Annotated in this window: 37 protein-coding genes and 1 pseudogene; 31 read left to right on the plus strand and 7 right to left on the minus strand. The window is 72.3% G+C overall.

Annotated elements, in window-relative coordinates:
• Together ACWEVN_RS11010 and ACWEVN_RS11015 are read left to right on the plus strand one after the other, a co-directional pair.
• On the plus strand, nt 1-695 hold a 695-nt coding region (locus ACWEVN_RS11010; RefSeq protein WP_452051098.1), incomplete at its 5' end, for an alpha-L-fucosidase.
• A complete protein-coding gene (locus ACWEVN_RS11015) occupies nt 692-2194 on the plus strand; it encodes an alpha-L-fucosidase (RefSeq protein ID WP_452051099.1) in 1503 nt (500 codons plus the stop codon). The genes ACWEVN_RS11010 and ACWEVN_RS11015, both read left to right, overlap by 4 nt.
• Before the next feature lie 31 nt (nt 2195-2225).
• On the opposite strand, the gene ACWEVN_RS11020 is transcribed toward ACWEVN_RS11015, so the two are convergent.
• A complete protein-coding gene (locus tag ACWEVN_RS11020) occupies nt 2226-2939 on the minus strand; it encodes a FadR/GntR family transcriptional regulator (protein ID WP_310976880.1) in 714 nt (237 codons plus the stop codon).
• 155 nt (nt 2940-3094) lie between these two features.
• Between ACWEVN_RS11020 and ACWEVN_RS11025 the strand changes: the two genes are divergently transcribed.
• The 5 genes from ACWEVN_RS11025 to ACWEVN_RS11045 all read left to right on the plus strand — a co-directional run bounded on the left by ACWEVN_RS11025 (nt 3095) and on the right by ACWEVN_RS11045 (nt 7085).
• Complete coding sequence (locus ACWEVN_RS11025) at nt 3095-3499, plus strand: nuclear transport factor 2 family protein (protein WP_449682420.1); 405 nt, start codon at nt 3095-3097, stop codon at nt 3497-3499.
• Nucleotides 3492-4046, plus strand: coding sequence for a TetR/AcrR family transcriptional regulator (locus ACWEVN_RS11030; protein WP_452051100.1), 555 nt, complete (start codon nt 3492-3494; stop codon nt 4044-4046). Before ACWEVN_RS11025 ends, ACWEVN_RS11030 begins: the two co-directional genes overlap by 8 nt.
• Nucleotides 4047-4079: 33 nt before the next feature.
• Nucleotides 4080-4895 (plus strand): DUF72 domain-containing protein, encoded by an 816-nt coding sequence (locus tag ACWEVN_RS11035; RefSeq protein WP_452051118.1) that lies wholly within the window; start codon nt 4080-4082, stop codon nt 4893-4895.
• A gap of 114 nt (nt 4896-5009) precedes the next feature.
• Nucleotides 5010-5564: a hypothetical protein gene (locus ACWEVN_RS11040; protein ID WP_452051101.1), complete on the plus strand. Its 555-nt coding sequence runs from the start codon at nt 5010-5012 to the stop codon at nt 5562-5564.
• 222 nt (nt 5565-5786) lie between these two features.
• The gene (locus tag ACWEVN_RS11045; protein ID WP_452051102.1) at nt 5787-7085 is read left to right on the plus strand and encodes an FAD-dependent oxidoreductase; all 1299 of its coding nucleotides are present in this window, start codon (nt 5787-5789) and stop codon (nt 7083-7085) included.
• Nucleotides 7086-7399: 314 nt separating this feature from the next.
• Here ACWEVN_RS11045 and ACWEVN_RS11050 read toward each other — a convergent pair whose 3' ends face one another.
• Both ACWEVN_RS11050 and ACWEVN_RS11055 read right to left on the minus strand, forming a co-directional pair.
• Nucleotides 7400-7753, minus strand: a complete 354-nt coding sequence (locus tag ACWEVN_RS11050; protein WP_452051103.1) for a hypothetical protein — start codon at nt 7751-7753, stop codon at nt 7400-7402.
• Between the two features lie 141 nt (nt 7754-7894).
• Nucleotides 7895-8392 carry a hypothetical protein gene (locus tag ACWEVN_RS11055; protein ID WP_452051104.1) on the minus strand — a complete coding sequence of 166 codons (498 nt, stop codon included), beginning with the start codon at nt 8390-8392 and terminating at the stop codon, nt 7895-7897.
• Nucleotides 8393-9307: 915 nt separating this feature from the next.
• On the opposite strand from ACWEVN_RS11055, the gene ACWEVN_RS11060 reads away from it, so the two are divergent.
• The 3 genes from ACWEVN_RS11060 (at nt 9308) to ACWEVN_RS11070 (ending at nt 13753) form a co-directional block, all read left to right on the plus strand.
• Nucleotides 9308-10315 (plus strand): pentapeptide repeat-containing protein, encoded by a 1008-nt coding sequence (locus tag ACWEVN_RS11060; RefSeq protein ID WP_452051105.1) that lies wholly within the window; start codon nt 9308-9310, stop codon nt 10313-10315.
• A 222-nt stretch (nt 10316-10537) separates the two neighbouring features.
• On the plus strand, nt 10538-12412 hold the full coding sequence (locus ACWEVN_RS11065; RefSeq protein WP_452051106.1) for an FAD/NAD(P)-binding protein: 1875 nt from the start codon (nt 10538-10540) through the stop codon (nt 12410-12412).
• A gap of 72 nt (nt 12413-12484) precedes the next feature.
• Complete coding sequence (locus ACWEVN_RS11070) at nt 12485-13753, plus strand: putative PEP-binding protein (RefSeq protein ID WP_452051107.1); 1269 nt, start codon at nt 12485-12487, stop codon at nt 13751-13753.
• A gap of 188 nt (nt 13754-13941) precedes the next feature.
• Here ACWEVN_RS11070 and ACWEVN_RS11075 read toward each other — a convergent pair whose 3' ends face one another.
• The gene (locus ACWEVN_RS11075) at nt 13942-14253 is read right to left on the minus strand and encodes a hypothetical protein (protein ID WP_452051108.1); all 312 of its coding nucleotides are present in this window, start codon (nt 14251-14253) and stop codon (nt 13942-13944) included.
• Between the two features lie 702 nt (nt 14254-14955).
• Here ACWEVN_RS11075 and ACWEVN_RS11080 point away from each other — a divergent pair.
• From ACWEVN_RS11080 to ACWEVN_RS11165, 18 genes are all read left to right on the plus strand, one after another.
• Nucleotides 14956-15855 (plus strand): hypothetical protein, encoded by a 900-nt coding sequence (locus tag ACWEVN_RS11080; protein WP_452051109.1) that lies wholly within the window; start codon nt 14956-14958, stop codon nt 15853-15855.
• The gene (locus ACWEVN_RS11085; RefSeq protein ID WP_449682437.1) at nt 15855-17306 is read left to right on the plus strand and encodes an amino acid adenylation domain-containing protein; all 1452 of its coding nucleotides are present in this window, start codon (nt 15855-15857) and stop codon (nt 17304-17306) included. The genes ACWEVN_RS11080 and ACWEVN_RS11085 overlap by 1 nt, the downstream gene beginning before the upstream one ends.
• A complete protein-coding gene (locus ACWEVN_RS11090; RefSeq protein ID WP_449682438.1) occupies nt 17303-17551 on the plus strand; it encodes an acyl carrier protein in 249 nt (82 codons plus the stop codon). Before ACWEVN_RS11085 ends, ACWEVN_RS11090 begins: the two co-directional genes overlap by 4 nt.
• Nucleotides 17548-19011, plus strand: coding sequence for a class I adenylate-forming enzyme family protein (locus tag ACWEVN_RS11095; RefSeq protein WP_452051110.1), 1464 nt, complete (start codon nt 17548-17550; stop codon nt 19009-19011). Before ACWEVN_RS11090 ends, ACWEVN_RS11095 begins: the two co-directional genes overlap by 4 nt.
• Nucleotides 19008-20225, plus strand: coding sequence for a type III PLP-dependent enzyme (locus tag ACWEVN_RS11100; protein WP_449677089.1), 1218 nt, complete (start codon nt 19008-19010; stop codon nt 20223-20225). The genes ACWEVN_RS11095 and ACWEVN_RS11100 overlap by 4 nt, the downstream gene beginning before the upstream one ends.
• A gap of 15 nt (nt 20226-20240) precedes the next feature.
• A complete protein-coding gene (locus ACWEVN_RS11105) occupies nt 20241-20498 on the plus strand; it encodes a phosphopantetheine-binding protein (RefSeq protein ID WP_310976904.1) in 258 nt (85 codons plus the stop codon).
• Nucleotides 20495-21685 (plus strand): acyl-CoA dehydrogenase family protein, encoded by a 1191-nt coding sequence (locus tag ACWEVN_RS11110; protein ID WP_452051111.1) that lies wholly within the window; start codon nt 20495-20497, stop codon nt 21683-21685. The genes ACWEVN_RS11105 and ACWEVN_RS11110 overlap by 4 nt, the downstream gene beginning before the upstream one ends.
• The gene (locus tag ACWEVN_RS11115) at nt 21682-22164 is read left to right on the plus strand and encodes a flavin reductase family protein (protein ID WP_452051112.1); all 483 of its coding nucleotides are present in this window, start codon (nt 21682-21684) and stop codon (nt 22162-22164) included. The genes ACWEVN_RS11110 and ACWEVN_RS11115 overlap by 4 nt, the downstream gene beginning before the upstream one ends.
• Complete coding sequence (locus tag ACWEVN_RS11120) at nt 22161-22775, plus strand: 4'-phosphopantetheinyl transferase family protein (protein WP_449682442.1); 615 nt, start codon at nt 22161-22163, stop codon at nt 22773-22775. Before ACWEVN_RS11115 ends, ACWEVN_RS11120 begins: the two co-directional genes overlap by 4 nt.
• Nucleotides 22772-23752: a hypothetical protein gene (locus ACWEVN_RS11125; RefSeq protein ID WP_452051113.1), complete on the plus strand. Its 981-nt coding sequence runs from the start codon at nt 22772-22774 to the stop codon at nt 23750-23752. The genes ACWEVN_RS11120 and ACWEVN_RS11125 overlap by 4 nt, the downstream gene beginning before the upstream one ends.
• Before the next feature lie 17 nt (nt 23753-23769).
• On the plus strand, nt 23770-24012 hold the full coding sequence (locus tag ACWEVN_RS11130; RefSeq protein ID WP_449682444.1) for an acyl carrier protein: 243 nt from the start codon (nt 23770-23772) through the stop codon (nt 24010-24012).
• On the plus strand, nt 24009-24800 hold the full coding sequence (locus ACWEVN_RS11135) for an enoyl-CoA hydratase-related protein (RefSeq protein ID WP_452051114.1): 792 nt from the start codon (nt 24009-24011) through the stop codon (nt 24798-24800). Before ACWEVN_RS11130 ends, ACWEVN_RS11135 begins: the two co-directional genes overlap by 4 nt.
• 476 nt (nt 24801-25276) lie before the next feature.
• Nucleotides 25277-25801 carry a diaminobutyrate acetyltransferase gene (ectA, locus tag ACWEVN_RS11140; RefSeq protein WP_449682446.1) on the plus strand — a complete coding sequence of 175 codons (525 nt, stop codon included), beginning with the start codon at nt 25277-25279 and terminating at the stop codon, nt 25799-25801.
• Nucleotides 25802-25865: 64 nt separating this feature from the next.
• The gene (locus tag ACWEVN_RS11145; protein WP_449682447.1) at nt 25866-26504 is read left to right on the plus strand and encodes a LysE family translocator; all 639 of its coding nucleotides are present in this window, start codon (nt 25866-25868) and stop codon (nt 26502-26504) included.
• 66 nt (nt 26505-26570) lie between these two features.
• Entirely contained in the window at nt 26571-27935 is a 1365-nt protein-coding gene (locus tag ACWEVN_RS11150; RefSeq protein WP_449682448.1) for a serine hydrolase domain-containing protein, read from the plus strand.
• A gap of 210 nt (nt 27936-28145) precedes the next feature.
• Nucleotides 28146-28736: an RNA polymerase sigma factor gene (locus ACWEVN_RS11155; protein WP_449682449.1), complete on the plus strand. Its 591-nt coding sequence runs from the start codon at nt 28146-28148 to the stop codon at nt 28734-28736.
• Nucleotides 28737-28790: 54 nt separating this feature from the next.
• Nucleotides 28791-30065 carry an ABC transporter substrate-binding protein gene (locus ACWEVN_RS11160; protein WP_449682450.1) on the plus strand — a complete coding sequence of 425 codons (1275 nt, stop codon included), beginning with the start codon at nt 28791-28793 and terminating at the stop codon, nt 30063-30065.
• A 32-nt stretch (nt 30066-30097) separates the two neighbouring features.
• Nucleotides 30098-30742: a hypothetical protein gene (locus ACWEVN_RS11165; protein WP_449682451.1), complete on the plus strand. Its 645-nt coding sequence runs from the start codon at nt 30098-30100 to the stop codon at nt 30740-30742.
• A 5-nt stretch (nt 30743-30747) separates the two neighbouring features.
• On the opposite strand, the gene ACWEVN_RS11170 is transcribed toward ACWEVN_RS11165, so the two are convergent.
• On the minus strand, nt 30748-33012 hold the full coding sequence (locus tag ACWEVN_RS11170; protein ID WP_452051115.1) for a glycoside hydrolase family 3 N-terminal domain-containing protein: 2265 nt from the start codon (nt 33010-33012) through the stop codon (nt 30748-30750).
• 479 nt (nt 33013-33491) lie between these two features.
• On the opposite strand from ACWEVN_RS11170, the pseudogene ACWEVN_RS11175 reads away from it, so the two are divergent.
• Both ACWEVN_RS11175 and ACWEVN_RS11180 read left to right on the plus strand, forming a co-directional pair.
• Nucleotides 33492-34316, plus strand: a pseudogene (locus tag ACWEVN_RS11175) (substrate-binding domain-containing protein).
• A gap of 217 nt (nt 34317-34533) precedes the next feature.
• Nucleotides 34534-36549 carry an AMP-binding protein gene (locus ACWEVN_RS11180; protein WP_452051116.1) on the plus strand — a complete coding sequence of 672 codons (2016 nt, stop codon included), beginning with the start codon at nt 34534-34536 and terminating at the stop codon, nt 36547-36549.
• 32 nt (nt 36550-36581) lie between these two features.
• Here ACWEVN_RS11180 and ACWEVN_RS11185 read toward each other — a convergent pair whose 3' ends face one another.
• Together ACWEVN_RS11185 and ACWEVN_RS11190 are read right to left on the minus strand one after the other, a co-directional pair.
• Nucleotides 36582-37979, minus strand: coding sequence for an alpha/beta hydrolase (locus ACWEVN_RS11185; protein ID WP_449682454.1), 1398 nt, complete (start codon nt 37977-37979; stop codon nt 36582-36584).
• 156 nt (nt 37980-38135) lie between these two features.
• Nucleotides 38136-38534 carry a histone-like nucleoid-structuring protein Lsr2 gene (locus ACWEVN_RS11190; RefSeq protein ID WP_449682455.1) on the minus strand — a complete coding sequence of 133 codons (399 nt, stop codon included), beginning with the start codon at nt 38532-38534 and terminating at the stop codon, nt 38136-38138.
• 1969 nt (nt 38535-40503) lie between these two features.
• On the opposite strand from ACWEVN_RS11190, the gene ACWEVN_RS11195 reads away from it, so the two are divergent.
• On the plus strand, nt 40504-53320 hold a 12817-nt coding region (locus ACWEVN_RS11195), incomplete at its 3' end, for an amino acid adenylation domain-containing protein (RefSeq protein WP_452051117.1).

Here is a 53320-nt window from a genome sequence, read left to right on the forward strand (position 1 = left end):
CGGCCGCCGGGCTCGCCGCGGCCGCCGTCCCGCCCGCGCTGGCCGGTCCGGCAGCGGCCGCCGCGCGGTGCTACGAGCCGGCCTGGCCGTCGGTCGACCGGCACCCGCCCGCGCCGGAGTGGTTCCAGGACGCCAAGTTCGGCATCTACTGGCACTGGGGCGCCTTCACCACACCGGAGTACGGCAGTGAGTGGTACGGCCGGAACATGTACATCCCGGACAGCGGCGAGAACAAACACCACAAGGCGACCTACGGCGACCCGGCGGTGTGGGGCTACGACCGGTTCATCGACGGCGGCACCGACACCGCCGGCAACCACGTGCAGTTCGCCCCGAAACCGGTCTCCCGGGGCGGGCAGTTCGACCCGGAGGAGTGGGCGCGGGTGGTCAAGGCGTCCGGGGCGAAGTTCGCCGGGCCGGTCGCCGAGCACCACGACGGGTTTTCGATGTGGGACAGCAAGGTCAACGAGTGGAACTCGGTGGCCCGCGGGCCGCGGCTGAACCTGCTGAAGCTGTTCTCCGACGCGATCCGCGGGCAGGGCCTGAAGCTGCTGGTCGCGATGCACCACGCGTTCAACTACAACGGCTTCTACGACTTCGCCCGCCGCAGAACACCCCGACCCTGCGCAAGCTGTACGGCCAGCTGCCGCGCGCCGAGGAGGACGCGCTCTGGCTGGCCAAGCTCAAAGAGGTGATCGACCGCGCGAAGCCCGACGTCCTCTGGCAGGACTTCTCGCTGAACTCGCCGGGCTACTGCATCAACAGCGGCCCGTGCGCGGTGGGGGAGCGGCAGCGCCTCGAATTCCTGGCCTACTACTACAACCAGGCGCAGAAGTGGGGCAAGGACGTCGTCTCGACGTTCAAGCACTTCGACCACGGGTTCAACACCAGCGGCGAGGTCGCGGACTACGAGCGCGGCGGGCCGGCCGACATCGTCACGCCGTACTGGCTCACCGACGACGCGATTTCCAGCAGCAGCTGGAGTTACACCCAGGGCATCGGCTACTACTCGAGCACGCAGATGATCCACGCGCTGATCGACCGGGTCAGCAAGGGCGGCAACATGCTGCTCAACATCTCCCCGACGCTCGAAGGCACCATCCCCGCCGAGCAGCGGGCGGTGCTCGCCGACTTCGGGACCTACCTCGGCCGCGTCGGCGAGTCGATCTACTCGACGCGCGTCTGGGACGTCTACGGCGAGGGCCCGACCAAGATGGGCGGCGGCTCGTTCGTCTCGCCGAAGGTGGGCACGGCCAAGGACTTCCGGTTCACCCGCGACAAGGCGAGCCGGGTGCTGTACGCGACCGTGCTGGCCTGGCCCGGCGCCACCGCGGACCTCACCACGCTGTCCGGCAAGCGGATCGACCTGAGCAGCCTGCGGCGCGTCGAGCTGCTCGGCGCTCCCGGTGCGCTGAAGTACTCGCAGGACGCCGGTGCCCTGCACGTCACGCTGCCGGCGAAGCCGTACGACTCGCCCGCGTACGTGCTGAAGCTGACGTTCGCGGGCAAGATCCCGGTGGTGGGTCCCGCGTCCGGCGCCAAGGTGTTCGCCGACCGGAACTACGGCGGGGCGAGCGCGACACTGGGGGTCGGCAGTTACCCCGCGGCCCGATTGAAGAGCGCGCTGGCCGCGCCGATTTCCGCGATCTGGCCCGGGGACGGCTACCAGGCCCTCGGCTACCCGGCCGACGACTTCACCGGGACGCCGAGCCGGTTCGCCGTGGCCACCCCGGACGTGCCGCCGTCCGCCATCGTCTCGCTGCGCGTCGCGTTCGACCCCGCCCGGTGGTTCCGGATCGTCAACGTCACCAACGGCCTGGCCGTGGACGGCGGGGGAGCGGTCGCGGCGGGCAGCAAGCTGAAGATCTGGACCCCGGACGACAGCCCGAACCTGCAGTTCGGGATCGAGGACGTCGGCGACGGGTTCGTCAAGCTCACCAACCGCACCAACGGCCTGGTGATCGACGGGGCCGGGGCGACCACCGCGGGCGGCAACCCGGTGCAGTCGGCCTACACCGGCGCGGCGAGCCAGCAGTGGTCGGTCACCGACACCGGCGGCGGCGTGTTCGTGCTCGCCAACCGGGTCACCGGGCTCGTGCTCGACGGCGGCGGGAACGTGCCGTCGGGTTCGCCGCTGAAGGTGTGGAACGACGACGGCAGTCCCAACCTCCGCTGGTCGGTCTCCGTTGCCTGACGGGTTCCCGGGCGCCGTGACCGGGCTCCGGTCACGGCGCTCCGCCGTCGAGCTCCCGGACCTCGGCCAGGTGCGCGCGCAGCCAGCGTTCGGACGTGTCGACGTGCATCAGCGCGGCGGCGGTGGCCACCGCCGGGTCGCGGTCGGCGAGCGCGTCGTAGATGGCCTTGTGCTGCGACAGCGTCACGTGCGTCGCGCCGCGTTCGACGGTGCCGCGCCAGACTCGCGCGCGCAGGGTGCGGGAGGAGATCCCGTCCAGCAGCGCGGTGAGGGTCTCGTTGCCGGTGGCGGTGACGACGGCCCGGTGGAAGGCGGCGTCGAGGACGGTGAGGCGCTCGACGTCCTCGACCGCTTCGTGCATGGCGTCGAGCAGCTCGCCGACGGTGCGCAGCTGCGCGTCGGTGATCCGGGTGGCGGCCAGGCCGGTGGCCGCGGGCTCGAGGAGCCGGCGTACCTCGGTGAGCTCGAGGACGCTGCCGCCCTGCATGAGCGCGACCGCGTTGCCGAGGCCTTCGAGGAGCAGGCTCGGCGCGAGGCTGGTGACGTACGTGCCGTCGCCGCGGCGAACTTCGAGCACCCGGGCCAGCGCGAGCGCCTTCACGGCCTCCCGCGTGGGGCTGCGGGAGATCCCCAGCTCGGTGGCCAGTTCGTGTTCGGGGGGCAGCTTGGCGCCCGCCGGGAACCGGCCGGACCGGACGAACTCCCGGATCCGGTCGATCGCTTCGTCGGTCAGCGACTTCGCCATGGCCCTCCTCGTCTACGGAATCAGTCTAACAGTCATATGATGTATGTGTGCCAAGGAGGCATCGTTGTTGCGTAAGGGTGGCTGATTCACCAGTTTCGAATATAAGACATGTGATGTCTTGTCCAGCGTTCTTACTTACTTGTAAGTTAGAACGCATGACGACGTTCACCGCCGACGAGGCCGAGGCGCTGAGCGCCCAGTGGGAGAAGGCGTGGAACGGCCACGACGCCGACGCGGTCGCCGCGCTGTGCGCGGACGACCTCGTCTACGACGAACCCGCGCTGGGGCACACCACCCACGGGCCGGAGTCCATCCGCCGGTTCGTGACGCGCATGGCGCGCGCCTACCCGGACTACTCGTTCGCGCGCGTGGGGCTCTACACCGAGGTGACCCGCCGCGCGGTGCTCGTCGCGTGGCGCTTCACCGGCACGTTCGCCAAGACCGGCAAGGTCGTCGAGTTCCACGGCGACGACCGGCTGGAACTGGGCGACGATGGGCTGATCCACGCGTACCGCTGCCTGTACGACAACAAGTTCGTGCTGAGCCAGCTCGGTGAGTGACGCGAGCCCGGCCCGGCTGCCCGCCGCGGCCCGCCGAGCAGGCATCATCGAGGCGGCCGACGCCGAGTTCGCCGCGAACGGCCTGGCGGGCACCCGCTTGGAGGCCATCGCCGGCCGGGCCGGGATTTCGCACCCGCGGATCGTGCAGATGTTCGGCTCCAAGAGAAAGCTGTTCCTCGAGGTGCTGCACGCGGCGTACGACCGCATCGAAGCGGCCTTCGCCGGCGCCGAGCCGACGTTGTCCGCACTGGGCGTGGCGTATGTGCGGCTCCTGCAGAGCGATCCGACGGTCGGCCTGGTGGTGCTGCAGGGCTACGCGGCGTCGGCGGACGAGCCGGTCCGGGAGGCGGTCCGCCGCCGGCACCTGGCGTTGATGGCGACGATCGCGCGGCTGACGGGCGCGGATGCGTTGCGGGTGCGGACGTTCTTCGCGACGGGCCTCGTCCAGACGGTGTCGACGGCGCTGGAGTTGCCGGAGCAGCGCGCCGACACGGCGTGGAGCGCGTGGCTCCTCGGCCTGGTCGATCCCGATGTGCCGGCCCGGTAGGTTTTCCGCATGACCCTGCACGTCGGGTGCGCGATGTGGACCCACAAGGCGTGGCCGTTGCCGCCCTCGGTGCCGGCCCGCGAGCGGCTGCGCGCCTACGCCGGCTGGTGCAACGCGGTCGAAGGCAACACGACGTTCTACGCGACCCCGGCTCGGGCGACCGTCGAGACGTGGGCGCAGCAGACCGGCCCGGACTTCCGGTTCGTGGTCAAGCTGCCCAAGCTGGTCACCCACGAGCGCCGGTTCACCGGAGTCGAGACGGAGATGCGGGCGTTCCTGGACGCGATCGAGCCGCTCGCCGACCGGGCGGTGTTGTGGACCCAGCTCCCGGGCTCGTTCGCCCCCGCGGACGTCGAGGCGCTGGTCCGCTTCCTGCGCCGCTTGCCGCCCGGTTCGAGGCGTGCGGTGGAGGTGCGGCACCCGGAGTTCTTCACCGAGGCGGCGTCGACAGCGCTGCTGGAGCGGGCCCTCGGGGTAGCGGACGCGGAGTGGGTCCCGTTCGACACGACGGCGTTCTTCCGGAGCCCGCCGGTCAGCGAGGCGGAGCAGGAGGCGTGGGCGAAGAAGCCGCGCCTGCCCCGCCGGACGCGTGCGCTGACCGACCGTCCGATCGTCCGTTACCTGGGCCGCGACGCGGTGGCGGAGACGGTCGAGGGGTGGCAGCCGTGGACGGAGGTGGTGGCGGAGTGGCTGCGCGAGGGCCGCTCGCCGACGGTTTTCGTCCACACGCCGGACAACAACGAGGCGCGGGAGTTGGCGCGTCGGTTCCATGATGAGGTGCGGGCGTTGGTGCCTGGTGTCGCGGCGCTGCCGGAGCCGGAGCCGGTGGAGCCCGCGACGTTGTTCTAGGGACGCAGTACCCGCTGCGGCACCTGGAGAGGACCGGGTACGGGCGGCCGCCCGGCTGTTGGGTCGGGAGATTCGTGGCGGCTTTCACCTCGGCGAGGTCGGTACGCTGGCGTGATGGAGGCGGAACTGGCTCGCGAGCTGGAGCGGGTGGGGGCGGTCGCACTGAGGGCGACGGCGTGCGGCCTGGCCTGGGTGGTCGCGCTGGTGATCCTCCTGATTTCGGACAGCAGCGGCATCTTGCCGGTCGTTGCGTTTGCGGTGATCGCGGCGTCGGTGTGCTTTGTGCCGGGGGCGGTGCTGTGGTGGATGCGCTACGAGTCGGTCCGGCGCACCGGCTGGCGAGCCGTGACGGTCCAGGCAGTGATCGCGAGCGAACCGGCAGGGGTCCTCGCCGCCGCCCTCGCGGCGGTCCCCGGGCCATCGGTGGATCCCGAGCGGAAGCTCGACTACGTCGTTCGGTACGGCAACGGCGAAGGTGCTCGCTTGCGGGGTGGGGCCAGCTTCTGGCACCGCCCTCCGCAGTCGGCGTTCGATCGCGCGCAGTCCGGGTGGGTCGGTGGCACGGGCCGCTCGTGCGTCGTCCTGTTCGCCGGCGGTGGCTGGGGTCCCCGCCGGCCGCGTGCTGTGCCCGCGACGTTCCTCGCCGACTTCCCGGCACGCCCGCAGTAGCCGACCGGGGCCTCCGAGATCGGACTTGGGCGGAGTTCCGGTCCGCGGGCGGCGGTGAGGGGTCGCGTCGCCGTTGTCGGGGCGAGGAGACGTAGGCCGGTGACGTGGATTCCTGGTGTTCGGCCACCAGGTGGGCCGGTTGGCTGATCTGCTCGGTGTTTGACCGAGCAGGTCAGCACAGGTGAATAAGCGCACCGCTGCGGAGACTGTCACAGTCGCCCCATGACGCATGCGGTGGTGCTGGGCGCGAGCATGGGTGGACTGCTGGCGGCGCGGGCGTTGGTCGGTTCCTACGATCGGATCACGGTGGTCGACCGGGATGCCCTGGCGGCCGACGTCGTGCACCGGCGGGGGGTGCCGCAGGCCAGGCATTTCCACACCATTCTGCTGCGCGGCAAGGATGCGCTCGACGAGATGTTCCCCGGTTTCTCGGCCGAGCTGGTCGCGGCGGGCGCGGTGCCGGTGGGGTTCAATGTGGACGCGCGGTTCGTGCTGGCGGGTCACCCGATGGTGCGCTCGGACACCGGCGCGGCGGACATCCAGGCGACCCGGCCGATGCTGGAGGGCGCGGTCCGGGCGCGGGTGGCGACCTGTCCCGGCGTGCGGATCGTGCCCGGCTGCGACGTGGTCGGGCCGGTGTTCGAGGGCGACCGGGTGACCGGTGTCCGGGTCGACCGCGGCGGTGCGGAGGAGGTGTTGGCCGCCGACCTCGTCATCGACGCGATGGGCCGGTCCGGTCGGGCCCGGTCGTGGCTCGCGTCGGTCGGCCTGCCGACGCCCGCCGAGGACCGGATCGACGTCAACATGATGTACGCCAGCAGGCTCGTGCGGCCGGAGACACCGTTCCAGGACAAGCTGGTGCTGGTCGGTCCGGTGCCCGGTCGGCCGACCGGGTTCGCGTTCGCCGCGCAGGAGGGCGGCGACTGGATGGTCACCCAGGTGGGCATGGCAGGTGACCACCCGCCGACCGACGAAGCGGGCTTCCTGGCGTTCCTCAAGCGGTCCGCGCCACCGGACGTGCAGGACGCCGTGGCCGCCTCCGAACCGGTGAGCGAGATCCGCACGCACCGGTTCCCGGCGAGCCTGCGCCGCCGCTACGAGCACCTGCGGCAGTTCCCGCCGGGTTTGCTCGTATTCGGTGACGCGATGTGCAGCTTCAATCCGATCTACGGCCAAGGCATGACCGTCGCGGCGTTGGAGTCCGAGGCCCTGCGGCGGTGCCTGGTGACCGGCGACGCGGACCTGTCCACGCGGTTCTTCCGCGCCGCGGCCAAGATCATCGACCCGGTGTGGCAACTCAACGCGCTCGGAGACCTGGCGCTGCCGGAGATCCCCGGCCACCGCTCGCTGTCGACCAAGACGCTGAACCGATACGTGGCCCGGCTGCAACGCGTCGCCGCGCACGACCCCGTGGCCGCCGCCGCGTTCATCCGCACCATCGGGCTCCTGCAACCGCCGACGTCGATCCTGCGCCCGGACGTGCTGGCGCGCGTCGTGGCCGGGGGCCTGCGTCGCACCTGAGCCGCCGAGGCCCGCGCACGTCCCAGAGTTCGGCGAAGCGCGGGCTGCCGGAGGTCAGGTCGGCGATCAAGCGCCGCAGCGCCACGGTCGGTCGGGTAGCGCGAGGCGTCAGGCGCAGGTCGGCCACGAGCCGGGCTCCACCGAGCTGTTGGCACGTGCAGGCGCCTCGCGTTAGTACGTACCGCCCAGGCCAGGCCGCAGCCGACCGAGGAGGTCGACAGCCTGTGGGTACTCAACTGACATCGACTGCTGGCCGTTCACGATTGGCCAGAACGCGCTGTCGTCGGCATGTGCGCACGTTCGGGAGCAGGGGGTCACGTCTGCAGGAACGTGTCCTTCAAGGTGAGATTCGGTCGAGTTCGTACGACTGTCCGGCCGCTGCATCCTCCTGCGTGGTACTCCACCAGGACGATCGGCTCGTTGTTGTGGTCGTCGACCGTGAGACGGGTCGTTTGTTCGCGGTAGACGTCGACGATGATCCTTGACGCCTGTTTCCACCGGATGCGGACACTGCGCTCGACCAAGTCCCAGGAGACGTGGAGTTCCTCGGTTGCGGAGACGGGTATGCGCACCTCTCGCACCCACTTCTCGCCGGACGCCTCCTCGGTTTGTGGGGCGATACCGAACACGGAAAGCCAGGCCTCGTCATCGGCAACTACGAACTCCACGTGAGCAGGCTATCGACGGCTCGGCTACAGCTCTCCGCGGTATGAGAGTCCGTTGATCGGTGCATGCGTTCCGGTGGCTGTCGCAGCAGCTGCTCGCCTGGGCGACCGTGGTGATCAATGGTCCGGGGCCGGAGGACGGGTTCATCGGCGGGGCCATGAGCGGCCGGTGATGGTCACTGTCTCGATGTGGTGGTGTGGTGTGGCGTCTGGAGGTACCGCGTCGGTGGTGATCAGCCATTCGTCGGCCGAGGACACAGCAGCCAAGTCACCGGCGTCGAATCTGAGGAGGACCCCGCCGACGGAGGGCTCCGTGGAGGACACCCGGATCAAGGTGGCATCGCGGAGACTGGAACCGGCGTATCTCGTGAGAAGGCTTGGTGCCTGAGCGGGACCGACTTTGCCTTCGCCGTACTCGCCCATGTCATAGGAGCTATCGGGCACTGATTCTTCCAGGTGAAGCAGGTCGCCCGTGCCGTGCCACCGCAGAGCAGGTACATGGCGAAAATGCAGCCAGAACCTCAGCAGTGCGTTCTGCTCGCCTTGGTACCAGTGCCACTCTTCGGTCACCGATTCCAGCGCCAGGCCCAGCCGGGCTCGAAGCAGCGCCGTGTGCCGGGTGCCGTCGTCCGGTGCGAACATCGCCGCAGGATACGGTCCTGGAGAGGCGTGCCGCGAGCGAAAATCGAGGCACGATGCCACTGATCTGCCCAGTGGTACCACCAAACTCTGCTCATCCGCTCGTCGGCAGTAGCGGGCGTTCGCGTGCGACTAGCGGCATGAGCGGATGTTCATGCCGTGAACGCTCGGTCGATAAGACCGTTAGTTGGGACTGACCTTGATAAGCCGGCCTTGTGTAATGGGATTTCCACATACGGCGCCTCGGCCGGTTGCTAGCACGTCGGTTGATAGGCGAGGCCAGGCACGAGCCGGGACCACGCTTGCTCGTCGAGCCCGGTTCCAGGGATCGAAGCCGGATGAGGCCCCGCAGTTCGTCGGCATCGGAAAGGGCGGTGTCTAGAGACCGAAGCTCAACGTCCGCGTCTTGGGACAACACGGCAACAGTGATCATGTCGTCCCCGGCACTTACTCGGTTCGGCAACCAACCTTGAGTCGCGCGCCCTGCCGACGGCTTCGCACTGAGACCTCGATGTCACGCTGGTCCCAGCGTCGGCTGCCTCGGAGCAAGTCGCGCGCTTCGTCCGAAGCCGACGCCATGATCACTGAGAAGGTGGACGCAGCCGCGCACCTGGCACCCGCATACCCCGCTGATCATTTTTTGGAGGTCAACAGGTTGGGCTCGGCTGGGCGAAGCGCCAGGACGCCAGTACGCGACCTCGGCAAGTATCTCCGCCGATGCTAGGCGAGAGCACACCTTCGGTAAACCCGATTGTCGCAGCTCACGAAGCTATTTCCGGTCCATGGCATTTTGGGGTCTTCATTGCTGTGCAAGTCCTGGGGTTCTGGCGCGCTGGAGCATTTCCATCAGCGGTGAAAGTGCGCCTCAGTGCCGGAATATTTTTCCCTTGGGGATCGTGGGTGGGGTAGCCTCCGTCTGTGAGCCGTGATCGTGAGGCGCCGAAACCGTTGACCAATCGCGCGATCATCATCGGCGCGATCACTGTCATCCTGATCGGCGGCGCCATCCTGACGATCTTGTTGGTGCTGTACGGCACCGGCGCCCCTCAGGATCTGGCACGGCTGGAGGCAGTGCGGACCACGGGCGCGGTAGTCGTCGGTACCGGCGGTGCGATCGCACTACTGCTCGCTGCGCGACGGCAGCGGTCCACTGAGTTGACGCTGCAGCACCAGCAGGAGGTTGCCGAGCGCGCCGAGTACGACGCCAGCGAACGGCGCATAACCGAGTTGTACACGAAAGCCGCGGATCAGCTCGGGAGTGACCGCGCGCCGGTCCGTCTTGCCGGACTCTACGCGCTGGCCAGGCTCGGCGAGACAGCCGAGTCACAGCGACAGACCATTGTGAACGTGGTGTGCGCCTACCTCCGGATGCCGTTCGCCGAACCCGAGGACGCCGATGCGCGGCAAGAAAAGCAGGTGCGCCGCGCCGCGCAGGAGATCCTCTACACGCACCGCCGACCGGACCGTCCGGACTTGTTCTGGGCGGTCACTATCGACCTGGACGACGCGAACCTGACGGAGACACTCCTGCTCGGCGCCGACTTCGCCGGGGCTTCGCTGTTCCGTGCGACGCTCAACGAGGCCGAGTTGATGGGCGCCGACTTCACCAATGCCGATCTGTCTGCGACCTCGCTGATCGGCACCCAGTTCGTCAACGCCAACCTCACCGACGCAACCCTCGACCGCGCCAACCTCGACGGCGCACTCCTGGCCGGCGCCACGCTGTCCGGAACCCTGCTCTCCGGCGCACGCTGGTCCACGCGCACCCAGTGGCCAACTGCCGAGTTCGCCCACCACGTAACCGCGGCGTCGACAGACCAAGGCGACGGAACGTTCCTCATCGGCGATCTGCGCCTGCCCAGCTCGTCGCCGCGCACCGGCGCCAATGCAAATGTCACGGTCGACCCGGTAAGTGATCCGAACTGAGGGCACGCCGCCCGCCATGCGCTCATCGGCATAAGCTTGCGTTCGGAAGGCGCTCCGGGGGCGCATGGGCCACTCTGCGACCCAGAGGGCGTCGGGGCGCCTGTACCATCGTGCGGACTGGGCGACACAAGGTAATCTCATCGCTCGCTGTCGAAGGGTGAGCGCCCACTCGAAGCGCTGTTCGTGACGACTCGCGAAGCCGACAGGGACAGGAGTGGCACGATGTGGCTCTCGAACCGTTTTCGCAGGGTGGTCATCGTCGGAGCGGGCTTGGGAGGCACCGCCACCGCCGTCCGCCTCCTCCAGTTCGCGCGAGAGCCCTTGCAGGTGGTGTTGATCGAGCGGCATCCCGAGTATCGCAGCGCCGGCGTGGCCTACCACCGGGCGGGCAACCACTGGCATCACGTCTTCAACATCCAGGCGGGCCGGATGTCGATGTTCCGTGAGGACGTCGATGACTTCTTGGCCTGGGCGAACAGCGAAGCCGACCGCACCGGCTGGCCCCCGGAGTGGAGCGGCTTCACGTTCACCGAGTCCGGGCCCGCGCCGCGCCGGATCTATGCCGACTACCTTGCGGACCGCCTCGTCCAAGCCGCTTGCGAAGCGACGGACGGCGTGACTCTGGTCGAAGCCGACGGCGAGGTGGTCGACGTGGAAGTCGACGGCGGCCACGCACACGTCGTCGTCGACCGGTTCTCTCTGAGCCGCAACGATTCCGATACCGCGCCCGACCGCGTCACTCTCCGCGCCGACCACGTCGTCATCGCGACAGGCCTGGAAGAACGGGACCTTCCGTTCGCGGCCGACGTGATGAACCACCCTTCCTTCCTGCGGCACCCCTACTCCGAAGAGGGAATCGCGCGAATTCTCGGCATCGGGCAAGACGCCACGGTCGCCATCATCGGTACGTTGCTCACCGCGTACGACTCGGCCGCGCTGCTGCTGCGGCGCGGCCACACGGGGAAAATCGCCATGATCTCCCGATCCGGCCGGGTGCTTCGGACCTATCCGCCGGACCACCGGCACCGCGTTCTCGACCTGCCGGCGCCTCGGCTGCACAGCGACAGCTACGAAGGCCGCGGAGGGCTGCTTGAGCGCGTCACGGCCGAATGGGAGCGAGCGTGTGCGGTCGTCGCTCGCGAACACCCCGACGTGGCGCCGGTGGTCGTGTCGGAACGGGTCGCGAAATCCTGGGAGCCCTACCTGCCCGAGGTATTGGCCCGGATCCCCTCCGCCGACCTGCGGGCGCTCCTCGACCAGTACGGGACGCTGCTGGCCGCCCTGCGGGTCGGCGCGGTCGCGTACACGACCGAGATCGTCGACGCGGCGATGGACGACGGCGGGCCGATCACCCTCATCGCCGGGAAAGTGGACCGGATCGTCGGCACTGAGGCGGGCACGCTGATGGTGTCGGTGGCCGGGTCGTCGTCGACGCAAACCCTCGAAGCGGACCTCGTGATCTCGAACTTCGGGCGGGAGCCGGACTACGGACGGGTCGGGTCGGCGCTCTGGGCGGGTCTCCTGCGGAAGAAGATCGCCGTGCCGCACCGGCGCACCGGGCGCGGCGTGGAGGTCGACGGATCCGGTGCCCTCGTCGGGCCGTCCGGGGTCGCGTCCGGTCCGATCTCCGTGATCGGCGGTCCGCGGGAGGGCGACGAGATCGTCCGGCTCGGCCGGATCGGCGCGTTCACGTTCAACCTCGCCGCGATCAAGAACCATTCGGTCGGCGTCGCCGCGACCCTGCTGCGCCGACTCGAATCCTGTTACGACGAGCATGCCGAGGACCTGGCCGAGACCTTGACCGAAGATCTCGGGGTGCGGCAGGCGTTCACCCGTTCGGTCACGCTCGATGTGCGTCGAATGACCGCTCGGCGTAGTCGCGACCGCGAAGCCCTGGCGACCCGGCTCGAGGCAAGCCTTGCGGGAATTCGTGACGCCACCGATGACAGCGAGGCCCCCTGGACCGATCGCGCCCTGCGATCCGCCGTGAACACGGCCGCCATGAGGAAGCTCAACGACCTGTCCGTCACACCGCGCGAACTTCGTGGCTTGCTCGGGCTCGATGAGCCGCTGGAATCGCTCGGCCGACTCCCCTGAGAGTCCACAGTGGACAACGGGCGCGCAACGGGGAAGACGCGCCTGCAGCGGGAGACCGGCTAGCCTGGTGTCATGCCTCGACCGGATGCGGATCACCCGGAAACCGGTGAGAAGACAGGCTTGCGTGAAATACCGGGGTCTTTGCTCGTCGGCTCGCCGCGAGCGAGCGTTCGCGGCATCTGCAATCGCACGAGGGAACCGATCGAGGGCGCCGTTCTGGTGGTCGAGACACTCGGCCCCGACTACTACGACGCCATCGTCGCCTCATCCGCCGTGATCTGCGCCAGAGGCGGCCGGACCGGCCACATGCAGTCGCTTTGCCGCTCGCGGGGAATCCCCGTCCTGCGCGTCGATTCGTTCGAGCCGGACGTGCTGGTGGGCGAAGTCACCGTCCGGGTCGATCGCGAGTCGGTCATCCTCGGCGGCGTCGACACGACGCGGCAGCAGGTGCCACTCGCAGGTGCCGGCCTCGACGACCTCGAGTCGGTCTGCGTGGTCATCGCCGACGCCGCCGACATCCGGTCCACGAATGACATCGTGCCGCGCGTCGAACAGGTGACCTGCTACTTCATCCGCGAGGAGTTCGTCTGCTTCGCCGCCGATCTGAGCCCGGTCGACTCGCTTCGGGCCGGGGATCGCGAGGCCGAGCACTACGGCGAAGCCATCGCCTCGGAGCTGTGCTCGATGGTGAAGGAGCTCCTTCCTGGTCAACGCCTGGTCATGAGACTGCTCGACCTCCGTTCGGACGATGCCGCCCGGATCACGACCGGGGTGGCGGTGGAGGACGAGCCCAACCCGGAGCTCGGCCTCCACGGCACCCGGTGGCTGCTGGCGGATCATCGCTATCCGCGCGCGTTCCGGGCACTCCGCGCCTACCTGCGGGTCCGCCTCGGCTGGGACGCGGATCGAGTCGGCTTCGCCGTGCCGTTCATCAATGACCAGGAAGAGTTCCTGCGGCTGCGGCAGCACCTCGGCCTGACCGGCGACACGCCACTCGGCGTTTTCCTCGAAACACCGGCGGCCGTGCACTCGACGGCCGAGTTCCGCACTTCGGGAGCCAGTGAACTGTTCGTCGGCACCAAGGATCTGATCCAGTTCTACCTCGCGGCGGATCGCGGCAACCACCTGGTCGCCTCCTCGTACCAAACCCGGCACCCGGCCGTGCTGGCCGCGCTTCGCCAGGCCATCGAGTCGTGCCACGAGGCCGGGCTGTCACTGCACGTATTCGTGCTGGGTGCCGATGTGGACCACTACCTCCGGCATCTTCCGACGCGCACGCTCATGATGTGCACCGCCGAACTGGAGCAACTCGCCCGGAGGGCCGAAGGCGGCAGTCCCTGACGCGTGACGAAGCGTCCGCAGGCCTCAGCCGTCGCTCGACGATCGCCCCCAAGGGGAACCATCCCACCGCGTCCGCACCCGGGCACCACGGCGCGGCAGGCCGCTCCATTGCGAGGGATATACGCATGAGCCGATCATGCTGTCATCGGCAGATGAGGACGTTGCCGCGGTGACGTTTGCGCGGCGCGTCACCCGGCCGACCGAGCCCGCCACGTCTGCACCGCTCCGAGCGCGATGCGGGCCAGCAGCACCGCGGCGCCGATGCCGGCGGTCAGCCGGGCGCCGAGACCGTCGAGCCGGACGGCGAGCCAGCCGCCCGCAGCCGTGCCGAGTACGGCGAGCAGGAAGTCGACGGCCCACAAGGGCGACAGGCTGAGCGCCATCATGTCGGCTGCCGAGTTCCCGCGCCGGCTTTGCCGTGCCAGGTAGATCCAGAGCCACGTGGTGCCCGCGAACGCGACCCAAGCCAGGCCGAGCAGCACCCACAGCACCGCGTTCACCGGGCTTCTCCTGTCGTGCAACGAAATTCCACAGAATTCATAGCCGCCTCCCTGTCGGTCCCGACCAGGATGGGCTCGTTCGGACGTGCTGTCAAGACACTGTGTCCGGACATAGTGTCCGGAAAGGTGGACGGTGACCGGGAGATCGGCATGATCTGGTTCGCTGAACGCCCCCCACGGCGCCGGCCGGGTCGCCTACCTCTACGACCTCGACCAGTAGGACGGGCCGAAGTGCTGCTCCGGCGAATCGGCGATCTCGGTGGGAAGAGAACGCGCCCGCTCGTCGGCGTGAGCGTGTGCCGGCTCGGTCACCGAGGGGCTGGGCCGGACGCGTGAACGTCGTCGGAGCGCTGACGTGTACACCTCCGGCGGAGCGTCCGCCGAGCGGGTGAACTCTGGAACTCCATTGAGCCGGACAGCGTCGCGAAATTACTCCGTTTGCCGCCCGGGTTGGTGCGGTTGCCCGGGTTTGGGGCTTCCGGGGAGTGGGGATCCACCTCGGTTCCGGCCGGTTGACCGGCAAATGGGCCGCGTTGCCCGGCAATTTGCGGTGCGGTAGAAAGTTATTACACACCGCTTCGCCAATGGCGAATGAATGGAATTGACCATCGCTGCCTCCTGGGGGGATCCGTGTCGAATCGTCACGCCTTCGTTTCCTGTGCCCGTCTCGTGGGGCGGGTCGATTCCGCCTGCATGGACTGCGTGTCGGACGTCGTGGCGCTGCTGCTGGCGCACGCCGGGGTGGCCGATGTGCGTACTCCTTTCGCCTACCAGTGGGCGTTTCGGGTCGTCGGCGGAATCGACGGGGTGCTCGAGCCCGACCTGCCGCCGCGGGCGCGGGATCGGTCCGTGGCACGCTTCACCGGATTTCGTCCGAAATGGACGGCCAATGGGACGGCGGCGGAATGCGTCGATTCGTGGGCGGCCGAGATCAGCCGGGGCAACGCCGTCGCCGTCACCGCGGACGCCTTTTTCCTGCCGTGGCTTCCGTACTGCGGAAATGAGCACATGGAACACGGATTCGTCGTCGAGGGTGTCGAAGGAGGGCGGGAATCCGTCCTGCACGTCGTGGATCCCTATGAAAACCGGACCCGGTGGGGGCACGCGCGGCCGACCACGACCAAGGTGGTCCTCGGCGACCTCGGCCACGCCCTCGACCAGGGTGCCTGGGCGGTGCTCGAACCGTGCGGGCCGGCCGAACCGCTGGACGCCGAACGCGAGGTCCGGGCCAACTGCGAAGCCATTCTCGCCTCCCACGCCGACGGCACGGCGGCCGCCTTCGCCGGGCAGTACCGGGAGCCCGACGCGGTCGCGCTGCACCGGCTGGCCCTGCAGAGCTGGCTGATCACCCGCGACCGGCAGCTGCACGGCCTCTGGCTGCGGGAACTGCCCGGAACCCCCGCACCCGGCTTCTCCCGCGCCTTCGACGAAACGGTCCTCCCGCGCTGGCAGAAGCTCCAGGAACTCACCTACGTCGCGATCCGCCGCGTCGAAGCCGGCCGCTCGGCGCCGCCGGCCGTCCACGCGGCCCTCGAAGCCGCGCTGGCCGCCGAAGCCGAGCTGGCCGGCACCTCCCTCGACCTCCCGGAAGGACGCGCTTGATGCTCATCCACCAGCACTTCTTCGCCCAGGCCCGGCGCACGCCCGGCGCCGTGGCGATCGTCGAAGACGACGGTCCGTCGATCACCTACGGCGAGCTCGCCCGCGCCGCCGCCGGGCTGGCCGGGCAACTCCGCGACCGGCCCGGCCGGGTGGCCGTGGTGAGCCGCAAGCGGATCGGCACCGTCGTCGCCTTCCTCGCCTGCCTGCGGGCCGGCCGCGCCTACGTCCCGATCGACCCCGCCCACCCGGCCGACCGCCGTGACTTCGTCCTCGCCGACGCCGGCTGCGAAACGCTCCTGGACCTCGACGACTTCGAAGCACTGCAAGGAAAGCCGGAAGGCGAGCCGGCGGCAGCAGGCCCGGACGACGAGGCCTACGTCCTCTACACCTCCGGCTCGACCGGCACCCCCAAGGGCGTCGTGATCACCCACCGCAACGCGGCGGCGTTCACCGACTGGGCCGCCGCCGCGTTCCCGCTCACCCCGCGCGACCGGGTCGCGGTGCACGCGCCGCTGCACTTCGACCTGCCCGTCTACGACCTCTACGCCGGCCTGCGCGGCGGCGCCGCCCTGCACCTGGTGCCCGAGCGGGCCGCGCTCTTCCCGGCGGCGCTGGCCCGGCTGCTGCGCGAGCGGCGCATCACCAGCATCTACGCCGTCCCGACCGCGCTGGCCGCCCTCGCCCGCCGCGGCGGTCTCGCCGCGGGCGACCTGCCGGACCTGCGGCAGCTCCTGTTCGCCGGCGAGGAGTTCCGGACGGCCGCGCTCGCCGAGCTGATGGCCCTGGTCCCCGGCGCGGCCGCGGCCAACCTGTACGGGCCCATCGAGACGAACGTCGTCACCGCGCACCGGCTCCCGGGCCCGCCGGACCCGGACAGCCGCCTCCCGATCGGCCGGCCGGTCACCGGCGCCGTCATCGGCCTGCGCGACACCGAGGGGCACGTCGACTTCGACGGCGAGGGGGAAGGCGAGCTGGTCGTCGCGGGCGACTGCGTCACCCCCGGCTACCTCGGCCGGCCCGACCTGACCGGCGCCGCGATCGTCCACTCCGGACAGTTGCGCTGCTACCGCACCGGCGACATCGCCCGCCGCGACGCCGACGGCACGCTGCACCTGCTGGGCCGCGCGGACGGGCTGGTGAAGACCCGCGGCTACCGCGTCGAACTGGGGGACGTCGAAGCCCACCTCGCCGCGCACCCCGGCGTGGACGGCGTCGCCGTCGTGGCCCTGCCCGACCCGGCCACCACCCACCGCCTGCACGCCGCGGTCGTCCCGCGCGCCGGCACCGACCACGAGACGCTGCCCGCGGACCTGCTCCGCCACTGCCGCGCCCGGCTGCCGCACTACATGGTGCCTTCCCGGGTCCACGTCCTGGCGGCCCTGCCCACCACCAGCACCGGCAAGACGGCGAAACGCGTGCTGGCCGAAACGCTCGAGGGAGACCCGCGATGACCGACACCCTCGCCCGGACCGTCGCCGACGTGCTCGGCGTTCCCGCCACCGACGTCCTGTCCGCCGATTCCCTGTTCGACCTGCCCGGCTTCGACTCGATCGCCATCGTCTCGGTCCTCGAACGCCTCGAAGACGACCTCGGCGTCGAGGTGCCGGCCGAGGAGATCGTGCCCGAGGCCTTCGAAAGCCTCACCGCCCTGCGGTCGCTGCTCGGCACCGCCCTCCCGGAAGGAGCCCGCCCGTGATCCCGCGGTTGCTGCACGAACTGCTCGACCGGCGCGCCGCCGCCACGCCGGACGCCCCGGCGCTGGCTCGCGACGACCTGCGCTGGACCTACGCCGACCTCGCCCGCCGGTCGCGGACGCTCGCCGCCTGGCTCGGCGGCCAGGGCGTCGGCCGCGGTGACCGGGTGCTGGTCGCCGCGCCGCACGACCCCGACACGGTGGCGCTGCTCTACGCGGTTTCGCGGCTGGGCGCGGCCTACGTCGTCGTCAGCGACCGGATCCGGCCGTTCCACCTCGACCACATCCTCGCCGACAGCGAACCCAAGCTGGTGCTGGCCGCCGACGCCGCGGCCGAAACCGTCTCGCGCAGCACGACGAAGGTGCACAAGCTGAGCGAGCTTCCCGCCACCGGCGATGCCGAGGTCCCCGCGTCCCCCGTTACCGGCGTCGACATCCTCAGCCTGATCTACACCTCGGGCAGCACAGCCATGCCGAAGGCCGTGGTTTCGACGCACGAGCAGGTGCTGTTCGCGGTGTCCGCCATCGCGGAGCGGCTGGGCTACCGCGCCGAGGACCGGGTGTTCTGCTGCCTGCCGCTGTCCTTCGACTACGGCCTCTACCAGGTGTTCCTCGCCGCCGAGGCGGGCGCCTGCCTGGTGCTGGGCGACGACGCCGCGGCCGGGCCGGCCCTGCTGTCCACTGTGGAGCGCGAGGGGGTGACCGTGCTGCCGCTCGTGCCGGGCCTCGGCGCCACCCTGGCCCGGCTGGCCGCGCGGGCCGGGCGGTTCCCGGCCGCGCTGCGCCTGGTCACCAACACCGGCGCGGCCCTGCCGGCCGCGCTGTCGGCCAGGCTGCGGGAGTTCTCGCCGGGCCTCGACGTCGTCGCCATGTACGGGCTGACCGAGTGCAAGCGCGTCTCCATCGAGGAGCCGAACGCGTACCTGGACCGGCCCGGCTCGGTCGGGCGGCCGCTGCCCGGCACGGAGGTCCTGGTCCTCGACGACGACGGCGCCGAGCTGCCGCCCGGCGAGGTGGGCCAGTTCGCCGTCCGCGGGCCGAACGTGATGGCCGGCTACTGGCGGGCGCCCGAGCAGACCGCGCGCCGCTTCCCGCGCGACGCCTACGGCCGCGCGACCCTGCTGACCGGCGACCGCGGCCGCGTCGACGCAGAGGGCTACCTGTACTTCGAAGGCCGCGACGACGACCAGTACAAGCAGGACGGTTTCCGGGTCAGCGCGGTCGAGGTGGAAGGCGCCGCGGCCGACGTCGACGGCGTCACCGAGGCCGCCGTGCTCCCGCCCGCCGGAGACCGGCCGGCCGTGCTCGCGGTCACCGGCACCCTCGACTCCGGGCAGCTGCGCGAAGGGCTCGCCGAACGCCTGGAACCGCACAAGATCCCCGACCGGATCGAAGTCGTCGACGCGCTCCCGCACGGCGTCAACGGCAAGATCGACAAGCGCGCCCTGGAGGCCGCCCTGTGATCACGCCCCTGCACGAGGAGATCGCGGACCGGCACGGCACGCCCGCGTTCGTCTACGACCTCGACGCCGTCCGCCGCGCGCACGCCGACCTGACCGCCGCGCTGCCGTCTCCGTCCACTGTGTACTACTCGGTGAAGGCCAACCCGCACCCGCGGATCATCGCGCTGCTGCACGCACTGGGCTGCGAAGCCGAAGTCAGCTCGACCGGCGAGATCGACGCCGCGCTCGGCGCCGGGGTGCCGCCGGAGGCCGTGCTGCTCACCGGCCCGGCCAAGACCCCGGAAACGGTCGCGCACGCCCTGTCCCACGGGGTCACGCGCTTCTCGGTCGACTCGCCGGACGACCTCGCCCGCGTCGACGACCTCGCGCGCCGGTCCGGGACCGAGGCCCGGTGCGCGCTGCGCGTCAACGCCGACGAGCCGGTGCCCGGCGCGGGGCTCAGCATGACCGGGACGTCGTCGCAGTTCGGCGCGGACCTGTCGTGGGTGCTGGCCGAGACGCCGCGGTTCACCGGGTTCGGACACGCCCGCGTCACCGGGCTGCACCTGTACATGGGCACCAACCTGACCGAGGAGAAGGACCTGCTGGCCCAGTTCGAGGTCGGGATCGGCATCGCGGAGAAGCTCGCCGTGCTCTTCCCCGACCTCGGCGAAATCGACCTCGGCGGCGGGTTCGGCCTGCCGTACGCGCGGGCGGGGGAGCGGCCGCGGTTCACCGGGCTCGCGGCGGCGCTGGAGACGCTGCTCGACGACCGCCTGCCCGGGTGGCGGGACGGGGCGCCCCGCGTGTCCTTCGAATCGGGCCGCTACCTCGTCGGCGACTGCGGGGTGCTGCTCAGCCGGGTGGTGGACGTCAAGGAGTCCAAGGGCACCCGGTACGTCCTGCTCGACACCGGCGTGCACCACCTCGGCGGCATGTCCGGCCTGCGCCGGATCCCGTCGATCTCGGCCGACGTGCTGGCTTCCGGCGAGGTCGAGGACGAGCCGGTGACGGTGGCCGGCCCGCTGTGCACCCCGCTCGACGTCCTCGCCCGCGGTGCCCGGCTGCCCAGCACCGGCATCGGGGACCTCGTCGGCGTGCCCAACGCCGGCGCCTACGGCCCGACCGCGGGCCTCCTCGCGTTCCTCGGCCACCCGGCACCCGCCGAGGCGGTCGTCGACGGCGGCCGCCTCGAGTCCGCGTCCCGGCTGCACGTGACCCGCAACCCGCTCTGACGAAGGGGAAAGACCATGGACACCGCACGCTTCGACACGATCCTGCGCAAGTACCTCAAGAACCTCGCCCCGCAGCAGGAACTGACCGCCGACGCCCGGCTCAAGGACCTCGGCCTGAACTCGATGCGCGCCATCGACCTGCTCTTCGACCTCGAGGACGAATTCGGCGTCGAACTGCCCGACGACGCGATGACCGACGACACGTTCGCCACCCGTGACGCCCTGCTGGACCGGGTGCGGGAGGCCCAGGACACCACGGCGGGTGCGCGGTGACGGCGCTGGCCACCGCCGCGCCCACGCTCGCCGAGCGCACGGCCGGGGTCGTGGACGTGCTGGCCGAGCACGCGCGGGCGGTCGACGACAGCGCCACGTTCCCGGTCGCGTCCCTCGACGCGCTGCGGGAAAGCGGGCTGATGGGCCTGCTGGTGCCGGTGGAGCACGGCGGCCTCGGCGGCGACCTGGCCGACCTGGCCCGGACCGCCGCGGAACTCGGCGGCGCGTGCCTGTCGACGGCGATGATCTGGGCGATGCACGGCCAGCAGGTCGCCGCGATCGCCGCGCACGCCGGGCCGCGGCTGCGTGCGGACCTGCTGCCGCGGATCGCCCGCGGCGAGGTCTACGTCGCCTCGGTCACCAGCGAGCGCGGGAAGGGCGGGCACCTGCTCACCGCGGAAGCGCCGCTGCGCCCGGACGGCGACCGGCTCGGCATCGACCGCGACGCCCCGATCGTCACCGGCGGCGCGGTCGCCGACGGGTTCCTGATCACCATGCGGGCCTCGCCCGAGGCCGGCTACGACGACGTCTCGCTCGTCTACGCCGACCGCGGGCAGGTCACCGCCGAGCCCGGCCGCGGCAGCTGGAACCCGATGGGCATGCGGGGCACGCACAGCGTTCCGCTGCGGATCACCGGGGACGTCCCGGCGGACCAGCTCGTCGGCGAACCCGGCGGGTTCCGGACGGTGGCCACGCGGACGTTCGTGCCGGCCGGGCACATCGGCTGGGCCGCCTGCTGGCTCGGCGCCGCGCGCGGCGCGCTCAGCTCGGTGCTGGGCATGATCCGCGACCCGCGCACGCGGGGGTCGTTCGACCCGACGTCGGAGTTGTTGCGGCGGCGGCTGGCCCGGGCCCGGCTCGACCTGGACACCGTGGCGGCGCTGCTGGCGCAGGTGATCCGCGACGCGGCCGACGCTCCCGACGCCGAAGCACCGGACGTCCAGTTGCGGCTCAACGGCCTGAAGGTGCACGCGGCGGAACGCTGCGCCGCCGTCGTCGACGAGCTCGTCGAGCTCACCGGCCTGCGGCACGGGTACATGCGGGACTCCGCGCTGCCGCTGGAACGCGTCCACCGGGACCTGCGCTCGGCGAGCCTCAACTACGCGAACGACCGGCTCTACGACGCCAACGGGGCGATCGCGCTGCTGGACCGGGGCGTCACGCTGGCCTGGGCGGGCCGGCCGTGACCGCGGTGGCGGGCGACCGGCTCGCGTTCCGGACCCTGATGGCCCAGTGGCCGACCGGCGCCACCATCGTGTCCACTTCGGACGGCACCGGCCCGGCCGGCTGCACGGTCAGCGCCCTGATGTCCCTTTCGGACAGTCCGCCGCTGGTGGTCGTCTCGCTGCTGGCCCGCAGCGCGACGCTGGCGGCGATCCGGCGGGCGGGCCGCTTCGCGATCACCGTGCTCAGCTCCGCTCAGGCCAGGTTGTGCGCCGACTTCGCGCGGCTGCCGCTGACCGAACGCTTCTCGGCGACCGAGCTGCGGGAGGTCGACGGGCTGCCGCTGCCGACCGGCGGGGTGGCGGCACTGACCTGCGAACTCGACGACGAGCTGCCGTACGCGGACCACGTCCTGCTGGTCGGCGCGCCGACCTGGACGGAGATCCGCGAGGACCGGGACCCGCTGCTGGTGCACCGGCGCGAGCTCAAGGCCGTGTCGTGACCGGCGTCGAGGTGGCGCCCGGCGTGCACTTGGCGGCGACGCCGGCCGATGCGGCGCTGGCGGAGCTGCCCGTGCCGGCCTGGGCCGTGCGCGAGGCCCGGGCCATGGCACCGCGCCGGGCCCGCGAATACCTGGCCGTGCGGGCGCTGTACGTGCGGCTGGTGTCCGAAGTGGAGGGTTCGGCGCACCCGCTGGACCGCACGGACCGCGGAAGACCGGTCGTGCCCGGCCGCCCGGACCTGCACGTCAGCCTGGCGCACTCCGACGACGTCGTCGCGGTGGCGCTGGCCCGCGGCCGGGACGTCGGCGTCGACGTGCAGGAGGCCGGCCTGCCCGGGCCGGCGATGCTGCGGCGGTGCTGCCCGGGCGAAGCCGGGCGGATGGCGGCCGAGCCGGCGTCGGGCGGACGGGACTTCGCCCGTGTATGGGCCGCCCAGGAGGCCTGCGTCAAGGCGACCGGGCAGGGCATCGCGGGCCGGCCCTGGCGCATTCCCGTCACCGCGGCCGCCGCGTCCGGCCGCTGGCGTGACCTCACGTGGACGCAGCTGCGGGACCGCGCCAGCGCTTTCGCCCTGTGCTGCGCCTACGCCGATCGAACGGAGGGGCGATGACCGACGGCCTGAGCTGCTACACCGCCAACCTGGCGGCCTACCTGGAACACCACGGCACCCCGGGCGCGGCGGACGCGATCGCCGTGTCCGTGCGGCTGGCCGTCGACCTGCGCCGGCCGGACGGGCTCGTCGCGGTCTCGCACCACGACCGCCCGCTGGACCGGATGGGCGACGGCACCCGGCTCACCTACCGCGGCCACGACGACTTCGCCGGGTTCCGCGCCGACCTGCACCGGGAGCTGCGGGACTACGGGTGCGCCCTGGTCGTCGGCTACAGCACGCAGCTGCCCTGGGCGGCGCAGCGGGAGGGGACCGCGGCCCCGCACTTCCTGCTGGTCGACGGCTGCGAGGACGGCCGCTGGCACGTCGAAGACCGGTTCACCGGCTTGATGACGTCGGGGCAGCACCAGGAGCCGTTCACCGGCTGGATCGGCGAGCCCGACCTGGACCGCCTGACGCGCCGGGACGGACCGGAACCGGCGAAGCACCACCTGCGCAACACCCTCGCGTTCGGCTTCGAGAACCCGGCCCCGGCGGGCTGCCGCCACCTGCTGCTGCGCCGGAAGTCCCGGCCGGTGCACCCGAACCCGCTGCCCGCGCACTGGGTGACCGGGACCGTCAAGGCCCTCGGCGCTTTGGGAACGCACCTGGCCGACAGCGACGCGCTGGTCCGCGACCCCGACGTCGTCGACGACTGCTGGGCCGCGGCGCAGCACCACGTCTGCAGCCACCGGCGTCTCGGCCGGCACCTGGGGTTCCGGACCACGAGCGAACAGCGGCGCTCGGCGCTCGAAGAAGCCGTGAAGTGCTGGGAAAAGCTGCCGCGGACGTTGCGCTTCGCCGCGACGTCGGCCCGGCGCGGCCGAGCCCGGCCCACGCTCGTGCGCGCGGCGTTCACCGAACTCGCCGAGCGCGAACACGAAGCCGCCCAAGCCCTCACCGGTGCCGTGCTCGTGGCCGCCGGTGCGAGCGACTGACTCCCGAGGAGGACGACATGACGACAGCTGTGACCGAGGTGGCGGACCTGCTCGCCCGCCATCTCGACGGGACACCGCCCGCCGGGATCACCGCCGAGTCCCGGCTCGAGGACGACCTCGGACTGAACTCGGCCCAGGTGGTCGACCTGCTTTCGGAGCTGGAGGAACGGTTCGGCTGCGTCGTCGAGGACGAGGACCTCGACACGCTCGAACGCGTCGGCGACCTCGCCGCGATCGTCGACCGGGCGGGCGTCCGGTGAGCGTCGCGCTCGCGGCGCCGGCCTCGCGGGAGTGGCAGACCCTGGACGTCACCTGGCCGCCGGGCGGCGACCTGCGGGTGACGATCCGGGGGACCGGCGCGGGCAACGTCCTCGGCGGCCCGTTCTGGACCGAGCTGGCCGAGGTCGTGGCGCTCGCCGAGGCCACCGACCGGCCGGGCAGCCTCGTCCTGCGCGGCCACGGCGGCGTGTTCTCCCGCGGCCTCGACCTGCGCTGGTACGTCACCCGGCTGCGCCGGGCGGCCCGGCGCGGCGGCAACGTGCTCGCCGCCGACGCCCGGCGCCTGCAGGACACGATCACCGCGCTGGCCCGCAGCGGCCGCGTGGTGATCGCCGACATCGACGGCGAGTGCACCGGGGCGGCCTTGGAGCTGGTCTGCGCGTGCGACGTCCGGTACGCCTCGGCCCGCGCCTGGTTCTCGTTGCCGGAGGCCGAGCTGGGGCTGGTCGCGGACCTCGGAGGGCTCCAGCGCCTGCCCCGCCTGCTCGGCGAAGGCCTGGTCCGCGAACTGCTCCTCGGCGGCGGCCGGATCGGCGCCGCCCGCGCCGAGCGGATCGGCTTGGTGAACGGCGGAACGGACGAGCTGACGGCGTTCTCCGGCCGCGTCCGAGCCCAGCCCGGCGCGGTGCTGGCGCAGCTCAAGCGCGAGCTCGACGCGCCGCACGAAGAGGGCTTGGCGACCGGTCTGGACCGGGCGGTCCGCTGGAATGCCGAGCACGCCCTCGCCGGACTGGCCATGCGCATGACGGCCCGCCTCGGCGGCCGTTAAGCGTGGCTGGCCACCGCCACGGCTGCGCGTTGGCGGCCCGGTTCGGTGGCTGTTGGTGTGGCTGGCACTCGTCACGACCGCCGCCCGCGCGCGAGGGCCTGCCTCGGTGGCCGTAGGCGAAGCTCGCCACCGCCGCGCGACAGCCCCGCCTCGGCGGCCGTTGAGCGTGGCTGGCCACCGCCGCGCGCGATGGCCCCGCCTCGGCGGCCGTTAGGGCGTGGCTGGCCACCGCCGCGCGCGACGGCCCCGTCTGGGCGGCCCGGCTCGGCGGCCGTTGGCGCGGCTGGCCACCGCCACCGCCGCGCGCGATGGGCTCCGCCTTGGCGGCCCACTTGGGCGGCCGCTCGCGCGGTTCGCCACCGCCACCGCTGCGCGCGATGGGCTCCGTCTCGGCGGCCGTCGGCGAAGGTCGCCACAGCCAACCACCATCGCCCGCGCGGTCTGCCCGAACCCCTACCACCGGAAAGGTGACCCCCGTGTCCACCACGCCCGACCTCCGCACCCCGGCGCTGCCCGGCTTCGAGCTGCGCCCGCCCACGATCGCCGATGCGGCCGCGATCCACGAGCTCGTCGTGCGGTCTCCGCCGCTCGATGTCAACTCTCTCTACGCCTACCTCGTCTGGTGCCGGGACTTCGCCGAAACCTCCGTGGTCGCCCGGCACGACGGCCGGCTGGCCGGGTTCGTCACCGGTTACCGGCCGCCGCGGGATCCGGACACCTACTTCGCCTGGCAGTCGGCCGTCGATCCCGCGCTGACCCGGCCCGGGCTGGCGTTCGCGATGATGACCGAGGTGGCCGGGCGGGCCCGGCGGGCCGGGGCCCGCTGGTTCGAAACCACCGTCAACCCCGGCAACCGGGCGGTCATCATGCTGATCCGCAAGCTCGCGCGCCACCACGGCGGCACCCCGGAGGTGTCGACGCTGTTCGAGAGCGCCGACCTCGGCGGCGCGCACGATCCCGAAGTCCTCTACCGGTTCCCGCTCGCCGAACCGCGCGATTGAGATCCGGGAACGTGGGTAATCGATTACGGACCGTGTCGGATCCGGTACCGCGGGAGGGCGGGACATGAGCATCGGGGTGCTGCTGGCGTTCGCCGGCGTCGTCATGGTGGCCTACGTGGTCCCCGGCCCGGACTGGATGGTCGTCCTGCGCGCCGCCGCCCGGGCCCGGCGCTTCGGGTTCCTCGCCGCGGCCGGGGTGCAGTGCGGCCTGTGCGTGCACATGGCCGCTGCCGCGCTGGGGGTGTCCACCGCTCTTCTGCACAGCCCGGTCCTGTTCACCGTCCTGAAGCTCGTCGGCGCCGCCTACCTGGTGTTCCTCGGGGCCCAGGCGCTGTGGCAGTCGTGGCGGCGCCGCCGCGGCACCGAGGAAGCCGAACCGCCGCCCGAGGAGCCGGACACCGAACTCCGGCCGGCTCGGGTGTTCCGGCAGGCCTTCCTGTCCAACGTCCTCAACCCGAAGGCGGCGCTGTTCTTCGTCAGCGTCCTGCCGCAGTTCCTCGACCCCGCGGGCCCGGCCGCCGCGCAGGTGCTCGTGTTGGGCACCCTCGACATCGCGCTGGGCGTCCTGTGGTGGGCGCTGTTCGTGCTGCTCACCGCCCGGTTGTCCGGCCTGATGCGCCGCAGTGGCCCGCGCAAGGCCCTCGACCGGGTGACCGGCACCGCGCTGGTCGGCCTCGGGGTCACGCTGGTCGCCACCAGCTGACTTTCGCTCTCGGCGCTCAAAAAGCGGGCGCGGTTCCCTGTTCGCCGTGCACTGAGGGGTAGTTCCGTGACCGAAGTCGTCCGCCGCGCGCTGCGGCGTTTCCGCCGCAAGCACGACGTTCCCGGGGTCGTCGTGTGCACCTTCACCGCCGCCGGGCCCGAGATCGCCGTCGCCGACGGCGTGACCAGCGCCGAGACCCAGCACGCGATGACCCCGGACACGGTGTTCCGGGTCTACTCGGTCGCGAAGTTCGTGACCGCCACCATGATCGTGTCGCTGGCCGCCGACGGCGTCCTCGACCTCGACGCGCCGGTCGACGGCTACCTGGGCGGCCTGCGCCGCCGCACCGGGACCGGCAGCGACGGCACCACGCTGCGCCACCTGCTGAGCCACCGGTCCGGGCTGCTCCCGGACGCCGTGCTGCACGACGGGCTGAGCCGGGACCCCGGCGGGCTCGCGGCCGCGGTGCGCCACGACTTCGCGCGGACGCCGGTGCTGGCGCGGGCGGGGGAGTTCTACGGGTTCAGCAACCTGGGCGTCAGCCTGGCCGGCCTGGTCGCGCAGGAGGTGACCGGCCTGCCCTTCGCCGAAGTCGTCCGGCAGCACGTGTTCGAGCCGCTCGGCATGGCGCGCAGCACCCACGACCCGGCCGTGGCGATGACCTACCCGCTGGCCCAGCACCACCTTCCGGGCGGCGACGGGCTGCGCGTCGACCACGGCGCCAAGGCCGGGGCCAAGCACGAGCCGTCGTCGCTGTGCTATTCCACCGCGCTCGACCTGGCCCGGCTCGGGGCGCACCACCTGCGTGCCCGCCCCGAGCTCGCCCAGATGCACCTGCCGCACGCGGACCCGCGGCTGGACGTCGACCTGCGCTACGGCCTCGGCTGCTCCCTTTCGCCTGCCGTGCAAGGCATCCGCCAGATCGGTCACGAAGGGTTCTTCGGCGGGATGTGGGCCAAGCTCGTCATCGACCCCGCCGCCGGCCGCGGCGTGGTGTGGCTGGACAACCGCGGCGAAGAGCTGCGCGAAGAGCGTTACCGGCTGCTGCGCGAGCTGTTCGACGGGCTCGGCCGCACCGACGCGGCCGGGGGCGCCTTCGGGCTCGCCGTCGAAACCGAAGCCGTGCACGGCGAGTACGTCCGGACCGGGGCGCCGACGCTGACGGTGACCGGCGGCGCCGAACTGGAGCTGACGGCCGACCGCGATCGCACCGTGCTGGTGCCGCACCAGCGCGCGGTGTGGCGCAGCGCCGATCGCCACGGCCCGGGCGCGCCGCCGTGGGGCCCGCACGCCGGCACCGACCGGATCGTGCTCGGCGCCACCGCGTGGCGCGACGGGTCAGTGCCGGTGGTCCACCTCAACGGCCTCCCGTACGTGCGGCGGGAATGGCGCAAACGCTTGCAAACCCGTGCGGTCGGTGTCGGCGGCTGAAGTCGCGGGCGATTCCGCGGCCGGATCCGCTCATTCCTGCGGAGTTCGAAGGACCACGTTGCGTCAATGCATTACTTTTCCGTCACTCAATCGATACCACCCGATCGGGTGATATCTGTCGCGGTGGCGTGATCGATTCGTCTTCCTGAGCATGAGCGTCGACGCCATCGATCAGGAATCACCCGTGGAGCGCATGGTCCGGGGGCGTACTTGCGGTCCGGGGAGATTCCGGGCCACTGGTCGCCGGCTCGCCGAAAGCGAGTGAGGGTGACCAGTGATCGGGAAACCCGGCCCGCCGATCAAGGGAGACCGTACCTCACCGAACTTTTCGCACTCGTCGGTCCACAGATCAGGAGATATGCCTGCGCGCACGCCCGCCGGGCGGATCCGGACGACATCGTCGCCGAGACCGTCCTGCGGCTTCAGCAGCACCTGGACCGCAACCCCGGTGCCGAGGCGGCGAGCCTGGTTCCGCTGGCGCTGACGATCGCCCGCAATCTCGTGATCGACCAGTCGCGGACGGACGGCCGGGAGGTGTTGCTGCCGTCGGAGAGCCTGATCACCGTGCAATCCCTGCGGCAGGAGGATTTCGCGGACCGGCGGGCCGAGATCATCGACGCCCTCGACGCACTCCGCGCGCTGCCCGGCGACCTGCAAGAAGTCGTGACGCTGGTCTGCCTGGACGAACTTTCCCTACCGGAAACGGCGCAGATCCTGGGAATCAGCCTGCGGATGACGCAGCGCCGTTACAAGAAAGGCCGGGAAAGGCTCCGGCGGGCTCTCGGCACGCCCCACCGCTGAGAGCACGTGAGCCGACTGAGCGCAATGGACAGAACGAGCGAAGGAGCGGGGAGCATGGTTCTCGGATGGTTCGGCCGAACGGCCGGCGAGATCGACGACGTCGAGCTCGACCGGCGCCTGGCGGATCTTCGCCGGGCGCTGGGCTCCGCGCCGTCGGAACGGGGTGGTACCGGGTCCGGCCACCCGGCGCGTCGCCGCAGGCCCGGTGGCCGGGAGCTGCTCGCCATCAGCGGCACCGGCCCGGACGCGCACCCGGGCGCCGTCGCGGTGCCGCTGCGGCTGGTGGGGTCGCGCCGGAAAGCCGGACGCCGCGGCCCGGACGGCCTCGACGCGGGCCGCAACCGGGCCTCCGGCAAGCGCCGGCAGACGGCCGCGGTCGTCTTGACGGTGGTGCTGGTCGTGTCGGCCGTCGTCGGCGGCTTCTCGTGGAGCCGCGGGTCCGGGCAACCGGCGGCGCCGCCACCGATCACGGTCCACGTGGGCGTCCTGCCCCTCGTCGACGTCGCCGCCTTCTACCGATCCGTCGACCAGGGGTACTTCCGGTCGGCCGGCCTGGACGTCCAGGTCACCACCGTGGCCAGCGGTCCCGAGGCGGTTCGCGGGCTCCGGACGGGCCGGCTCGACATCGCTTTCAGCAGCTACCCGGGGATGTTCATGGCCCAGGCCACCCACGCGGCGGACCTGAAGGTCATCGCCCCGGCCTACGTCGCCAAACCCGGCCACCTGATGCTCGTCGGTGCGCCGAACCGGTCCTTCACCCGGCCCGACCAGGCCGCGCACAAGAGGATCGGGGTCACGAGCCGGGGATCGATCTCGGACCTGCTCGCGATCTCGGAGATCCGGCAGGCCGGCGGCGATCCCGCCGGCATCGACTGGAAGACCATGGACATGCGGGCGATGGTGCCGGCGATGCAGCGCGGCGAGCTCGACGGCGCCGTCGTCGCCGAACCGTTCGTGACGAGGGCCGCCGAAGCCGGCGCGGTCCAGTTGCTCGATCTCGGGCTCGACCTGAACTTCGAGATCCCGATGTCCGGCTGGGTCGCTCCGGCGAGTTTCGCCGCGAGCCGGCCGGAGGTGATCGGCGCCTTTCAGCGGGCGCTCGCCCGTGGCGTCGGCGACGTGCAGAACCGCGATGTCCGCGAGCAGGTGTTCCAGCAGTACCTGGGCATCGACGCCGGCACCGCCCGTGAGGTCCGCGTCGGCAGCTACCCCGCCTACGTGGATCTCGGCGACCTCCAGCGCGTCGCCGATCTGATGCTGAGCCAGAAGATGCTGTCCACGCCGTTCAACGTCACGACCGTGCTCATGGCCGGGCTGCCGGGATCTTGATCGGCCACACCCACGCCCCACCTGGAGAACAGATGCCCTACCGGAAGACCCCGGCCCCCCAGCCGACCACCGAGCGAAGGATCAAGCCCATCGCGGACGCCATGCACTACACGATCCTCGCCGTCGACGTGGAACGCTTCAACGCTCCGGAACGGACCAATCTCCACCGGGTCGTCGTCCGGTCCGGGCTGTACCGAGCGGTCGAGGAGGCCCTGGCCGCCTCCGGCGTCCGGTGGCAGGGCTGCCACCGGAGCGACCTCGGCGACGGCGTGCTCCTGCTGGCCCCGGGAGCGTATCCGAAGGCCGTCTTCGGGGAACGGGTGCCGCAGGAACTCGCGAAGAACCTGCTCGCGCACAACGACGCCCACGCGGCCGAGGAGCGGATCCGGCTGCGGATGGCGCTGCACGCGGGCGAAATAACCCGCGACGCCTACGGTTTCACCGGCTCGGCGATCATCCACGCGTTCCGGCTCCTCGATTCCCGGGCGGTCAAGGACGCCCTGTCGGCCTCGGACGGAGACATCGCGGTCATCACGTCGAACTGGTTCTACGAAGAGGTCATCCGCCACATCCAGCTCGGCGATCCCGGGAGCTACACCTCGGTGTTCGCCGCCGTGAAGGAAACCACGACGCGCGCGTGGCTGCACCTCCCGGCCGTCCCCGCACCGGCCGGCTGAGCGGGTCAGACCACGGTGAAGCTCCCCGACAGCGTGGCCGCCGAGCTGGTGCCGACGTAGACCTCGATCTTCCCCGGCTCGACGCGGAAGCGGGCGGTGTTGTCGTAGAACCCGACGTCGTCCGGGGTGAGGGTGAACGACACCGTCGTCGACGCGCCCGCGGCCAGGGTCACCCGGCGGAAGCCGCGCAGCCGCCGGACCGGCTGGACGATGCTCGCGACCGGGTCGCGCAGGTAGAGCTGGACGACCTCGTCGCCGGCGCGGCCGCCGGTGTTGGTGACGGTGGCGCTCACCTCGATCCGGCCGCCGCGGGCCGGCAGGCGGGTGCCCGAAAGCCGCAGGGTGTCGACGCGGAACGTCGTGTAGGACAGGCCGTGGCCGAACTCGTAGAGCGGTCCGCTCGCCAGGTCCAGGTACTTCGACGTGTATTTGTTGGCCGGGTCGGCGGGGCGCCCGGTGCTCTCGTGGTTGTAGTGGATCGGGACCTGGCCCACCGCGCGCGGGAAGCTCACCGGCAGCTTGCCGCCCGGGTTCACCACGCCGAAGAGGACGTCCGCGATCGCGTGGCCGCCCTGCACACCGGGGGCCCACGCCTCGAGGATGGCGGGGGCGTTGTCGTGCAGGTACGGGATCGTCAGCGGGCGGCCGTTGACGAGCACGACCACGAACGGCTTCCCGGTCTCCTTGATCGCGGCCACCAGCTGCTGCTGCACGCCGGGGAGGTCGATGCTGCTGCGAGCCGCCGCTTCGCCGCTCATCGCGGCGGTTTCGCCGACCACCACGACCGTCACGTCGGCGGCGCGCGCCGCCTGCTGAGCGGCGGCGAAGCCGCCGGTGTCGGTCCCGTCGACCGTGCAGCCGGGGCTGTAGGTCACGGTGGCGCCGGGGGCCGCGGCCTTGATCCCGTCGACGACGGTCACCGGCGGCGTCGTCGAGGCGCCGGTGCCGAGGCCCGCCCAGGTCCCGTTGAGGTCGTAGGTCGCCGCGCCGAGCGGCCCGACGACGGCGACCGAGCCGACGGACTTCGCCAGCGGCAGCACCGGCCCGTCGTTCTTGAGCAGCACCATGCACCGCCCGGCGGCCTGCCGCGACGCGGCCAGCGCGGCCGGAGAAGGCGCTTTCACCTCGGTGGCTTCGTCGACGTACGGGCGTTCGAACAGGCCGAGCCGGACCTTGACGAGCAGGATCCGGCGGACGGCGTCGTCGAGCTGGTCGCGGGTGATCCGGCGCTCGGCCAGCAGCCGTTCGGCGAAGCGGGCGTAGTTGGTGCTGACCATCTCCATGTCGACACCGGCGGGCAGGGCGGCCGCCGCCGCGTCCGCGCCGTCGCCGGCCAGGCCGTGCAGGATGAGTTCCTCGACGCCGGTGTAGTCGCTGACGACGAAGCCGCGGAAGCCGTAGGCGCCCTTGAGGACGTCGTGCAGGACGTAGCCGTTGCCGTGCGCGGGGACGCCGCTGATGGTGTTGAAGCTCGCCATGACAGTGGCGACGCCCGCTTCGACGCTGGCTTTGAACGGCGGCAGGTAGAGGTTGTGCAGCCGCTGCAGCGAGACGTCGACGGTGTTGTAGTCCCGCCCGCCTTCGGCGCCGCCGTAGGCGACGAAGTGTTTGGCGCAGGCGGCCACCCGGTCCGGCGCGGAGTAGTCGCTGCCCTGGTAGCCGCGGACCTTGGCGACGGCGCACTGCGTGGCCAGGTAGGGATCTTCGCCGTACCCCTCGGCGATCCGCCCCCACCGCGGCTCGTGGGTGACGTCCATCATCGGCGCGTAGGTCCAGTGGATGCCGCTGCTGCGGGCTTCCTTGGCCGAGACGGCGGCGTCGGTGCCGGCGACGGCCGGGTCGAAGCTCGCGCCCTGGGCGAGCGGGATCGGGAAGTTGGTGGTGTACCCGTGGATGACGTCGAGGCCGAAGACGAGCGGGATCTTCAGACGCGTCTGTTCGACGGCGATGCGTTGCAGGGCATTGAGTTTCGCGGCCCCGACGACGGAGAAGACGCCGCCGAGCCGGCCACCGGCGAGAGCGGCGCGGGCGGTGGTTTCGTCGCCGACGAGCTGGAGCTGGCCGATCTTCTCGGCGAGCGTCATCTGCTTGAGCAGCGCTTCGACCCGCGGATTCCGCTCGGGGCGCGCGGTCTGCCCTTCGGCCGCGGGGGCGAGCAGTCCGGAGGAGGCGACGGAGGCGGAGGCGACGGAACCGGCGAGGCCGGCGAGCACCCGGCGCCGGTTCACCCCACCGTCGGCCGAAGTGTCGTGCTGCACCTGCTGCGACATGGCGGGGACCTTTCGCGAGGCGGAACTCCTTCGTTCGGTCAGGCTCGCCCAGCCTAGCCACGGCCGGCGAGCACGGCCGCGTGAACGGGAAGCCGTGGCCCAGCGGGGAGAGGTCGCCGTCGAATCCGTCGAACGCGCTGATTGGTCACCCCGCCACACCACCGCTCGCGGCCGGTCCTCGCCCCGGTGTTAGCCTGTTACTGAGCGGTCGCTTAGTGATCTTGTTCACGAGCCGCCCGGGACGGCCGTCGGCCGCCGGGGCCTCCGGCGGCACAGGTGCCCAGGTCGGAGCCGCTTCTCGCGGCGGATGGCGAGTGGCTGACGAGCGTCGCGAACAGCGGTGTTGCTCACGTCAAGGTGAACATCGCCCGTCGCTGTGGTGACCTCGAAGCGACGGCAGTCGTCGTGTGGGCGACCGATGAGGGGTGGGCGGCGTGCGGGAACGGACCGGACGGGACCTCTGCGGCGGTGCGGCCGTCGTGCTGCCGGACCCGGCGCGCTCGATCGGCGTGCTCACCTCGACACTGGCCACGCTCGGCAACAGCCGCACGCTCGACGCCGTCGCGCGGTCGGCCGCGGCCGAAGGGTACGCGATCAAGCTGATGCCGCTGGGCAAACCGAGCCGCGACGCGGTCACCGACGCCTTCCGGGAGCTGCGGAACCACGCCGTCGACGGGCTGGTCGTGCTGGTCGAGGAATACGCCCTGGATTGGCCGGGAATCGTTTTCCCGGAGGACATCCCGGTGGTGGTCGTCGATTCCAACGCGCGCGCCGGATATCCGACCGTGGACACCGATCAGGCGCAGGGCGCGGTGCTGGCGACCGAGCACCTGCTCACCCTCGGCCACGAAACCGTGTAGCACATCGCGGGCCCGACGGATTCGTTCGCGGCCGAACACCGGGAACGCGCGTGGCGGCGGACGCTGACGCGATTCGACCGCACGGTTCCGGTGCCGGTGGTCGGGGACTGGACGGCCGAGTCCGGCTACACGCTCGGCCGGGTGCTGGCCCGCGACCCGGCGGTCACCGCCGTCTTCGCGGCCAACGACCAGATGGCGCTGGGCCTGTTGCGGGCGCTGCACGAATCCGGTCGCTCGGTGCCCGGCGAAGTCAGTGTCGTCGGGTTCGACGACATGGCCGAGGCGGCCAGTTTCTGGCCGCCGCTGACCACGGTCCGGCAGTCGTTCGCCGAACTCGGCGACCGGGTGGTGCGGACGTTGCTCGGCGAAGTCCGGTCGGCGACGCTCGAACGGGTTCCGGTGTCCCTGGTGGTCCGGGGCAGCACCGCCCCGCCGCCGTGGTGATCCGCCGCGGCGTGAGAAAGCTGTGAAGCACTCCGCGGTTCGCTGGTTTTCGCGCGCTCCACACGATTGAATACATCGAATCGTGCGACCGCGTGTTGACACGACGGCCGGCGCAAACGGATGCTCGGCAGAGCGGCCGAAAGGCCGAACCCCCGGATCGACAAAAGGGAGAAAGCCGAGTCATGACCACCGTGCCGGCGCCTCCCGCCGTGTTCTGATGGAGCCCGAACTCCTCGAGATCACCGTCACCCTGCCGCACCCGCCCGCGGCGGTGTGGACGATCGTGGGCAGCCCGCACCTGTACCCGCGGTTCGTCCGGGGGATCACCGCGTGCGAACCGGTTTCCGAGGCGACCGGCCGGGGCGCCCGCTACCGGTACCGCGCCGGCGGCGAGGGCGAGGCCGAAATCTTCGTCCACCGCCGGAACGAGCACCTGGCCTGGTCCGGCCGGCGGCACCGGATGTCCGTCGTGCTGCGCCCGGTGCCCGAAGGCTGCGCGATCACCCTCCTGCTCACGCTGCTCGACGGCCGGTCGCCGGCGGTCCCGCGGATCCGGCAGCGGATCCTGGACGCGGTCGCGGCGATCGGCGACCACCTCGGCGGCGTCCCCGCGGCCGATCCGCTGCCGTCCCGCCCGACGAAGCGCGAGTTCGCCCGGATCCTCGTCAAGGCCGGCGTGCTCACCCCGGCCCAGCCCGCCGGGACGCTGCGGCAGCTGCGGGCGGTGGGCCGCTGGGGCTCGACCCTGGCCGGCGGCTACGAGGCGGTGGCCCGCCGCGCGCCGGAGTCCCTCGCGCTGTGCGACGAGCGTTCCGAGCGGACCTTCGGCGAGCTCGACGACCGCACCACCCGGCTGGCGGCGGTGCTGAAGCGCTACGACATCACCGAGGGATCGCGCGTCCTCCTGATGTGCCGCAACCACAACGCGATGGTCGAGGCGATGATCGCCTGCAGCAAGCTCGGCGCGGACGTGGCCCTGATGAACACCGGGCTGGCCCTGGGCCAGGCGGCGGAGTTCGCCCTGCGGCACGGCTCCCAGCTCGTGCTCGCCGACGCCGAGTTCGCGGCCCTGCGCGGGCAGCTGCCGTCCGACATCCCGCAGCTGTGGACCTGGCCGCCCGGCAACGGGTGGCACGGCCCGACGATCGAAGGGCTGATCGAAGCGCAGGAGCCCACCCGGCTCGCCCCGCCGGCCAAGCCCGGCCGGCTCGTCGTGCTCACCTCGGGCACGTCCGGCCCGCCGAAGGGCGCCCGCCGCCCGACGCCGAACAACGTCGCGGACGCCGCCGCGGTGCTCTCGGAGATCCCGCTGCGGGCCGGGGAACCGATCCTGGTCGCCGCGCCGCTGTTCCACACCTGGGGCCTGGCCGCGCTCCAGCTCGCCATGGCACTGCGGGCCGGGCTGGTGCTGCCCCGGCGGTTCGACCCCGAAGCGACGCTGTCGATGATCGAAAAGCAGCGCTGCACGGCGTTGTTCGCGGTGCCGACGATGCTGCGGCGGCTGCTGGACCTGCCGGAGAAGATCCGGGCCCGCTACGACCTGTCGTCGCTGCGCGTGGTCGCCAGCTCCGGCGCGGGCCTGCCGGGCCGGCTGGGCGAGGAGTTCATGGACGCCTTCGGCGACATCCTCTACAACCTGTACGGCTCGACGGAGGTGTCGTGGGCGGCGATCGCCGGCCCGGGAGACCTTCGCGCGGCCCGTGGAACGGCGGGCCGCCCGCCGATCGGCACGGCGATCCGCGTCCTGGACCGCGCGGGCACCCCGGTCCCACCGGGCGCGACGGGCCGGCTGTACGTGGGCAACCGCCTGCTGTTCGACGGGTACACCGACGGAGAGCAGCTGGACGTCCGCGACGGCCTGATGGACACGGGCGACCGCGGGTACGTGGACGCGAACGGCCTGCTGTTCGTCCAGGGCCGCGAAGACGAGATGATCGTCTCGGGCGGCGAGAACGTGGCCCCGGCTCCGGTGGAGGAAGTGCTGCTGAGCCTCCCGGAGGTCCGCGAGGCGGCGGTGGTCGGAGTCCGCGACGCCAAGTACGGCCAGCGCCTGGCGGCTTACCTGGTCCTGGTCCCGGGCGCCCAGCTGGACGCGGACACGGTGCGATCGCATGTGCGGGAGCGCCTGGCGCGGTTCGCGGTGCCGCGGGACGTCGTGTTCGTGGAGGAGCTGCCGCGCAATGCGACCGGGAAAGTGGTGAAGCGGGCTTTGCGCCGTAACTACCGCTGGTGACCGGCCCGGCGACGCCTCCTGTGGGGTAGGGGTCAGGCCGGGCAGCTGATGTCGCGGTCCGGCACTTCCAGCGCCAGCAGGTAGCGTGCCACGGCGGACCGGGTGCAGGTGTTCTTGTCGAAGACCCCGTGGGCCGCGCCTTCGTACGTCACCAACGTGGTGTTCGCCGGGGCTTGGCGGTGGATGGCGAGGGCCCAGGCGTATGGCGTCGCCGGGTCGTGCAGGGAGTTCAACAGGAGGACCTGCGGCGCGCGCGGGATGCTCAGCCGGTGCGGCGGGTTCGACGGCGGGCCCGGGACGCCCAGGCACGCCATCGCTTCGCTGTGGCTCAACGTGCTGCCGCGCATGATCGGCCCGCGGCGCAGCTCTTCGGCGTGCAGCACCGAGTACTGCGCGAAACTGCGGATCCGGAGGTCGAAGTCCTGGCAGATGACGGCGAGCCGGATGGAGTCGTAGTTGAAGGAGAACTGGGCCGTCATCGGCGGATGGCCGGCCGCGGCTTCGGCGATCACCTCGCCCAGGTCGGCGTAGTCGGGGCGGTACATGTCCTTCAGCACCCGGTCGCGCAGCTCGTTCTGCGCCAGCGGCTCCGCGGCGGTCACCGAGAGGGCTTTCTCCCAGACGGCGAAGACGTCCTGGCCGTGCAGGGCGCAGGTCGTCGTCCGGTCGCACCACGCGGCGAACTGGCGGAACGCGTCGTCCGCGGCGGCGGCCCGGTCGCCGAGGAACCGCGTGAGGCCGGCGCTGTGGTCGATGGTGCTGTCGAGCACCAGCGCCCGAACCCGGTCCCCGTGCTTTTCGGCGTACTGCTGGCCGAGCAGCGTGCCGTAGGAGATGCCGAAGAAGCTGAGCCGCGCTTCGCCCAGCGCGCGGCGGACCGCGTCCATGTCCTGGGCGTTGAGGCCGGTGTCGGCGTGGTCGAAGACGGGGAGGTTGCGGGCGCGGCAGGCAGAGACTCGGTTCTCGCTGTAGGTCCGCAGCGCGGCGAACTCGGCCGGCCCGGCCGGCTCGTCGCTGCGCGGCGCGCCCGTGTTCTCGCACTCGATGAAGTGGCTGCGGCCGGTGCCGCGCACGTCGAAGCCCACGACGTCGAACCGGGCCCGGATCTCCGGGCTGAACACGGCCGGCGTCACGGCGAGTTCCGTGTTCGACGAGCCGGGGCCGCCGAAATCCGCCAGCAGCACCCCGAGGCGGTGTGCGGAATCCGTGGCCCGGTGCCGGGCCACGGCGAGGTCGATCGACGGTCCGTGCGGGGAGTTCCAGTCCAGCGGCACCCGGACCGTGCCGCACTCGCCGTCCGGCGGTGTGGGGCTGTCCGGGTCATCGGGGCACGCCGACCAGACGATCGGCACCGGTGTCCAGCCGGCGTCGGCGACGGCCGGAGCGGCGCCGGTCAGCAGAAGTGCGCTCGCCAGAACGGTTCCCAGCACCTTTTCGGCTCCTCCCCGTGACGGCCCGGACCTCGCCGACCGTAGGGCGGGCGGGTCTGGACCACAAGGGCCGATCAGGCATTACCACGGCGCGGCCGGTTATTCCGGCGCGCGCCGGCGAGAGGGCCGGGAAATGTTTCTTCCCGTTTTCGGGAGTCAGGCGGCGGCTTTCCTGCGCGGAGCGCGCTTGCGCGGCGACGGAACGGGCGATTCCGCGTCGTCCCCGTGCACCCGTTCGAAGGCGGCGACGACTTCGGAGGAGAGCCGCCCGCGCTCGGAGACGTCGAAGCCGTTCGCGTTCGCCCAGGCCCGGATCCGCTGGTTGCGCTCACGATCGGAGGCGGTGGTCGACTGCCCGGTGGCGACGCGCACCTTCCGCCCGCCGACCCGCCGTCCGGCGCCGATGTAGCGGGCCAGTTCGTCACGCAAGGCGGCCGCGTTCCGGTCGGAAAGGTCGATTTCGAAGGTGACGCCATCAAGGCTGAACTGGACGGTCTGGGCGGCGGCGCTGCCGTCGATGTCGTCGAGGATCTCGACGGAGACTTTCTGGGCCACTTGGGTGCTCCTCCGGTGGATGTGCGCTCGAGAACGCGAACAGCGAAAAGCGCCCGCGTTCCCGGGGAAGTGTATCCACAACCGGCGCGAAAGGGAATTCAACTCGCGGGTAAAACGGGGGCGGGTCCGTTCGGCGTAATTGCCCGGAGCGAAGCGCCAAGGAGCCGGGGGTGGGAATGGGGTGGGTGTCGCCTCAATGGGTGAAGAACGACTTCGGTGGGCGGGGGTGGGCGGGGTCGCGGCGGGCGAAGAGGCTGAGTTCGCCCGGTATGGCCCGGGAGGGGTCTATTGTGGACGTCCTTTCCGGACGGTGGAGGGGTGGGTCGTCCGGCGGTTTCCGGGTCGGGGGTGAAGTGGTTCCGGGTGGGGCTTCGGTGGGGGATGGCGTGACCGTGCCGGGCGCAATTCCGGTGGTTGTGGATCAAAGGGGGCGGGTGGGCGGGTGTTGCCGGGGGTCTGCGGCCCGGGGGGCGGGGATCGGCCGGGAATGCGGCTCGGGTGGGTGGCGTGGGTGGGAATGTGGGTCGGGGTGGGTGCGGGGCGCTCGCCGCGGTTGGGTGGCAGGGGCGAGGTCGGCGGCTGGGCGGGGATCGGCCGGGGAACGCTGCTCGGGGCGGGGATCGGCGGGCGTTGGGTGGCGGGGGCGGCTTGGCTGCATGCGGGGTGGCGGGCGGCGCAGGACGCCGCTTGCGGTTCGGTGCAGGGTGCGCGGGGCTGGCCGGGTACGAGGTCTGGCGCCGGTGGGCGCCGGCCGTGGCGGGGGTCGGCTGGCGCGATGGGCCGGCTGTTGGGGTGATGGGGTGCGCTGCGCTGGCTGTGGCGCGGTCGGCGAGTGCGGGGCGAGGCGCGGGCCCTGACTGTGGCGGGCCCGCCGGTACCGGCTGCGCCGGTGCTGGGTGGCGGTGGCCCGGCCGGTGGGCGCGGGGTCGCCGCGAGCGGCGGGCAGTCCCACGCCCATTGGGTCGCCTGCCGCAGTGGGGAGCTCCGCGCCGCCGGGCTTGGTCGAAGCCGCGAGCCCGGAGGCCTGCGAAGCCGTGAGTCCGCGAGCCCGCAGGCCCGCCAAGCCGCAAGCCCGCGGTGCCGCAAACCCGCGGTGCCGCTCGCCGCCATCACCGCCGGCAGCCCGCCTCGACCAACCCCCGCCGCCTCCCCGGCAGGGTGAACGCCGTTCACCCTCCGCTCAATCCGCTACCCCGGCATTCCCGCGTCAACTCGGCCCACTGGGCGGGACCCGCCAAGGATCTGCGTCCCGCCCTCCGCCGCCCCTTCTTCGATCGATCATTTCGCCGATGCGGCTCTCTCTTCCGTGTTACCCGCCAATCGGGTGACGTCCCGTAAGCTGAACCACAACTCCCGAAACCGGCATACTTCCGGCGTCACCCGGCTTCGTCACCCGAGTGACGCGGTGTCTTCGCTGGTGAGCGCTCTGCTGTAAAGTCAAACCTCCCAATCGAGGTAACATTTTCCGGCAGAAGAGTGAACAAAAACTGTCGCTGTACTACTCGCTGTCCGGGGAAAGCTCCGCGATTTCTGGACATTTTCGCCAATGCTCCGTTCGGCGGTACGAGCTACGCGTTCACTGGGTAGCGTGATGCCAATCCGGCTGGTCTTGGGGGTACTCGACTGCCGGGTGACCGACCTGCTGCACCAAGAACGCTGGTTGTCGCGCGCGTTCGGCGGTCGCCGGTGCCTAATCGGCACGGCGGAGGTGCCGTCGAAATCGGAACTGTTTCCGGGGGTTGCCGCGCGGCTGTCACGCTGGAAAGGATCAATGTGTCTCGCGCTCGTTCCTGCGGGTTCGCCCGGTGTGTGGCACGCCGGGCCGATTTGTTGAACGAGTGGCAAATACCCGGTTGCCCGGACGGAAGTCTTTTGCCGATTTCCCTGGTCGCGGGCCCCTTCTGCCTGTCTTCCGCCAGCGCCTGGACGGCCCTGCGCTGACCTCATCCGTGCTCGAAAGGTTTCCGCAATGCCGCGATACGACGTCTCGGTTCCTGCCGTTGACGACGACAGATCGGTGCCCGCGCGTACCCTCGCCGGGCTGTTCCAGGCGCAAGCCGCCCGCACCCCCGATGCACCGGCCCTGACCGGCGCCGATGGCACCTTGACCTACGCGACCGTCGACGCGCGGGCGAACCGGCTGGCGCGCGTGCTGGTGCGACGTGGCGCCGGCCCCGAAAAGGTCGTCGCGCTGCTGCTGCCCCGGTCAGCCGACCTGGTCGTCGCCGAGCTGGCGGTCGCCAAGGCGGGGGCCGCCTTCCTGCCCGTCGACCCCGACCAGCCCGCCGAGCGCATCGCCTTCGTGCTCTCCGACGCGCAGCCCGTGCTCGTCGTGGGCCGCGGGCACGCGGCAGCCACCCTCGACCTCGACGGAACCGACAGCGAGACCGACAGCGAAACAGCCGGCGAGACAAAGACCGAGCCGCCGCACCTCGACCACCCGGCCTACCTCATCTACACGTCCGGCTCGACCGGCGTCCCCAAGGGCGTCCTGGTCACCCACCGCGGCCTGGCCGGCTTCTGCGCCGCCATGCGGGAGCAGTACGACGTGCGGCCCGGTGACCGGGTGCTCGAGTTCTCCTCGCCGAGCTTCGACGCCTCCGTCCTCGAACTCGGCATGGCGCTGCCGCACGGGGCCGCGCTCGTCGTGCCGCCGCCCGGCCCGCTGCTGGGCGAGCGGCTCGCGGACGTCCTGGCCGAGCACCGGGTCACCCACGCGCTCATCCCGCCGGTCGCGCTGGCCACGCTGCCGGCCGGCCACCCGCTGCCGGACTTCCGCACGGTGATCGTCGGCGGTGACGCCTGCCCGCCCGAACTGGTCCGGACCTGGGCGCCCGGGCGCCGGATGATCAACTCCTACGGCCCCACCGAATTCACCGTCGTCGCCACCTGGAGCGACCCGCTGGTCCCCGGCGGCACGCCCCCGATCGGCCACCCGCTGCCGGACGCCACCGCGTACGTCCTCGACGACGCGCTGCGCCCCGCCGACACCGGCGAGCTCTACGTCACCGGCCCCGGCCTGGCCCGCGGCTACCTCGACCGGCCGGGCCTGACCGCGAGCCGGTTCGTCGCCGACCCCTTCGGCGCACCCGGCGCGCGGATGTACCGGACCGGGGACGTCGTCCGCCACACGGAAACCGGTGAGCTGGAGTTCGTCGGGCGGGCCGACCACCAGGTGAAGATCCGCGGCTTCCGGATCGAGCCGGGCGAAATCGAAGCACTGCTGCTCGGGCAGGAGAACGTCCGCGAGGCGGTCGTCGTCGCCCGCGAGGACCAGCCCGGCGTCAAACGCCTGGTCGCCTACGTCGCCGGGGACGCCGATCCTGCCGACCTGCGCGCCGCCGCGGCCGACCGGCTGCCGCCGTACATGGTCCCCGCCGCCTTCGTCCGCCTGGACGCGATGCCGCTGACCCACCACGGCAAGCTCGACCGTGACGCCCTGCCCGAACCCGACTGGTCCGCCCAGGTCCGCGCCACGCACACCGCGCCCCGGACCCCGGCCGAGCACGCGCTCGCCGAAATCTGGGCCGACGTCCTGGGCGTCCCGGACGTCGGCGTCGACGCGGACTTCTTCGAGCTCGGCGGCGACTCCATCCTCGGCGCCCGCGCGCTCGCCCGGATCCGCGCCCGCTTCGGCGCCGACCTGTCCCCGCGCGTGGTGTTCGACGCTCGCACCATCGCGAAGCTCGCCGAGCTGCTGCCCGACGACGGTGCCCCGGCCGGCCGGATCGAGCCCGCGCCCCACGACGCCGTGGTCCCGCTCTCGCCGGTCCAGCGCCGCCTCTGGGTGCTCGACCAGCAGAACCCCGGAAGCACCGAATACAACGCCGGCGTCGGCCTCACCCTCACCGGCCCGCTGGACCGCGACGCCCTGCGCGCCGCCCTCGACGGGCTGGCCGCACGGCACGAGTCGCTGCGGACGACGTTCCGGACCGTCGACGGCGAGGGCGTCCAGGTCGTCGCCGACGAGGGCACCATCCCCTTGCGGGAAACCGCTGCCGAAGCGGACCTCGACGCGCAGCTCGCGGCCGAACTGGACCGCCCCTTCGACCTGACGACCGGGCCGCTCACCCGGGCCACGCTGATCCGCCGGGGCCCGGACGACCACCTGCTCCTGCTGTGCCAGCACCACATCATCACCGACGGCTGGTCGGTCGGCCTGCTCGTGGACGAGTTCGCCGCGCTCTACGCGGGGGAGAAGCCCGCCCCGCTCGACCTCGGCTACCGCGACTACGCCCGCTGGCACCACGACCGGCTGGCCGGCCTCCGGGACCGGCAGCTCACGTATTGGCGCACGCAGCTCGCCGGCCTCGAACCCCTCGACCTGCCCACCGACCGGCCGCGCCCGCCCGTCCGGGCCACCGAGGGCGCGATCCGCCGGTACGAGCTGCCGGCGGAGCTCGCCGAAAACCTCACGGCACTGGGCCACGACACCGGCGCGACGCTGTTCACCACGCTGACCGCGCTCGTCCAGGTGCTGCTGGCCCGCTACACCGGGCAGGACGACGTCGCCGTCGGCACCGCGGTCTCCGGCCGCGACCACGACCAGCTCGAACGGCTCGCCGGGTTCTTCGTCAACACCCTCGTCCTGCGGTCCGCGGTCGACGCGGCGGAACCGTTCGACCGTTTTCTCGGCCGGGTCAAGGAAACGACCCTGGCGGCCTTCGCCGCCGCGGAAGTGCCCTTCGACCAGGTCGTCGACGACCTGCGGCCGGCCCGTGACCCGAGCCGGACCCCGCTGGTGCAGGTCCTGCTGGTGTTGCAGCAGGACCTCGTCCGGCCCCGGGAGGCGGGCGCCCTCCGCCTGGGCGAGCACGATCTGCCCCGCCCCCGGGCCCGGTTCGACCTCGTGCTGGAATTCCAGCCGCAGGCCCGCAGTGTCGCGATCGAGTACGACACCGCGCTCTTCGACGCCGCCACCATCGACCGCTTCGCCGGGCACCTGCGGGTGCTGGCCGAAGCGGTGGTCGCCGAGCCGCACCGGCCGGTGGCCGAGCTGCCGATCCTGGACGGCGCCGAGCTGGCCCACCTGGCCGGTCTCTCGCGCGGGCCGGTCCTGGACGCGCCGGAAGCCACGCTGCCGCAGCTGTTCGAGGCCCAGGCGGCCCGCACGCCGGACGCGGTCGCGGTCGTCTGCGAGGGCCGCTCGCTCACCTACGCCGAGCTTGACGACCAAGCCGACCGGCTGGCCCGGGTCCTGGCCGAACGCGGAGCCGGACCCGAACGGTTCGTCGCCGTCTCCCTGCCGCGCACGGAACGGATCCTGGTGGCGCTGCTCGGGGTGCTCAAGTCCGGCGCCGCCTACCTCCCGGTCGATCCCGCCTACCCGGCCGACCGCCAGGAACTGATCCTCGACGACGCCGCCCCGGCGCTGCTGCTCACCCCGGACGGCCGCGGCCCCGGGTCCGTCCCGGCTCTCGCGTTCGACGATCCCGCCCTGTTCGAGGGCGCTCCCGCCCAGCGAGACCGCGCCACGAACCCCGACCACCCCGCCTACGTGATCCACACGTCCGGCTCGACCGGCCGCCCCAAGGGCGTCGTCGTCGCCCACCGCAGCGCCGCGAACCTGATGGCCTGGGCGCGCACGGACTTCGCGGACGTCTTCCGGCCGGGGGCCACCGTGGTCGCGTCGACGTCGCTCAACTTCGACGTCTCGGTGTTCGAGATCTTCGCGCCGCTGATGACCGGCGCCACCGTCGAGATCGTCCGGGACGTGCTGGCCCTCGGCGAGGGTGAGCAGGACGGCCGGCCGGTCGGCCTGGTCAGCGGCGTGCCCTCGGCGTTCGCGCAGCTGCTGGCCCAGGGCGCGGTGACGGTGCGGCCGTCCACTGTGGTCCTGGCCGGCGAGGCGTTGACCCGGCACGCACTGCTCGACATCCGGAAAGCGTTGCCGGACAGCCGGATCGCGAACATCTACGGGCCTACCGAGTCCACTGTGTACGCCACCGCCTGGTACCACGACACCGACCGCACGCCGCCGATCGGCCGCCCGATCGCCGGCATCCGCGCGTACGTCCTGGACCGCGGCATGCGGCCGGTGCCCGTCGGTGTCCCCGGTGAACTGCACCTCGGCGGGGCCGGGGTGGCCCGCGGCTACCTCGGCCGGCCCGGGCTGACGGCGAGCCGGTTCGTCGCCGACCCCGCGGGCGCGCCCGGCGCCCGGATGTACCGGACCGGCGACGTCGTGCGCTGGACCGCCCGCGGCGAACTGGAGTACCTCGGCCGCGCCGACGACCAGGTCAAGATCCGCGGCTTCCGGATCGAGCCCGGCGAAGTCGAGGCCGCGCTGCGGAAGCACCCGGACGTCGCCGAGGCGGTCGTCGTCGCCCGCACCGACGGCGGGCACCAGCGGCTGGTTGCCTACGTCGTGCCCGAAGCGCCCGCCGACCTGCGGGACTTCCTCGGCGCTTCGCTGCCCGCCCACCTGGTGCCCTCGGCGTTCGTGCCGCTCGACCGGCTGCCGCTCAACCCGAGCGGCAAGCTCGACCGGCGCGCGCTGCCCGCCCCGGACTGGACCGGCGGCACCACCCGCGTCGCGCCGCGCACCGGCACCGAACGGCTCCTCGCGACCATCTGGGCCGACGCCCTCGGCCTGCCCGAAGTCGGCGTCGAGGACAACTTCTTCGAGCTCGGCGGCGACTCGATCCTCAGCATCCGGCTCGTGTCCGAGGCGGCCAAGGCCGGCCTGCGGATCACCACCAAGGACGTCTTCCGACACCCGACGATCGCCGCCCTCGCCGCGGCGGCCGGGGTGGCCGAGCCCGCCGCCGAGCGGCCCGCGGCGACCGGCGAGGTGCCCGTCACCCCGATCCAGCACTGGTTCCTCGACACCGACCCGGCCGACCCGGCCCACTTCGTCCAGCAGCTCAGCGTCCGCCTCGCCGACGACGTCGACGAGGACCGCCTGCGCGCGGCGGTGAACGCGGTCGTCGCCCACCACGACGCCCTGCGGCTGCGCTTCCGCAAAACCGCCGGAGGCTGGACGCAAGCCCACGCCGAGCCCGCCGAGGCCGACGTCTTCGGCGCGGAAATCGACGTCGAACACGGCCCGCTGGTGCGCGCGGAACTGGCCGGCACGACCCTGCGCCTGGCCGTGCACCACCTGGTGGTGGACGGCGTCTCGTGGCGGATCCTCCTCGAGGACCTCGACCACGCCTACCACGGACGCGCGCCGAGCGCCCGCACGACGTCCTTCCAGGAGTGGGCGAACCGGCTCGCCGAGCACGACTTCGCCGCCGACCTCCCGTACTGGCAGGCGGTCGACGGCGCCCAGATCCCCCTGGACACCGACGGCACCGGCACCGTGGCGAGCACCCGCACGGTCACCACCCGGCTCGACGCCGAGCTGACCCGGGCCCTGCTGCAGGACGTCCCGGGTGTCTACCGCACCCAGGTGAACGACGTGCTGCTGGCCGCCCTCGGCGGGGCTCTGCGCCGCTGGACCGGCACCGGCCGCGTGCTCGTCGACCTCGAAGGCCACGGCCGCGAAGACCTGTTCGACGACGTCGACCTGTCCCGCACGGTCGGCTGGTTCACGTCGATGTTCCCGGTCGCGCTCGAGGTCCCCGACACCGGCGCCGGGGACGTGCTCAAGTCCGTCAAGGAGCAGCTGCGCGCGATCCCGGCCCGCGGCCTGTCCTACGGCGTCCTGCGCCACTTCACCGGGACCGCTCCCGCGGTGAGGCCCCGGCTCAGCTTCAACTACCTCGGCCGCTTCGAGGCCGAGGGCGAGCTGTACCGGGGCCTCGAGCGGGAGCTGGAACTCGAGCAGCACCCGGATGACGTCCGCGCGCACGCCGTCGACGTCGTCGCCCGGGTCACCGACGGCCGCCTGGAGATCACCTGGTTCTACTCCGGGCAGCTCCACGACGAAGCCACGATCCGGACCGTCGCCGACGACCTCGTGCACGGCCTCGCCGGGATCGTCGCGCACTGCACCGGGCCGGACGCCGGCGGCCGCACGCCGTCGGACTTCCCCCTCGCCGCCCTCGACCAGGCCGCGGTGGACCGGCTCGCCTGCGACGGCCGCGACGTCGAGGACCTCTACCCGCTCACCCCGGCCCAGGCCGGCATGCTCTTCCACCGGCTCACCGGCGGCGGCCGGCACGCCTACCTCCAGCAGGTGACGTTCGTGATGAGCGACGTCCCCGACCCCGCGGCGCTGGGCCGCGCCTGGCAGCGGGTGGTGGACCGGACCCCGGTCCTGCGCAGCCGGGTGGTCTGGGACGGCCTCGACGAGCCCGTGCAGGTGGTCCACCGGCAGGTCACCCTGCCGATCGAATACCGCGACTGGACGACCGAACCGGCCGACCTCGACGCCGTGCTGGCGGCCGACCGGGACACCGGCCTCGACCTGGGTGAGCTCCCGCTGATGCGGCTGCTGCTCGCGCGGGTCTCGGCGACCGAGGTCCGCGTGGTCTGGACGTTCCACCACCTGCTGCTCGACGGCTGGAGCCTCTTCCAGGTGCTCTCCGACGTCGCGGCGGCGCACGCCGGGCGCCCGCTGCCGACCCGCCGCCCGTTCCGCGACCACGTCCGGTGGCTGTCCGAACAGGACACCCCGGCCGCGGAAACCTATTGGCGCGCACGGCTTTCCGGCCGGCCCGAGCCGGCCCGGCTGCGCACCGACCGCGCTCCCGGCGGGCACCCGGTCGAATCGACGGCCTCGCTGCGGATCGAGCTGCCCGCCGGGCCGTTGCGTGCCGCCGCGCAGCGCCACGGCCTCACCCTCAACACGCTCGTCCAGGGCGCCTGGGCGGTGCTGCTGGCCCGGCACACCGGCCGGCCGGAGGTCTGTTTCGGCACCACGGTCGCCGGGCGGCCCGCGGAACTGCCCGGGGCCGGCGAAATCACCGGCATGTTCATCACCACCCTGCCGGTGGTCGCCGACGTCGACGAGCGGGCCACGGCGGTGGACTGGCTGCGCGGCCTCCAGGACGCCGAGGCCGAGGCGCGGCGGTTCGACCACCTGTCCCTGGCGCGCCTGCAGAGCTGGGGCGGGGAGTTCGACAGCCTGCTCGTCTTCGAGAACTACCCGGTCACCGCGGAACTCGGACTGCGCGACCTGCGCGGAGTCGAGACGACCAACTACCCGCTCAGCATCGTCGCCTACCCCGGCGAGGAGCGCCTGGAGTTCCTCTTCGGCTACGACCCCGAGCTGTTCGACGCCGACACGATCGCCGGGTTCGCCGGGCACCTGCGGACGGTGCTGTCCGAGCTCGCGAAACGGCCACACGAGCCCCTTTCCCGGCTGCGGATGCTCACCGACGCCGAGCAGCGCGCCGTCCTGGCCCAGGGGACCGGCGCCCCGCAGGAAGGCCCGGACACGACCGTGCCCGCGTTGTTCGCCGAGCAGGTCCGCCGCACGCCGAACGCGGTCGCCGTCACCGGCGAAGAAACCCTGACCTACGCGGAGCTCGACACGCGGGCGAACCGGCTGGCCCGCCGCCTGCTCGACCTGGGCGCGCAGCGGGACGGCCTGGTCGGCCTCCTGCTCGGCCGCTCGGCCGACGTGGTCGTCGCCGAACTGGCGGTGCTCAAGGCCGGTGGCGCCTACCTGCCGCTGGACGCCCGCGCGCCCCGCAGCCGGCTGACCGCGCTGCTCGACGACGTCGGTGTCCTGGTGACCGACGATTCCGGCCGGGCGCTCGCCACCGAGATCCACAGTGGACCGATCCTGTCGGCCGGCGAGCTCGGCGGCGAACCGGCCGAGGCGCCGGACCTCCCGATCCGGCCCGCGAACCTGGCCTACGTCATGTACACCTCGGGCTCGACGGGGACACCCAAGGGCGTGGCCGTCAGCCACCGGGACATCGTCGGCCTGGCCCGGGACCGGTCGTTCGCCGGCCCGGCGCACCGGTCCGTGCTCATGCACTCGCCGCCGGCCTTCGACGCCTCGACGTACGAGGTGTGGGTGCCGCTGCTGAACGGCGGCCGCGTGGTCGTCGCGCCGCCGGGCGACGTCGACGCCGACGTGCTGCGCCGGCAGATCGGCGCGCACGGCGTGACCGCGGTGTGGCTGACCGCCGGGCTGTTCCGCCTGCTCGCCCAGGAAGACCCGGCCTGCCTGGCCGGGGCGGGCGAGGTGTGGACCGGCGGGGACGTCGTGCCCGCCGAGGCGATCCGCCAGGTGCGGGCCGCCTGCCCGGGCCTGACCGTCGTCGACGGCTACGGCCCCACCGAGACCACGACGTTTGCCACCCGGTTCGTGGTGGGGCCGGACGAGCCGGTGCCCGCCGTGGTGCCGATCGGGCGGCCGCTGGACGACATGGCCGCCTACGTCCTCGACCACGGGCTGCGGCCGGTGCCGCCGGGTGCCGTCGGCGAGCTGTACCTGGCCGGCACCGGCCTCGCCCGCGGCTACCTCGGGCAGCCGGCGCTGACCGCCGAACGGTTCCTGGCCGACCCCTTCGGCGCGCCCGGCACGCGGATGTACCGCACCGGCGACCTGGTCCGCTGGGCTCCCGGCGACGTGCTGGAGTTCGCCGGCCGGGCCGACGACCAGGTGAAGATCCGCGGCTTCCGCGTCGAGCTCGGCGAAATCGAGACGGCGCTGACCGCGCACCCGGACGTGACCGAAGCCGTCGTCGTCGCGGCCGTGCACGGCGGGGCCAAGCGGCTGGTCGCCTACGTCGTCGCGACCGGGACGCCGGACCTGCGCGAGTTCCTGCTGCGGACGCTGCCGGACTACCTCGTCCCGGCCGTGTTCGTGCCCCTGGAAGCCCTGCCGCTCAACGACAACGGGAAGGTCGACCGCCGGGCGCTGCCCGCGCCCGGCTTCGTGTCCGGGCTCGGGTACCGCGAGCCCGCGACGGACGCCGAGCGGCTGCTCGCCGGCATCTGGGCCGAGGTCCTGCGGGTCGGCCGCGTCGGCGCCGACGACAACTTCTTCGAGCTCGGCGGCGACTCGATCCTCAGCATCCAGGTGGTGTCCCGGGCCCGCCGGGCCGGCCTCGACCTGATGCCCGGCCAGGTCTTCGACCACCCGACCGTCGCCGCGCTCGCCCTCGCCGCCACCCCGGCCGCGCCCGTCGCGGCCGACGCCGGGCCGGTGACCGGCGACCTGCCGCTGACGCCGGTGCAGCACTGGTACCTCGACCCGCGGCCGGTGCACCCGGAGCAGTTCGTCCAGTCCGTCTCGGTGGAGGTGCCCGACACCGTGGACCCCACAGCGCTGCCGCGCGCGCTGCGCGAACTCCAGCTGCACCACGACGTCCTGCGCCTGCGGTTCACCCCCGACGGCCCGCGCCACGCACCCGGCGCCCAGGACGTCCTCGGCGCCACCATCGACCTGGAGAACGGGCCGCTGCTGCGCGCCGAGCTGTCCGGCACGACCCTGACGCTGGCCGCGCACCACCTGGTCGTCGACGGCGTGTCGTGGCGGATCCTCCTGGAGGACCTGGAAACCCTCCTGGCCGGCGGCGAGCTCCCGCCCAAGACGACGTCGTTCCGCGACTGGGCCCGCACCCTAGCCCGTCACACCGCCGACGGCTTCTTCGACGACGAACTCGACCACTGGGCGGCCATCGACGCCGACCCGGCCCTCCCGGTCGACGCGGCCGGTGAGAACACCTACGGCTCGGCCCGTTCGGTGGTCGTGCGGCTGCCCGCGGAACCGACCCGGGCCGTGCTGCACGACGTGCCGGGGGCGTACCGGACGCAGGTCAACGACGTCCTGCTGACCGCGCTCGGCCGCGTCCTGCGCGACTGGACCGGCCGCGACCGCGTGCTCGTCGACCTCGAAGGCCACGGGCGGGAAGACCTGTTCCCCGGCCTCGACCTCTCGCGGACGGTCGGCTGGTTCACCTCGATCTTCCCGGTCGAGCTGACGTCGTCCGGCGAGGACTGGGGCGAAGCCTTGAAGGCGACCAAGGAACAGCTGCGCGCGATTCCCCGCCGCGGCCTCGGCTACGGCGCCCTGCGGTACCTCACCGGCACCGCCCCGCGCCTCGAACCCCGGATCAGCTTCAACTACCTGGGCCGCTTCGACCACGGCGGCGGTCTGGGCGGCGCGGCGCACCCCGGCCAGACGCGGGCGCACCAGCTCGACGTCGTCGGCGCGGTCGTGGGCGACGAGCTGGAACTGACCTGGCACTACTCCGCGGGTGTGCACACCGAGGCGACCGTGCGCCGGCTGGCCGACGCCCTGCTCGCCGCGCTCACCGGGATCGTCGGGCACTGCGCCCGGCCGGACGCCGGCGGCCGCACGCCGTCGGACTTCCCCCTCGCCCGGCTCGACCAGGCCGCGGTGGACCGCCTCGCCGGCACCGGCCGGACGGTCGAGGACATCTACCCGCTCACCCCGATGCAGTCGGGCATGGTCTTCCACAGCCTCGTCGACGGCGCGGCCGGGACCTACCTCAACCAGGTGCGCCTGCGGCTGACCGGCATCGGCGACCCCGAGCGCCTCGCCCGGGCGTGGCAGCAGGTCGTCGCGGACACGCCGGTGCTGCGCACCCGCGTCGTCTGGGAGGGCCTCGACGAACCCGTGCAGGTCGTCGAGCGGAACGTCACCGTTCCGGTCGTCCACCTCGATTGGAGGACGCTGGACGACGACGAGCGCGCCCGCGAGCAGGAGCGGTTCCTCGACGAGGACCGGGCCGAGGGTTTCGACCTGACCGCCGCCCCGCTGCTGCGGCTGGCGTTCGCGCGGCTGCCCGGCGGCGACGTGCTGCTGGTGTGGACGTTCCACCACGTGCTGCTGGACGGCTGGAGCGCCGCGCAGGTGTTCGGCGAGGTGTGCGCCCGGTACGCGGGGGCCGCCGTGCCGGGGCACCGGCCGCCGTTCCGCGAGTACCTGCGCTGGCTCGGTGAGCAGGACACCACGGCCGCCGAAATCCACTGGCGCGAGCAGCTCGCCGGGTTCCGGACGCCGACGCCGTTGCCCTACGACCGCCGTCCGGTGGAAGCCCACCGCGCGCGGTCCGCGGCGTCGGTCCGGGTGTCGGCGCCCGCCGGCGGGCTGCGCGAGCTGGCGCGCCGCGCCGGCCTGACGCTCAACACGATCGTCCAGGGCGCGTGGGGGCTCGTGCTTTCCCGCTACAGCGGCGAATCCGGCGTCGTCTTCGGCACCACGGTGTCGGGGCGGCCGGCCGACCTGCCGGGCGTCGAAGCGATGGCCGGGCTGTTCATCAACACCCTGCCCGCGCCGGTGACCGTCCACGATGGACTGACGGTGGCCGAGTGGCTGCGGGACCTGCAGACGGCCCAGGCCCGGTCACGCCGGTTCGACTTCGTGTCTCTGGCCCAGCTGCAGACCTGGGCGGGCGGCAGCACGCTGTTCGACAGCATCCTAGTGTTCGAGAACTACCCGTTCGACACCGAAGCCGTGGCCGCGCACGGGATCGGCCTGCACGAGGACGGCGAACTGCAGCCGACCAACTACCCGCTCAGTGTCGTCGTCACGCCGGGGGAGGACCTGGCCGTGTCGTTCGACCACGACCCGGACCTGTTCGACCGGGCCACCGTCGACCGGCTCGCCGGGCAGCTGCTGCTGGCCCTGGACCGCATCGCCGCGCACCCGGGAACGCGGGTCGGCGAGCTCGACCTGCTCACCGGCGACGACCGCGAGCGCGTGCTGCGGACGTTCAACGACACGGCGCACCCGGTGCCCGAGGCCACCGTCGTGAGCCGGTTCGCCGACCAGGTCCGCCGGACCCCGGACGCGCCGGCGGTCGACGACCTCACCTACGCGGAGCTCGCCGCCCGCGCCGACCGGCTCGCGGCCCGGCTGATCGCCCTCGGCGTGCGGGCCGAGGACCGGGTCGGGCTGCTGCTGGAGCGGTCGGCCGACCTCGTCGTCGCCGAACTCGCGGTGCTCACGGCCGGGGCCGCCTACGTCCCGGTCGACCTCCGTGCCCCGGCGAGCCGGATGTGCCTGGTCCTCGACGAGGCCGGCGTCTCCGTCGTCATCGCCGGGGAGTCCTATCAGGACGTCCACAGTGGACTTACGGTCCGGGTGGACGAGACCGGTCCGGAAGGTGCGCCGGAAGTCCGGGTGCGGCCGGGAAACCTGGCGTACGTGATGTACACGTCCGGGTCGACGGGCAAGCCGAAGGGCGTGGCGGTGACCCACCGCGACATCGTCGCCCTGGCCTCCGACGGCTCGTTCGCGGGCGAGGCCCACCGGACCGTGCTGCTGCACTCGCCGCAGGCGTTCGACGCCTCGACGTACGAGGTGTGGGTGCCGCTGCTCAACGGCGGCCGGGTGGTCGTCGCTCCGCCCGGCGACGTCGACGCCGAAGTGCTGCGTGCGGTCGTCACGCGGCACGGGGTCCGTGCGCTGTGGCTGACCGCCGGGCTGTTCCGGCTGCTGGCGCAGGAGGATCCCGGGTGCCTGCGGGGTGTCGGCGAGGTGTGGACCGGCGGGGACGTCGTCCCCGCCGCCGCGGTCCGCCAGGTGCGGGACGCCTGCCCGGGGCTGACCGTCGTCGACGGCTACGGCCCCACCGAGACCACCACCTTCGCCAGCCGGTTCTTCCTGGCCCCCGAAGACGCGGTCCCGGACGCGATGCCGATCGGCCGGCCGCTGGACAACATGGCCGCCTACGTCCTGGACGAGGGCCTGCGGCCGGTCCCGCCGGGCGTGACGGGCGAGCTGTTCATCGCCGGCGCCGGCGTGTCCCGCGGGTACCTCGGCCGGCCCGGCCTCACCGCGGACCGGTTCGTGGCCAAGCCGTTCGGGGCGCCCGGCGAGCGGATGTACCGCACCGGGGACGTCGTGCGCTGGACCGGCGACGGGGTGCTGGAGTTCGTCGGCCGCGCCGACGACCAGGTGAAGATCCGCG

It is taken from the genome of Amycolatopsis sp. NPDC003861 (assembly GCF_053605405.1).

Excerpts from the sequence above, each read along its gene's own strand:
- ACWEVN_RS11020 (WP_310976880.1), bottom strand. The coding sequence starts at position 2,939 with ATGGCGAAGTCGCTGACCGACGAAGCGATCGACCGGATCCGGGAGTTC.
- ACWEVN_RS11025 (WP_449682420.1), top strand. The coding sequence starts at position 3,095 with ATGACGACGTTCACCGCCGACGAGGCCGAGGCGCTGAGCGCCCAGTGG.
- ACWEVN_RS11035 (WP_452051118.1), top strand. The coding sequence starts at position 4,080 with ATGTGGACCCACAAGGCGTGGCCGTTGCCGCCCTCGGTGCCGGCCCGC.
- ACWEVN_RS11040 (WP_452051101.1), top strand. The coding sequence starts at position 5,010 with ATGGAGGCGGAACTGGCTCGCGAGCTGGAGCGGGTGGGGGCGGTCGCA.
- ACWEVN_RS11045 (WP_452051102.1), top strand. The coding sequence starts at position 5,787 with ATGACGCATGCGGTGGTGCTGGGCGCGAGCATGGGTGGACTGCTGGCG.
- ACWEVN_RS11055 (WP_452051104.1), bottom strand. The coding sequence starts at position 8,392 with ATGTTCGCACCGGACGACGGCACCCGGCACACGGCGCTGCTTCGAGCC.
- ACWEVN_RS11065 (WP_452051106.1), top strand. The coding sequence starts at position 10,538 with ATGTGGCTCTCGAACCGTTTTCGCAGGGTGGTCATCGTCGGAGCGGGC.
- ACWEVN_RS11070 (WP_452051107.1), top strand. The coding sequence starts at position 12,485 with ATGCCTCGACCGGATGCGGATCACCCGGAAACCGGTGAGAAGACAGGC.
- ACWEVN_RS11085 (WP_449682437.1), top strand. The coding sequence starts at position 15,855 with ATGCTCATCCACCAGCACTTCTTCGCCCAGGCCCGGCGCACGCCCGGC.
- ACWEVN_RS11090 (WP_449682438.1), top strand. The coding sequence starts at position 17,303 with ATGACCGACACCCTCGCCCGGACCGTCGCCGACGTGCTCGGCGTTCCC.
- ACWEVN_RS11105 (WP_310976904.1), top strand. The coding sequence starts at position 20,241 with ATGGACACCGCACGCTTCGACACGATCCTGCGCAAGTACCTCAAGAAC.
- ACWEVN_RS11125 (WP_452051113.1), top strand. The coding sequence starts at position 22,772 with ATGACCGACGGCCTGAGCTGCTACACCGCCAACCTGGCGGCCTACCTG.
- ACWEVN_RS11130 (WP_449682444.1), top strand. The coding sequence starts at position 23,770 with ATGACGACAGCTGTGACCGAGGTGGCGGACCTGCTCGCCCGCCATCTC.
- ACWEVN_RS11145 (WP_449682447.1), top strand. The coding sequence starts at position 25,866 with ATGAGCATCGGGGTGCTGCTGGCGTTCGCCGGCGTCGTCATGGTGGCC.
- ACWEVN_RS11160 (WP_449682450.1), top strand. The coding sequence starts at position 28,791 with ATGGTTCTCGGATGGTTCGGCCGAACGGCCGGCGAGATCGACGACGTC.
- ACWEVN_RS11165 (WP_449682451.1), top strand. The coding sequence starts at position 30,098 with ATGCCCTACCGGAAGACCCCGGCCCCCCAGCCGACCACCGAGCGAAGG.
- ACWEVN_RS11170 (WP_452051115.1), bottom strand. The coding sequence starts at position 33,012 with ATGTCGCAGCAGGTGCAGCACGACACTTCGGCCGACGGTGGGGTGAAC.
- ACWEVN_RS11180 (WP_452051116.1), top strand. The coding sequence starts at position 34,534 with ATGGAGCCCGAACTCCTCGAGATCACCGTCACCCTGCCGCACCCGCCC.